Below are 41356 nucleotides of genomic sequence, written 5' to 3' on the forward strand. Positions count from 1 at the left end.
CCGCTTTTATCAACAAGGTATGCGGGCCGCAACCCTTATACAGTCTATCTCGTAGACCTTTTTGTCACCCCCCCAGCCTATTTTTAGCAATTGTTTTTAGCGCCACATAACTCTCTTGTCCCCCCCTTACTAAGGGGGGCTAGGGGGGATCTGGCCTTAACTATTACGAGATCGATCGTACTCTTGTCCCCCCCTTATTAAGGGGGGCTAGGGGGGATCTGGCCTTAACTATTACGAGATCGATCGTACTCTTGTCCCCCCCTTATTAAGGAAGCTTAGGGGAGGTCTGGCCCTAAGAATGACGATCGCACGCACCCAACAACTCCTGACAAACTCCCTCAAAACACTGCAACACATCAACATTCGTAAACCTGACAACTTGCAGTCCATACCCCTCGAAAATCCTTGTTCTTTCCGCATCATATTGTTTCCCCTGTTCAGTAAAATGACTCTCGCCATCAACCTCAATTACCAATCTTAAAGCAGCACAATAAAAATCTACAATAAAATTGTCGATCGGTCACTGTCTCAAAACTCTAAAAGGGAAATTTCTCAGAAAATCTTCCCAAAGTTTCTTTTCGGCTGGAGTTAGATTTTTCCGAAGTTCCTTGGCGATAGGGATGAGTTTTGGGTTGTAAGGTAGGTGGAAATTCGAGTCGTTTAATTTGGTCATCATCCTCCTAATCTCGGATAGATCCCCCCTAACCCCCCTTAAGAAGGGGGGGACATGAAGCACTCAAAGTCAACCCCTACTCCCCTTCTTAAGGGGGATTTAGGGGGATCTCCGGGGGACAAGAGTTTAACTGCCTAATCTAATCTCAAACATCATAAATCAAAACTCCAAAATATTTAAAATCGTCCTGCTAAATTGGCAACCATTAATGCTAGTTGAATGGGCTGCACAGGTTTGGTAATATGTCTTTGAAAACCAGCTTCGATCGCCCTTTCGCGTTCTTTATCGCCTGCATAGGCAGTCAGCGCCGCGGCGGGGATTTCTCCTCCGGCTTCCGCAGCAAGAGCTCGCACTTCTCGAATTAAGAAATACCCATCTTCCTCTGGCATTCCGATATCGGAGATGAGCACGTCATATCTGCCCGGATTTTCAGTCAAAGCAGCGATCGCACTTCTGGCAGATTCAACTGCCAAAACCTCCGCCCCGTAGCCTTCAAGCACAAATTGTAAAAAGTCGCGGGTATCGATCCGATCGTCTACGGCTAAGATGTGCAAGCCTTTTAGAGAGGGGACGCGATCGCTAGAGGCGTTTAAAGGCTCTACCAAAGCATTTGAGTTTAAATCGATCGCCGATGTCAACTCTTGAGGCAGCGATCGCAACGGCAATCTCACAGTCATTGTAGTTCCTTGTCCCTCACCCGGACTTTCGGCTTGCACAGTTCCCCCGTGCAATTCAACCAGGTGACGCACGATCGACAAACCCAATCCCAGCCCTTGATTCGTCTTAGTGCTGCTGGCATCGCCTTGATGGAAACGATCGAAAATATACGGCAAAAATTGTGCCTCAATGCCTTTTCCCGTATCGCTGACTCGAAGTTGAGCATGATTCTCGATCGTCGATAGCAGGATTTCCACTCGTCCCCCCGCCGGAGTGAACTTAATCGCATTAGACAGAAGATTCCACACAACTTGCTGCAAGCGATTGATATCCCCTAAAACACTCGTAGAAATCAACTCCGAAACAATTTGAATGTTTTTTGCCTCGGCGGATAATTGCACCCCGTCCAGCGCAGCTTGCACCGCTAACCGCAAATCGATCGGGCAAATGGACAGTTGAAGCTTGCCACTCGTAATCCTGGAAATATCGAGGATATCTTCGATTAACTGAGATTGTGCCCTCGCGCTGCGCTCGATCACCTCTAGAGCGTTAGTAAAGGCTGCTCCCTCAAGCTTGCCAGAGCGCAGAATTTGTGACCACCCAAAGATCGGAGTCAGGGGATTGCGGAGCTCGTGGGAGAGATTCGCGAGAAATTGATCTTTACTGCGGTTGGCGGTTTCTGCTTGTTGGCGGGCCAACTGTTCGTGCTCCAATAACTGCGATCGTAGCGTCTCAAACTGCTTGCGCTCCGTGATATCCTCGATCGACAACAGAATCATTAAAGCTCGATCTTCTCGTTCAAGTTTACAAGCATTCAGCAGCAGGGTTTTCTGACCGATATGCTCAAACAGGTGCTCCAACTCAAAGTTTTCAAGCTGAACATCACTCACCAGAATATCTTCCAGAATCCATCGCAATTGGGGAATATTCCACTGCCCGTTGCCTAGCTCAAACAGCGAAGATTTTGCTGTTTCTGACGGTGAAACCTGAAACATTTCATAAAACGATCGATTTGCTTTATTCACTCGGAAATCAGCATCTAGGACGACTAAAGGCGTTTCCACAGTTTCCACAATGGTTTCAGCATAATTTCGGGCCTCCTCCAAGGTTCTGGCACTGCGTTTAAGAGCATCAATATCGAGCAAAACCATCACCACACCGTCAATCTGGTTTTCCGTTGTCCGGTAAGGACGAATGCGGAGGTTGTACCAATATCCCGATAAAGTTTGAATTTCTTGTTCTTTCGTCTGGAGAGTATCAATCACCTCCAAAATCATCTGTTCCAAGTCGGGAACGTTCAGAGTTGAGCGGATGTCGCTAAAAGGTCGTCCAACATCTGTGGGAATCACACTAAAAATTTGCTGTGCCGTTGGGGTAAAGCGTCGAATCTGTAAATCGTTGGTCAACATTAAGATAGGGATATTGATACTGGAAAGCAAATTTATCAGATCGTTATTTACCAGGCTTTGTTCAATATTTCGGCTGCGAAGTTCCTCGTTAGTGGTAGTGAGTTCCTCGTTAGTGGCTTGAATCTCTTCTTTGGCAGTTTCTAACTCCTCGTTGGTGCTTTGCAACTCCTCGTTGCTCGATAGGATTTCTTCGTTGGCAATTTTGATGTCTTGGTTGAGATTTTCCTGTTCCTGGATCACCGCTTGCAGTTGCGATTGCACCGCAGTTTTGTCTTGGTAAGCGCTTGCAAGTGCCTGCCTCAGCAGCTCTATTTCGCGCACTAAATCAGCTTGCTCGAAGCTTTCAGAAGGGAGGGCGGTGAGGTTAAGCACGGGGGGTGAAGCCTGTTCAAATAGCACCAAAAAGTAGCGTCCTTCGACCGCCTGTGACCGGAACGGAATCACCTCAAAATTGACGGTACTCGATCGTCCGCCCGATTCAACAACCGATACCCCTTCTTTCCTAACGGTCACGTTCTGCGTTTGTGCCTGATAAATAGCGGTGCGAAGCTCAACCAGCAAGCCTTCCCTTGCCATTGTCAGCAAGTTTAAGTCGGGCGTTCCAAAGGCCAGTCTCAAGTAAGGATTCATGTCTCCCCGCACTTGCAGGATGTTCATGAGTTCGTTGACAACCACACCTGCTAGGACATAGCGATTCAAAATCAGTTGGTCTGTTTCTCGCTGTAAATCAAAGCTATTTGTCAAATTTTCCTTCACTCCCTGGCGTTCGCGTGCTTTAGCTACGGGATAGGAACTCGGCGTAAACGAAAAAGTCGGACGAGTCGCCGTCAAGTTTTTAGCATAAATTTTAGAGTTTTTATCCACTGAAGTAAACAAGTATGAGAATTTTCCGGTGCTCTCAGAAGTGCCTAACAAGAGAAAGCCATTTGGGTTAAGACTGTAATGAAAAATGGGCATCAATTTTTTTTGCAAAGACTCTCCCAAGTAGATGAGTACATTGCGACAGCTAACTAAATCGAGATTGGAAAAAGGCGGGTCGCTGCCTAAGTCTTGTCGGGCAAATACACACAGTTCGCGGACTGCCTTGCTGATTCTATAGCTACCTTCTTCTTGGGCAATAAAGTAGCCAGTACGCCGTTCTGGTGAAACATCTACCATCTGGTTTTCTGAGTAGACGCCAGACCTCGCTTTGCCGATCGCCTGTTCGCTAATGTCTGTGGCAAAAATCTGGATCGGTGGCTGGATGACTCGATCGCCCAAAAACTCTAACAAGCAAATCGCGATCGAATAAACTTCCTCACCTGTCGAACATCCCGCCACCCAAATCCGAATCGGAGTTTCGGCCGATTTATTTTGGGTAATCGTGGGGAAAACCAGTTCTTTTAACTTTTCAAAGGCTTCGGGATCGCGGAAGAAACTGGTAACGTGGATCAGGATTTCTTCATACAGGGCTGTGACTTCAGCCGAATTGTGTCGAAGGTGTTGGGCGTAATCATTCAAGCTTTCCAGCTTGTACAACACCATCCGCCGCTGGATGCGTCGAGCGATCGTGGTGGGTTTGTAGTGGCTAAAATCAACGCCTGTGGTGGATTTTAGCAGCGCAAAAATAGTTGCCAGGGCATCTCCCTGTTCGAGCGATTCCTCAACTTTTGTCATGGGAAGCGGGCCAGTGAGAAGGGGATTGTGACTGTAGTTTGCCAGTTCCTCCGCAATTTTTTCCGGTGGCAGAACGAAATCGACATTGCCTGTGGCAACAGCGGTATTCGGCATACTATCAAATTTGGCTGTGTCTTGACATTGAGCAAAAGTCATGCCTCCGGCTGCTTTGATTGCCTTGAGCCCGAGTGAACCGTCTCCGTCTCCCCCGGATAAAACTACGGCGATTGCTTTGTGCCCGCGATCGATCGCCAATGAGGTAAAAAACGCATCTCCCGGCAGATATTTGCCGTAAATCTTCTCGCGCGGTGATAGTTGCAGCACGCCTTTAGATAGCACCATCTTGGTATTGGGCGGAATAACGTAGACTTGATTGGGTTCTACAGCTACACCGTCTTTTACCTCATTAACAGGCATTTGCGTCGTTCTGGCGAGAATCTCGCTCAGCAAACTTTTGTGATTGGGATCTAAATGCTGAATCAGCACAAACGCCATACCCGTATCGATGGGTAAATGGCTCAGTAACCCCGTGAATGCCGCCAAACCTCCTGCTGAGGCAGCAATCCCAACAATGGGAAACGGGGCATCGGTTTCGGCTAATTGTTCGGAATCGAGGGCGACTGGTGCGATCGATTCGAGTGTATTTTCTGGAGATTGTTGAGGAGAAGTCATGATGGGAAGTCCTCGACTTCAGTTATTTAGTAGAATAGATACCGCGCCAGCCTAATGCTGAGTAATTCGGGCTATTTTTATCAAAGCGTACTTAAGTGATGGGCATTATGAAGCTCCATTAAGGATGAGCTACACTGTGGGAGCCATGAGCTGAGCGCTATCGAACACTTCTATATGCTGTTGGGGCGATCGCTACTAAAGGCTGAGGTTGGCAATAACCAAGTAGTATTTATTTGCTTGCCTACTTAACTTTTTTCACCCGCCAGTGTAGCAGAAAGTGCGATTACTGATTCGGTATTAATTCTAGCAGTATAAGCGATTTGTGCGCCTTGTATTCCTTTTAAATCTTCTACTCTTTTTTGAATTTCGGAGACTCCAGCAGCTTTTAATGCTGTTAAAAATGCTTCGTCGCTGTAAACATCTTCGGAAAACGAAACTTCGTCACTTTTAGAAAGATTTTGAATGCGGGCGGCTTTGTTGACTGTAGAGCCAAAATAGTCGATAGAATTATTAAGATTTACCAGCAAAGCCGTACCTCGGTGAATGCCAATCCTGACTTGAATCCACTCTTGTGCTTGGCGAGTGGAGTTATACTCTCTCAAACAGGCTACAGCACCAGCGGCAGCCATAATTGCTTGTTCGTTGCTGATAAAGGAAGCCATGACGGCATCGCCGATGGTTTTAATGACTTTACCGTTAAATTTCTCGATCGACTCAAAGAAAATTTCAAAATGATCGCGCACAATATTGTAAGCTTTGGTATCTCCCAGTGTTTCGTACATTCTGGTAGAACCGGTAATATCAGTAAACATAATAGTAATCGCCCGAATCTTGACTCGCTCTCTTTCCGAGATTACTCGATCGCCGAACAAACGCTTATAATCGGGGTGATGAAGCAGTTGCATTCCTGACAGCCGCAGGGGCAGTTGTTCTAATGTCAATTCATCGGGCAATTCATCTGAATGCAAAATTAGCCCCGACAAATTGTGTTCGCTATTAGTTAATTCTATCTTGAGTTTTCCCGGACGCACGGCCAGGTCTTTTTTATCGAAATCTGGGCCTGCCAACTGCTGGAGTTTAATTTCTTGTATCTCTTCTGTTTTTTCGCCTTCAACCTTTAAAATCCCTTTAGCTAAAGTCAAGGGACAGCAGTAGCGGTATCTACCTTCTTCTAAGGTGACAGTCTCGGATTCGGTGCAGTATAAAGGCGTTACCAGTTGCAGTTTGCTCTGGAGTACGGGAGGGGGAGCGCAGACGGGCCGCAGTTGCGGGTCTTCGATTTCTTTGTTCAGGGAAAAAGTAACTTCGACGCGATCGAGCAAATCAATTTTAAACTCGCGATCGCACATCGGGCAAAAAGACATTTCTGATGTGTCTGCCAAATCCTTAAATTCTTCTGTAATCATGTTGCAGTGGGGGCAGTGAATATCCCAGTGCAAGTCGAAGGCACCAGCTTTCACTCCGTGCAGAAATTCCGAAGTAATTCTTTTAATATTCTTGACTGTATCCCCTGCGACGTAGTAAGGGTTAATCCGCAATCTCTGCAAAATGTGGGAACCGATTAACCATTTTTCGATTTGGTCGATCGTTCCTTTGCTAGAATTAGGACGTTTTTTAAGCTGTTCTAATTTTTCTTTTAATAGTTCGATGTTCATTATCGGCTTGCCTCTGAGCGTTAGGGCAAGAAATTTATAAGGATTATGATGTGTGATTTGCTCGTCGGGTTTGTTCTTGCCTGAGAATTCTGATGAGTTTGCACTTGTGCGGATGTCCCTGATGTTTGTAAATCTTAACAAATTAGCAGCATAAAGGCTATGCCTATTTAGGCAGAGCGATCTGCAACTTGTAATAATTCAAAGTGCGATCGCTGCATTGGTCTACAGAAATAGGTTAAATCTCGCTAATTAATAATGGGGAATTGGCAATTGGCAATTGGGAATTGTCAACCACCCAGCAGCGACTAATGACTAATGACTAATGACTAATGACTAATGACTAACTAAAAAAAAAAGAGGGAAAATTCCCTCTTTTAATCACACTAACTGCGATGTTATTCTTCCGTCGCAGGAGGGATTTCTTCCTCTACATCTAATACTGCTTCGGGTGCTGCTTCGGGTGCTGCTTCGGCTGCTACTTCCGGCAGATCCTCTTCCATTGCTGAGGGTACGTCTTCGAGTTCGTCGGAGATATCATCACCATCGATGGAGTCTACAGGAATGTCTATGCCTGCTTTAGCTTGCTTTTGAGCCAGCATTTTCTCCCGGAACTTAGCTGCCATTTCCTCAGCTTTTTCGTATACCAATTCGCGATTTTTGACCATCGCGCCCGGTTCCGGTTCCAACTGCTTGGTGGAGAGAGAAATCCGGCCCCTCTCGGCATCCAAGTCAATGATCATCACTTTCACTTCGTCGTTGACATTGAAGACGCTATGAGGCGTATCGATGTGATCGTGCGAAATTTCCGAGATGTGCAGCAAGCCGCTGACGCCGCCGATGTCGATAAAGGCACCGTAAGGCTTGATACCGCGTACTGTACCGATGACGACTTCCCCGACTTCGAGGCGGTTCATCTTGCGCTCAACTAAGGCGCGACGGTGACTCAACACTAGCCGGTTGCGGTCTTCGTCTACCTCTAAGAATTTTAATGGTAATTCTTCGGCGACTAATTCTTCCTTCGGTTTGCGGGTACTTATATGAGAACCGGGAATAAAGCCTCGCAAGCCTTCTATTCTCACGAGTGCGCCGCCGCGGTTGGTGGCAAATACTTGCGATCGTACTGTGGCATCTTCTGCTTGCAGTTGTCGCACTCTTTCCCACGCCCGCATATACTCGATGCGCCGGATGGACAGGGTTAATTGTCCGTCTTCATTTTCATCGGTTAGAATGAAAAATTCTCTGGTTTCGTTTGATTGCAATACCTCTTCTGGGCTTTCCACTCGATTGATGGACATTTCCTGAATGGGAATGTACGCTGCTGTTTTAGCACCGATATCAATCAGAGCGCCCCTGGGTTCTATACTAAAAACTGTACCCGCTACTACATCGCCCGGGCTAAAGTGATAGTCATATTTATCAAGTAGGGCTGCAAAATCTTCGTGAGTAAAGCCGATGTCTTTGACTGTGGTTTTGAGATTGACCATGCGAATAGTTTCCTAGGATTTCTCTCCTTCATGTTTTTCGTTTGTGCCGGCAGATATTAGAGATTTTGGTGAAAAAGCGATTAACTTTTTTCCAAATCTTTTACTAAAGTCAGTTTTTGCTAACTTTTGCCAGGTGCAACTGCACACCAGCGCTTGCCATTACTGTTACTCCATACTCTGTGTTAAAACGTTGAATCTTAACATTCCGAGTCAAGTAGACTATTTTGACACTCTCAGGTATAAATAAACTGAGATTCTTCATTCAACGAGCCGACTTGCTGGCGACAGGATTACTCCAGTCTAAGTAGAGGTCGGTTTCTCCAGAAGCGTAAATTTCGGTATGCCCTACCGTATTTAATTAGTCACCGATCTTTAGTTAGGTTTTGTTCAAATGCGAGCTTTCCTAAACTGCAACACCGTTAGGTGTGACTACGCACTCAACTAATCCAGTTAAGTTTTTACGTTGTCTAGTTATACTCTATTTTAGACCGATGATGATCATATCACACCCAGCACTCTTACTGAGAAAAAAGAACACTCGCTCGAATGAGAGTCCCTTGAGTCGCTATTCCTCTAGGCCTTCCTCGCGACACGGTTTTCAATCTCCCAGAATATTTCTATAAATTAATTTAAGCGAGCTTAGCTGGGAGTAGCGCAGGATGCTGGGCTTTCTCGATCGACTGCTTCCAAATCCGGCAAATCTGCGTCAAAATTTGTCCCAGTTGCTGCATCTTCAGCTTCGTTGAGGGGATTCTGAAGGTGATTTAGGGTATCTACAAAATCTCGGATGCCGCGAAATTGCCGATATACGGAGGCAAAACGGACATAAGCGACTTCGCTGAGCGGCCGCAGGTGCAACAGCACAAGTTCCCCTATTTCTGAACTGGCGATTTCTCGGAGCGATCGACCTTGGAGTTGGGCCTCGATTTCTTCGGCTAGGGTTTCGAGATGCCCGGAAGACAAACCTGTTTTTTCGCAGGCCCGAATCAATCCCCTGACTAATTTTGACCTGTCAAAAGATTCGCGCTTGCCGTCGCGCTTGATCACCGTAATCGGCACAAATTCTATGCGTTCGTATGTTGTGAAGCGGTGCTGGCAGCTCAAACACTCGCGCCGCCGACGGATGCTTTGACCTGATTCGGCTGAACGCGATTCTAAAACCCGGCTATTTGTGTGTTGGCAGGAGGAACAGCGCATGATTGCTGATTTTAACAGGCATTGCCAGCAAATTGCCATTCATCTAACCGCCTGGGGTCTGATGAATGGCTGGACTAGAAAAATAACGAAAGCACACAGCGGTGAAATAGTCCCGCACCAAATTAGATCACTATGATGCGGGCTAACCGCAGTCCGGTTCAAGATATTTTGGACTTGCTGGAGGCGTATAGCTAATTATTTGCCAATTCGGGGAGGTTCCCGAAAGGCGATCGCAAAAAATAGTACGCCTATGGCTAAAGCCAGAATCAAAATGTAAGCAACACTTTCCATGTTAAATTTTCCCTATCTTCCCTTGCCGTATTATTTTATCTTAATTGCTGGTTTTATTATTAACTAAAAAAACCCGGTTTCTTCAAGAAACCGGGTTTTTGTGTAGCGGGGAAGTTTCCCCCCTACCCAGAGGCTGGCGAAATTTAGAGAGGTTCTTCTCTTCTGGTGGTCACGTCGCCCAGTTTTTGGAACAAGCCCCACTCGACTTGTTCTTCCATGTCAGCCTCAACTCCAGCAAACACGTCGCGGAAGATTGTCCGAGAACCGTGCCAGATATGGCCGAAGAAGAACAGCAAAGCAAAGCAAACGTGTCCGAAGGTGAACCAACCGCGAGTCGAAGTGCGGAAAACGCCGTCAGAATTCAAGGTTTCGCGATCGAATTCAAACACTTCACCTTTTTGAGCAGCACGAGCAAACTGCTTAACATCTAGAGGATTATTAAAGGTTTGACCGTTAAGTTCGCCGCCGTAGAAGCTGACGGTAACTCCGCTTTGTTCAAAGCTGTATTTTGATTCAGCACGGCGGAAGGGGATATCAGCGCGAACGACCCCATCTTTGTCCGTCAAAATCACTGGGAAAGTTTCAAAGAAGTTGGGGAGGCGGCGAACCGACAATACCCGACCTTCGCTGTCAGTAAATACTGGATGGCCCAGCCAAGATTTAGCAATACCGTCGCCATTGACCATCGCGCCGGCCCGGAACAAACCGCCTTTAGCAGGAGAGTTGCCCACGTAGTCGTAGAAAGCCAATTTTTCGGGAATTTGTTCGTAAGCTTCTTGGAAGCTAGCGCCACCGGCCAAGCTAGCTTGAGCTCTGCGATCGATTTCTTGTTGGAAATAGCCGCTGTCCCACTGATAGCGAGTCGGGCCAAAAAGTTCGATCGGAGTCGCAGCAGAACCGTACCACATCGTACCTGCAACCACAAAGGCTGCGAAGAATACGGCAGCGATACTGCTAGAAAGTACAGTTTCGATATTCCCCATCCGCAGGGCTTTGTAAAGACGTTCCGGCGGCCGCACTGTCAAGTGGAACAAACCGGCAATTACGCCGACTACGCCCGCTGCAATGTGGTGAGCTACGATGCCGCCCGGATTGAACGGATCGAAGCCTTCAGGACCCCAAGAAGGCGCCACTGGCTGGACGTGACCGGTCAGGCCGTAGGGGTCGGACACCCACATTCCCGGACCAAAAAGTCCCGAAAGGTGAAATGCGCCGAAGCCGAAGCAAAGCAAGCCGGAGAGGAACAGGTGAATGCCAAACATTTTTGGCAAGTCGAGGGCTGGTTCACCGGTGCGAGGGTCTCTGAAAAGTTCTAAGTCCCAAAATACCCAGTGCCAAACTGCTGCTAAGAACAGCAGGCCCGAGAGGACGATGTGAGCGACGGCGACGCCTTCAAAGGACCAGAAGCCCGGATCGACGTTACCTTCGCCGGTGATGCTCCAACCGCCCCAAGAGCCCGTAACTCCCAAGCGAGTCATGAAGGGCAACACGAACATCCCTTGACGCCACATTGGGTTCAGAACTGGGTCTGTGGGATCAAAAACTGCTAGTTCATAAAGGGCCATTGAGCCGGCCCAACCTGCCACGAGGGCAGTGTGCATTAAGTGTACAGAAATCAATCGGCCTGGGTCATTTAAGACGACTGTGTGTACGCGATACCAGGGTAGTCCCATTGACTGCGGTTCTCCAAGGTGTAAGTGATGATGTCTATTTTTACGGAAAAATCAGATTCTGAATCCCCAGCAGTTACCTGCAGGGTTTAAACTCTGCCTTTTGCCGACTGCCATCTACCTTCAAAGGTGGAGGCATAAAAATGAAAGTTATTTAAAGAAGTGTATCGAGTGTTAGAACCGATTGCAATATGTTGAGCATTACATTAGTTGCGGGTTGCCCATTTCGCAGCGGGCGGCGATCGTCCCGAGGCGTTCGAGGACTTGCTCGGCATCGATCAGTCTGGTGAGGGTGACGTTGCCGATATTTTTGGCAGGATCGGCGGGATCTGGACGGACTGCTGGTTGGACTTCTACCATTAGTACGGCGTCTTCTACGCGGTAGAGCCACATTTTTTCGTTGCGATCGGAAAGACAGAGGTTGAGCTGTTGGATGTCCGGCGCCCGCCTCCAGGCGGCGTGACTCCACTCGCCACCTACCCCCCAGACGCGCCCTACTTTCCAGCCGTCAGATAAGAAGAAGTATTTCACTTGTGTACGCTTGTTGAGATTTTTTTGTCTAACATAGCGCAAAACTGCAATAGTACGGAATTATTGAACTGCGAAGACGCGAAGGGTGCATATAAATATTGTTATTCGATCGACTATTGCCTATAATATGCTATGTAAGGCATAATTTACTCAAATTAAGATAGCAGATAGTAGATTTACCGGTTATTTGAATAAATTAATGGAGCCAGAAACAGATGACAATTAGCCTGAAGACTATTATGGAGAATTTGCCTCCCGAACAACGAGCAATAGTCGAAAAGCGATAGGTTGAATTAATGGCTGAAGAAATGACATTGCAAGACTTACGAAAAGCAAGGAAATTTACTCAGATTCGCATGGCAGAATTATTAAATATGCGTCAAGAAAATGTCTCGCGACTCGAACGCCGTGCGGATTTGTTGGTATCTACTTTGCAAAGTTATATCGCGGCAATGGGTGGGGAGTTGTCATTTGTCGTAGAATTCAAAGATCGACCCCCCGTAAAAATTACTGGATTAACATCGATGTTTGAAGAAAACAGCTACACTAATGGAGAGGAAGAGTTTTAATTAAGGAAACTAAAACCTAATTTTGCCAGATGTCTATTATTCAATCTAAAATCTAAAATCTAAAATCTAAAATCGAATGACCGCACAAACTCCATTACAATTCCAAGACAGTTTCGACATCATCGTAGTAGGTGGCGGACACTCCGGCTGCGAAGCCGCCCTCGCCACTTCTCGCCTCGGCTGCCGCACCCTTCTCCTCACCCTCAACCTCGACAAAATTGCGTGGCAACCTTGCAATCCGGCTGTCGGCGGCCCGGCTAAAACCCAACTTACTAACGAAGTTGATGCGTTAGGCGGGGAAATTGGCAAAATGGCCGATCGCACTTACTTACAAAAGCGCGTCCTCAACGCTTCGAGAGGCCCCGCAGTGTGGGCCCTGCGAGCACAAACCGACAAGCGGGAATACGCCGCTGTGATGAATAATATTGTCGAAAATCAACCGAATTTGACCATCCGCGAAGCGATGGTAACAGACTTAGTTTTGGGCAAAAACGAAGAAGTTATCGGAGTCGAAACATACTTCGGCGTCGCTTTTGAATGCAAAGCAGTAATTCTGACCACAGGTACTTTTTTAGGCGGCACGATTTGGGTGGGCAATAAGTCCATGCCCGCCGGACGTGCGGGAGAATTTGCCGCCGTTGGCTTGACGGAAACTCTCAATCGTTTGGGCTTTGAAACTGGCAGATTGAAGACTGGAACTCCGGCAAGAGTTGACAAACGTACTCTCGATTATACCAACCTGGAACCGCAGCCGGGAGATGCAGAGGTTCGCTGGTTTAGTTTCGATCCAGAAGTTTGGATCGAACGGGAACAAATGCCTTGTTATTTGACTAGAACTACGCCAGCTACTCATCAGTTAATTAGAGACAATTTGCACCTTTCTCCAGTCTACGGCGGCTGGGTTGATGCTAAGGGGCCGCGCTATTGTCCGAGTATTGAAGATAAGATTGTGCGGTTTGCGGATAAGGAAAGTCACCAGATTTTTATTGAACCGGAAGGTAGAGATATTCCTGAACTTTATATCCAAGGATTTTCTACTGGTTTACCGGAAAATTTGCAATTGCAAATGCTGCGGACTCTTCCTGGTTTGGAAAAGTGCGAGATGATGCGCCCTGCTTATGCTGTGGAGTACGATTATTTGCCCGCTACTCAGTGCTTTCCAACGCTGATGACTAAGAAGATCGAAGGGCTGTTTTGCGCGGGTCAGGTGAACGGTACAACTGGATATGAGGAGGCGGCTGCACAGGGGATTGTGGCGGGGATTAATGCCGCCCGGTTTGCCAAAAATCAGGAGATGATTGTGTTTCCTCGCGAGCAAAGTTATATCGGCACTTTGATCGATGATTTGTGTACGAAGGATTTGCGGGAACCTTACCGGATGTTGACTTCGCGATCGGAATACCGGCTATTATTGCGATCGGACAATGCTGACCAACGCTTGACGCCGCTGGGACGGGAAATTGGTTTGATTGACGATCGCCGCTGGGAGTTGTTCGATCGCAAACAAGCTAATATTGTGGCAGAGAAGGAACGCTTGTACTCGACGCGGGTGAAAGAGCACGAGGAAGTTGGCAAGGCAATTTTTGCTGACACTCAACAAGCGATTAAAGGTTCAATTACTCTGGCTGATTTGTTGCGTCGTCCTGGTTTTCATTATGTGGATTTGGAACGCTACAATTTAGGCAATTCTAGTCTGAAGTTGGCTGAGAAAGATGGTGCAGAAATTGACATCAAATATTCCGGCTACCTGCAAAGACAGCAAAATCAAATCGATGACATTGCCAAACACGAACGCCGACAATTGCCTGCAGATTTGGATTACATGGCAATTACAACTCTCTCCAAAGAATCGCGGGAAAAGTTGGCTAAGGTGAAACCGCTGACGATTGGCCAAGCTGCCAGAATTGGTGGCGTAAATCCGGCTGATGTTAATGCTTTGTTGATTTTCCTGGAAGTGCGAAACCGTCAGCAGCCAGCGGGTGTGGGTAAATAAGCTAAACTAGAGGTGTCTCAAGGCTTCCTTCAATTTTATGAAATCGCAGTATAAAAAAGTGTGACTATTGTGGAACCACTATTTAGTTCGGCGACTTTCATAGGGATGGATATAGATTCAGGGCCTTGCTGATTCACGGTAGGAATAAACTTTTATCGGAAGTTACAAAAGTCACTATACTGGGCTTATAAAAATTCCGAAATCTTGAATTTATACCTGTATTCAGCAATGCCATAAAAAAGGAAAACTGGCAGAATGTCAACTCTAATTGATGAAATTCTGCCAGTATATTGTAGATATTTATAAATCCTCGAACCAAGCCTGAATTTCGCAAATATTCCGCATAAGAATTAGCATTTATCGGTGGTTCAAACGTCCCCGCAATCCCCACCAATGTTGCCACCCTCAAAGCCTTAGAAGAGCAGCTAGATGCCTTGCTGTATGCTTATATGCGCGCTCACTGGTGGTATTAGGGAATAGAGCGGAATGTGGTATTGGGCGATCATTTCACAGCCGGCTACATAATCATTCCCCAAGGAAGATAAGGAGAGAGGGAGTGGGAGAATGGGAGAGTGGGAGAGGGGGAGAATAGGTAAAATATTCCTGATTCCTGATTCCCTCTTCCTTCCATCCGTTATATCCGTTACAGAATCCGTTGCCGAACTTCCTTTAATGTGCCCAGAGAATCACGCCAGCTTCATAAGGACTGCTGAGATTATCGTGCTTCGGCAAAACCCGCAACGACAAACCTTGCAAACCGCTAGAAGTATAAGTAATGTCAGCCGTATAAAGGCTAGCATTGTTAGCATCTTCTCCCAAATACTCCATCACCACCGGCACGCCGCCGACAATATCTCCGTTAGCATCAACCGAACCTTGATAAAGTTCGACTTGCACGTCTGCAGGCGTCAATCCCATCAGATTAATCCGAGATTTAACAGAGATCGACTGATTGACCTTAACTTCTTTATCCTGGGAAATATCAACAGCCTCAATCTTAATATCCTTCCACTTCGCGAGAACGTGCTTCTTCCAGTGAGATAACTCCTTGGCGGGAGCACAATTATCCGAAGTCATCGTGAAGAATCGATCGCTCACCGGGAAATAAGCCCGCCGCGCGTAATCTTTCACCATCCGAGCAGTATTGAAGAAAGGACAGTTTAAGCGAATCGAATCCTTCATTTTCTCCGTCCAACCGCGGGGAATGCCATCAGCATCCCGGTTGTAAAACAGCGGTACAACTTCCTTCTCCATCAAGTCGTACAAAGCATTAGCCTCGACCTCATCCTGATACTTAGTATCTTCGTAAAATTCCCCATGTCCGATCGGCCAACCGGTACGAACATAATCAGCCTCATCCCACCATCCGTCAAGAATGCTGAGATTCGGCAAACCATTCATCGAAGCTTTCATCCCGGAAGTACCCGAAGCCTCACGCGGGCGGCGCGGCGTATTCAGCCACACATCGCAGCCAGACACCATCATCCGAGCGACGTTAATGTCGTAGTTCGGTAAAAACACCATCGAGCTCATCGTCTCGTGCTCGCGGATGAAGTGAACGATATCTCGAATCAATTCCTTACCCGGAATATCCATCGGGTGAGCCTTCCCAGCAATCACAAACTGCACGGGGCGATTTTGATCCCGCATGATCCGCATAATTCGATCGACATCGCGCAAAAATAGCGTCGCCCGCTTGTAAGTAGCGAAGCGGCGCGCAAACCCGATCGTCAGCACCTTCGGATTGAGAGCTTCCCGCGCGTGTTCGATTTCCGTTTGGGCCGCACCGCGCTCGCGCAAAGTCTTTTGCAGCCACTCCCGTGCGAACACCACCAACTCCGATCGACAGCGTTCGTGATTGCGCCATAGTTCCTCATCAGGAATCGACGACATTCTGTCCCAGAGTCGATCGTCCTTGCGAGTCATTTCCCAATCCGGGCCCAGGTAGCGATCGTATAACTCCTGAGTAGACTTCGCCACACAACTGCGAGCGTGCACCCCGTTGGTAATCGAAGTAATCGGTACTTCTTCCTGCGGCAAACCCGGCCACAATCCCTGAAACATCGGGCGCGACACCACGCCGTGCAAAGCCGCCACCCCGTTGACAAAACTCGACATTTTAATTGCCAAAATTGCCATATTCAGAGGTGCGGACAAATCGCCAGTATTCTCCCGGCCCAATCCTAAAAACTCATCTTGCGACAAGCCAAACATCTTGGGATACTGACCTAGATAGTGCATCACCATATCCGGCTCGAACAAGTCAAACCCTGCAGGCACCGGCGTGTGAGTCGTAAACATACTGCTCGAAACCACCACCTGTTCCGCTTCCACGAAACTCAGGTGATATTCCTCCATCAGCATCCGAATGCGTTCCAAAGCCATGAAAGCCGCGTGGCCTTCATTCATGTGATAAGCCGTAACTGTCAGCCCCAATGCCTTGAGCATTTTCACGCCGCCGATGCCCAGCATGATTTCTTGGTGCATCCGCAGAGTTTTATCGCCGCCGTACAGTTGGTCGGTAATATCTTGGTCGTAGCGGCTGTTAGGTTCAATATTTGTATCCATTAGGTACAAAGGAACCGTTCCCACTTGTACCCGCCAAATCCGGGCATACACCTTGCGGCCGGGATAGTCCACCTCAATCCGCAATTCCGAACCGTCGGGATTGCGTTCTGGGTGCAGCGGCATATTGTAGAAATCGTTGAGCGGATAGCGTTCTTGCTGCCAGCCGTCGGCGTTGAGATACTGCGAAAAATAACCTTCTTGGTATAGCAAGCCGACACCGACTAAGGGCAAGCCCAAATCGCTAGCTGATTTGAGGTGGTCGCCTGCGAGTACGCCCAAACCGCCCGAATAGATCGGTAGGGCTTTAACTAAGCCGAATTCCATCGAAAAGTAAGCGTAGCATTCTTGCTGCTCGGTGCCGCGCTGTTTGCGGTACCAGGCGCGATTTTTGAGATAATCGTCTAACTGCTGGGCTGCTCGGTTCATTTGGGCAATGAAGCCTTCGTCTTCTGCCATTTCTTGCAGTCGCTCTTGAGATATGGTTCCGAGCATCAGCACCGGGTTTTGGTTGCTGGAGTCCCACAGGTCTCGATCGAGGCGGCGGAAGAGGTCTTTAGTATCAACATTCCAGTCCCAGTGCAAGTTGTAGGCAAGCTTGCGTAGGGGTTCGAGAATTGTCGGTAGCGAGGGGGAAACGTTAAATGTGCGAATCGGCTGCATAGACAAAGCTTTTATGTTGGAGTAGCGATATTTTCGTCTGTCTTTAGGTACAAGTCCGTTATTCTGCACACTATTTTAAGTTTTAAGTTGCGGGGGGCGATCGCGATCGACCATCATTAAGCACACGGCGCCGTGCCGTGTCCCTAACCAAGCTAAGCTTTTAACTGCGGTGGCGGGAACGAGGACTTGATGCCTCGGAGTTGAAAATCCCTCAAGTTAAGAGCGCTGTGTCACTTTTTGGGCAAGCATCTTAACGAATTGCCGGACAACTTAGGCTCGCTGCAGCGCTCTAGCAGTGATGATGTTGGGGGTGCAGCGGAGGAAAATAAGTCGGGAGACTAAGATTCGCGGTCAAGAACCATAACTAATAACTAATGACTCATTAAGCAATTTGCACTTTCCTCAACATAGAATTTACCAAAAGTTTGCTAGCCTCACCAACCGAGAGGGCAGGGCTGAAATAATAACCCTGAATTTCTTGACAGTGGAGTTCGCGCAAACACTCCAACTGCTCTTTAGTTTCTACCCCTTCGGCTACCACGCTCAAGTTCAAATCTCGCCCCAGCGTCGCTACAGCCTTGGCGATCGCCAGTTCGCAGGGATCGGTCGTCAATCCGCTGACAAAGGATTTATCTATTTTTAAGATATTCAAGGGAAACTTTTTGAGATAATTTAGAGAACAATAACCCGTGCCGAAATCGTCCAACGCAATTTGCACTCCCATATTCTGCAACTCCCTGAGAACTTTTGTGGTATAATCCACATCTTGCATGGCTGTAGTCTCGGTAATTTCTAACTCTAAATACTTGGGTGCTAAACCGCTTTTTTCCAAGCTATTCGCTACCATTTCTAATAAATTAAATTGCTGGAACTGCCGAGCCGAAACGTTGACTGCTACCCGCAAATCTGGCTGCAAAGCATCCTGCCAAGCTTTATTTTGAGTGCAGGCTGTTTGCAGCACCCATTCCCCAATAGCTACAATTAATCCGTTATCTTCGGCGATCGGAATAAATGTAGCGGGAGTAACTAAACCTAATTGTGGATGTTGCCAGCGCAGCAGGGCTTCCATGCCCTGAATTTCCCAAGTAGTGATGTTGACTTTTGGCTGGTAGAAAACCTCAAATTCTCCCTGTTCTAAAGCCTCGTGCAGCCTGTGTTCTATAGTTAGTAACTGGCTGCCTTGGGGATTAATTGTTGAAGTATATAACTGATAGTTATTTCTTCCCATTTCTTTAGCGTGGTACAAGGCAGCATCGGCATTTTTGACTAAAGTTTCGGCATCTTCACCATCATCTGGATAAAGAGCCATGCCGATGCTGCTGCTGACGTGAAACGGTTGTCCTTCTAGTTTAAATGCTGGCTTTAAATTGTTGAGTATTCTTTGAGCTGTTTTAACTGCATCTTCTAAGCAACTGATATCGGGAAGTAGTATGGTAAATTCGTCGCCTCCCCAGCGGGCAACCGTGTCAGTCGATCGCAAAGTGTCGCTGATGCGTCCGGCAAAACCTTCTAACAGGCGATCGCCCGCAGCGTGACCTAGTGTATCATTAATCTTTTTGAACCTGTCTAAGTCTAAAAACATCACAGCTAGCATTTTTTTTGTTTTTTTAGCTTCTCTTAATGAGGCCAGCAGCCGCTCGTTAAACAGTATCCGGTTCGGTAAACCGGTGAGTTGGTCATAAACAGCTTGATAGCGAATAATTTCTTCAGCTTGCTTGCGCTGAGTAATGTCCATCATAGTACCGATCGCCCTTACTGCTTTGCCACTTTCATTACGGATGATATAGCCGCGATCGAGCACAAAAACATATCCCCCGTCTGCACGGTGAAAGCTGTATTCTTCCGACCAACATTGAGCGTCTGAGTTCATTGTTTTGTTGAAGCTTAACATCACTCGTTCCCGTTCTTCGGGATGAATATTTAGCCACCAAGATTCTAATTCTATCGTCTGAGTTTCGTTGAGTTTATATCCAAAAACTTTTTCAAATTCTTCGCTCAACCAATACTCATTTTTTAACAAATCAAAATCCCATACGGCGTCATTTGTCGCCCGCGTCAGCAGGTGAAAACGTTCTTCGCTTTTGCGGAGTTTTTCTTCTGATTGCACCCGTTCCGTTACATCCCGAAAACTGAATACTCGACCAGTAATTTTGCCTCCGGTGCGCTGGGGCAACGAGTAGCGCTCGAAGATTCTGCCATCTGTCAACTCGATGAGATCGTAACTTTCTTCTGTGGGGCTATTTGACAGTTCTTTAGCACGGTTGAGAAATATTTCCGGATATTTTAACTGGTTGATTCCAAACCCCACAATTTGGTGGTTATCTCTCGAATCAACCAGCAGATCCGGCAACTGCCACATTTCGGCAAATTTGCGGTTAAAGGTGAGCACTGTACCCCCACTGTCAACCGCCAAAATACCGTCTGCAGTAGATTCAATGGTTGCTTGAAGCAACGAAAGAGATGTTTCTAGTTCTAACTCTGCTAATTTGCGATCGCTGATGTCAAATGCTGTGATTAATATGGAGGCTTTTTTTTCAAATTTTATAATATCTACAGTTGCTTCAATCCAGCGCATTTTTCCGCTTTTCGCGACTATTATTAATTCATATTTTGACCCTGCATTTGAGCGTGCGTGGCTGGATTTACCCCAGTTTTTAACTATTTCTATAAAATCTCGATGAATTATGTCGTATAAATCCAATGCTAGTAATTCTTCGCGAGTATATCCTGTCAGAGCTTCTGTCTGAGCATTGACATAGCGGAACTGTCTGCGGTGATATATAAACGCAACAGCATTAACAGTTTCTATCAGTTGGCGAAACTTTTTTTCACTGCGCCGCAAATTTCTTTCAGCCCGCTTGCTATCGGTAATATCTTGTGCTATGTATAACTTGCCGCTGACCTTGCCTTGACCGTCGCGAATAATTAAAATAGAAAGCTGTACAATTATTTTTTTTCGGTGTTTAGAAAGGTAGACTTTTTCGACGTTGCGGACAGAACCTTCGACTGTTAAACTTGCTAACTCTAACTCGGGTGGCGGTGATTCAGTTTTCTTAAAAAGTCCAGCAATTGGTTTGCCTAACAACTCTTTTTTAGAGTATCCCAGAAGTTGACAGGTAGCTTGGTTTAACGACAGGATATGGCCGCCCGGGGTGGTCGCAATTATAGAGACGTTCATTTCCTCGCAAATATCGAGAGCATATTCGGCAGTTTGCTGCAAATCTTGGGTCATTTGGGCAATAGTATGCCAGATATCCAGTTCTTTTTTTGGATACAACACTTTTTCTCCTTTTGGTAGCTTGTCCTTATCTGTTTCAGACTTCGTTTTAATTAACCTCATAGTCTTGGATAATATATTTACTGTTTTACCCCTAATGAATAATGAGATTAATAAAAAAATAAAAACCAGATAATTACCCATTATTTTTAAGCTAAAATTAGGTTCTTTTATCTGGCTTTCCTGAGATTGTATATAATTGTAAGTCGGTAATTGTACTGGCTCAATTGGGGATAATTTATCCAAAAATAATGGGGCGCTTGCAGAAGTAAGGGGGGGAGATGCCGAGCGCAAATAGCTATGTTTCTGAGACCTAATCAAAATCCATTCTACAACGAGAGTGCCATGCCCATCTCCTAGACTTGTCGGTAACATTTTTGGATTTATGCCACATTCCACACCAAAAATAGCAACCGCGAAATATCCCAACATTAATTGAAAAATTATTTTCATTTGCTCTATTTCCTAATTTTAAATACTTTTTTAGCAATCATAAATTTCAAAAAATTTAGCAGAACTTTCTCTACCATAGGAAGACCCAGCCACCCGGAATTTATGTGGATTTGTAAATTAAGTTTTACAAAAATAATAATTTAGCTTTATAACTAATTACAATTTTAATCTTAATCTCAAATATGTCATCAGCCATTGTGCCACAAATTATCCGCCATTCTGCCTAGACACCGGGTGGGAGCGCTAAAATTAGATAATTCCCGCAAGGAGGCGACCGGGACTTGTTAGAAAAATAAACAATTAGCTTAAAATCGATGCAGAGGTCCACTAATTGAACCCATGAGTCAGACCATCCCAGAACTCCAAAAAGAAGTCCGCGCGCTGCAAGCAGAAGTTGCCACCCTGCAAGAGGGGCGGGAAAAACTTGCCGTACAGCGCTCAGAGTGCCGAGTGGCAGTCAGTTTTCCCAAAAATAATACTCCTGAAGCCATTGCCGAGTTCCACAAGCAAACTGCTGCTTTTGGGGAGCAGTGGTTACAGCAAATCCAGGAAATTGACCGAGAGACTAAAAATATAGAAAAGCAACTGCAACAAAAACAGGCTTTACTCAATTACAAGCAAGGTGAACTAGAAAAATTGCTTGCCGGACAGCACTGGCAAGAAGTGGAAAACCACGTTCAAACCGGGGAAAAACGCTTGCAAGCACAAGCTCGTAGAATCAATCAAGCAGCAGCGCAGCTAGAGGCAGAAATTCAAGCTTTGAAAGCACTGTACGACCAACTCAACCCCAGTTATTCCGAGTGGTTTCAACAACCAACTCAAATAGTTGAATTTTCTGCAAAAACTATTCCTTATGCTTTTCCCAGCAGCAGTGGCTTAATCTTGGATAATAAGGAGATTGAGTGGGAAAAAAAGTAGTTTTGACTTGTAAATTTTAAAGGTAAATTAGTGACTTGAATGTCGCCGTCGAACGCTCCAATAAGCAAGACAGATTCGACGGCAACATCCCAAGACTTTTACCTGTTTGTTGAAATCAAAAATACAAAACTGCCTCTGGCACAGCTAATTTTAATATTTTTGAGTTTCATTTTTTGAAACAGGTTTATTTGTAGATCTGGTGTCAACCTAAAATCTAAAATATAACAGTTCTGGACGCATCAACCGGGTTTGACAAAAAGACTTTGTTGCAGCCCTCGCTTCTGCTAAAACACCCGGTTGATGAGAGCAAGGAGTGCGTAAGCTCTGTCTAAAATCTCACATAGACTTACTGATGAAACAATTGATGTGGATAGCGCTATTTATTTTAGTTGCGGTGGTGGCTGTGGGTTGGCGTTCTGACTCGTGGCAGCGGTTGTCGGCTGTACCCGAAGTTGGGATCGATCGCAATATCCACACTTCCCAAAACCCTTCTCCCTTACCGCTTCCTGCTGAAAAAAATACTTTTTTTCAGGCGCAAATTGACCCGTCCCGGCTGTGGAAACACGTCGAGACTTTAGCAGGAGAACGCGATGGAGAACGATCTCGCTCCTTTACTAGAGACTACATTTCCCAGCAATTGCAAACATTAGGATTTTCCGCAGATTTACAGCGCTTCGATCGCGGAATCAACGTCTTCGCTGAGAGAAAAGGCACTGACTCAAACGCCGGTGCAATTTTAGTCGCAGCACACTACGATACTGTACCAAACTCCCCAGGCGCTGACGACAATGCGACGGGAGTTGCAGTAGTTTTAGAAGTAGCAAGATTGCTGGGTTCTCGTCCCACGCCTCGGACATTGCAAGTAGCTTTTTTCGACAGGGAAGAACTCGGACTTTTAGGCAGTTTAGCATTCACCGGTAGCGACGCGCGGTTAAAAAATTTGCAGGGTGCGATCGTCCTAGATATGGTAGGTTATGCCTGCCGCACGCCCGGATGCCAGCAATATCCCGAAGGATTGACAGCGCAACCTTTTCTAGAAGCATCGGGGGTAAAATCTCCTGACAAAGGCGAGTTTATCGCTGTGATTGGGGATGCGGAACATCCGCTGCTATTGAAAAGTTTTGCGGAGTCGGGAAAAGCCGATTTGCCGCCTGTGGTGGCACTGCCGGTTCCCCTGAAAGGGTTGCTGACTCCCGATGTTTTACGCAGCGACCACGCGCCTTTCTGGTATAAAGGAATTGGTGCTGTGTTGGTGACGGATACTGCAAATTTGCGATCGCCGCACTATCATCAATCTAGCGATACATTAGCAACTATCGATCGACCTTTTTTCGCAGGTTCGGCTCAAATTGTTGTTAATACCGTGGCTAAATTATTGGAAATTAGATAATTTGTAACTACTCGTTACCAGGCAGAGCCTGGTAACGCATATCCGGAGGATCTGCCTCCAATTTTCCCACGCCAAGCAAGCGAGGCAGATCCTCTGAAAATCGGTTCCTAGGCTCTGCCTAGGAACCAGCTAAAAGCAGCTAAATAACAAATAACTAATAACCAATAACAAATAACTAATAACCAATAACAAATGACTAACAAAGAAAGCCTACAACGGCATTTACTGCAACTAGACAATCGAGGCTACAAAGCATACAAAGACATTCAAGGTAGTTACGAATTTTCTGAATTCACATTAATTATTGATTGCGTGCAGGGAGATCCGTTTGCTTCTCCCAGTAAATTTAGAGTCATAGTTCCCCCTAACATTGCTCAAATTTCCCGCGAACTTTTCAACTCTCGCAGTCGAGAAATAGCCTTGCGAGATTACCTAACTCGCCAGTTTGACACAGCAGCAAACAGCATCAGCAGCAAACGTGGCACTGGGAAAAGCGGTATGATTGCAGTGACTGGCTTCGGACAAGAAGTTTTAGAGCGAACTTCCGCATTTATCATTTCCTCAAATAGATCCGATATAGAAGATTTAGGAGGAGTTGAACTGCGATTTGCTGTCGGACTTCCTGCGGGCGGACGCAGTATCTTAGGGCGACAAGCTGCTGAAATGCTGTGCGAAGATATCCCGGAAATTGTCAGTAAATCTCTGAAGTATGCTAACTTAAATGGTGCTGAATGTCGCCGTCACGTTGAAACGGTAGAAGATGCTGACTGGCTGCGGGAACAGTTAGCTGAAAAAAGATTAGTTGCGTTTGTGGCTGACGGTTCTATTTTGCCTCGCCGCACGGGTGTTGACGATCGCCCTTTGTTAAATAATGCTGTGGCTTTTCAGTCGCCGCCGTCGTTAACAGTTGAGTTTAATTGTCCGAATCTCGGTTTGATTTCCGGTATGGGTATTCCCGCTGGCATTACTTTGATTGTTGGCGGCGGCTATCACGGGAAATCGACTTTACTCAGAGCAATAGAGTTGGGAGTTTACAACCGAATTCCGGGAGATGGCAGGGAATTTGTGGTGACTAATCCGGCGGCGGTTAAAATTAGGGCTGAAGATGGCAGAAGTGTTGCGGGAGTAGATATTTCGCCTTTTATTAACCACTTGCCACAAGGTAGAGATACTGCACAATTTTATACTGAAAATGCGAGCGGTAGCACGTCGCAAGCTGCTAATATTATTGAGGCTTTGGAAGTGGGGAGAATGCCTGTTTTATTGGTGGATGAGGATACGGCGGCGACGAATTTCATGATTCGCGATCGCCGAATGCAGGAACTCATCGCTAAGGATAACGAACCGATTACGCCGTTTATTGATAAAGTTAAACAATTATATGCAGATTGCGGCGTATCGAGTATTTTAGTCATGGGTGGAAGTGGCGATTATTTTGATGTGGCAGATACTGTGATTTCAATGGATAACTTTTACGCATATAATGTGACGGAAAAAGCTAAAGAAATTTCTAAAAAATACTCGATACGCCGCGCTGCTGAAGGGAGAGAAAATTTTGGTGATATTACTCAAAGAGTGCCGATTCCTGCTAGTTTAGATCCGAGTCGGGGACGGCGAGATGTGCGGGTAAAGGTGCGGGATGTTGATGAATTGGCTTTCGGAACTGAGGATATTGATTTGGGTGCTGTTGAGCAAATTGTGGACAGCGGACAGTTAAGGGCGATCGCAGCAGCAATGGTTTATGCTAAGCAGCAATACATGGACGGGAAACGCACTTTGTCGGAAATCATAGATTTCGTGATGGCAGATATTGAGGCGCAAGGAATGGATATTTTATCGCCTTTTCCTGAAGGCGATTTTGCCATGTTTCGACGGTTTGAATTGGCGGCGGCAATTAATCGGCTTCGCAGTTTGTCGGTTGTTGCCAAGTAGACTTGCTTAATATCAGTGTATTGTTGGCCTACTTTTGATATGCTGACCAAAGTGAGTGCAAAAACCGCGATTGAAGTATGACAGGCAATATAGGACAACTGACTGCTTTAAGCGATCGACCTTATATAGTATTAAGCAATCAAGGGGAGGTTTTACAGTTAGAGTTAAAACAGCAGCAGCACGTATTGGGGCGCGATCGCACTCGTGCTGATTTAGTCATTCCCGATGCTTGGCGGGCAGTTTCCGGGGTTCACGGTGTTTTGCGCCAAATTGGGGATAATTACTGGATTTACGACGGTGACGGGCAGCGGCCGAGCACTAATGGCTTATTTGTCGATCGCACTCGCATCACTCCCAATGACGGTTATTGTCTGAAAAACGGCACAGAAATTAAAATCGGTCTCGATCCTCAAAATCAAGTTTTGCTGAGTTATTTTAATCCGCTGGCGAATCAGGTTGCTGTTCCTAGCAAGCAGTCAATTCTTCTTAAGAATCGGTCGGTTTTGTTGGGCCGCGATCCAAACGCTTCGCTGCAATTAGATGCGCCGCTTGTTTCTAGACGCCACGCCACAATCGACCAAGACAGTCGCGGCAATTATATTTTGCGAGACCACAGCGTTAACGGGGTTTTTGTTAACGGTCAGCGAGTGACAAATTCTGTACAGTTGTCCGAGGGAGATGCAATTCGGATCGGCCCGTTTACTCTAACTTACCGCAGCGGTGAGTTGCAGATGCAAGACTCCGGCCATCAAATTCGTTTGGATGCTGACAGTCTGGTGATTCCGAAGCGTTTGGATAACATCACTTTGGCGATCGAACCGGGGCAGTTTGTGGCTTTAGTCGGCGGTAGCGGCGCTGGCAAATCTACTTTAATGCGGACGCTTTTAGGCATCGAAAAAACTACTAACGGCGCTGTGTTTCTCAACGGTGACAACCTGCGGCAAAACTTCAATATTTACCGCAATCAAATTGGTTACGTGCCTCAAGATGATATTGTACACGCAGATTTGACAGTAGAAGAAGTCTTGAGTTATGCAGCTAAATTGCGCTTACCTCCCGATACAGATGTCAAGCAGGTAGTCGCAAAAACTTTAGAAGATATTGAAATGAATCACCGCCGCAAGGCTTTGGTAAAACAGCTTAGCGGCGGACAGCGAAAGCGGGTCAGCATAGGAGTCGAACTGTTAGCAGACCCGAAACTTTTCTTTTTAGACGAACCGACTTCAGGACTCGATCCGGGTTTGGATAAGAAGATGATGCAACTGCTGCGAAAGTTGGCAAATCAAGGCCGGACGGTGATTCTGGTGACTCACGCGACGGCAAATATCACGATGTGCGATCGGATTGTGTTTATGGGTCGCGGCGGACGCCTCTGTTACTTCGGCCCGCCTGCGGAAGCGCTCGATTTTTTCGATGTCAAAACGGGCGATTTTGCCGACATTTACAACGAATTAGAAACAGGAGAAATCAACGTTCAAAGCTGGGCAGAAAAGTTTAATAAATCTCCATACTATCAGCGCTATATTGTCAACCACTTCAGCACAGGCAACGCTAATGCAAAAATACTTTCTGCACCTTCTGCACCAAAATCTCAATCTTTTGTAAAACAACTAGTTTTGCTCGCCCAGCGCTATTTTCAACTCGTTTCCCGTGACTTAGTTAACTTAAGCTTAGCTCTTTTGACAGCACCGATCGGCATTAGTTTGCTGCGGCTAGCCGTCAGAGATAAAGACCCATTAATTGGCGCACCGGAGGCAACTTTAGCACCTTTAGCACTCAGAGTTTTGTTTGTATTTACCTGCGCGGCTATTTGGGTGGGGCTGGCAACTTCTCTCCAAGAAATTGTTAAAGAATCTGCTATTTATTTGCGCGAACGTTTGGTAAATTTAGGATTGTTTGCTTATTTGGGTTCAAAGTTTTTCATACTTTCTGGTTTGGCAGTATTGCAAACGCTGTTAATGGTAGGAGTTATTCTGAGTGCGTTTAAATCCCCCGAACCGAGTTTTATTTCCTGGTCTCTGGGAGCAAGTATTACCACATTCCTAACTTTAATGAGCTGCATAAGTCTCGGATTAGTCGTTTCCGCGATTGTTAAAAATAGCTCTCAAGCTAACAGCGCTTTGCCTCTCTTATTGCTGCCTCAGATTATTTTTTCTGGAGTTTTGTTTAAGATGGAAGGTGCGGCGAGCAAGTTTTCTTGGCTGATGTTAAGCCGCTGGTCTGTGGGTGCTTACGGCTCTTTAGTTAATGTGAATGGCATGGTTCCCGCGCCTACTACATTGCCGGATGGGAGCATACTTCCTCAGCCGTTTGAGCCTACTCCGGTTTACGATCCAACATGGGAAAATTTGGGTTTGAACTGGGGTATTTTGTGCGTGCATATTTTTGTTTATTTCATGTTGACTCTATGGTTGCAGAAGCGGAAGGATATTTTATGAATTATTGGCTGATGAAGTCGGAACCGGATGTTTACAGTATTGCCGACTTGAAGAGCGATCGCACTTGTACTTGGGACGGCGTTCGCAACTATCAAGCTCGCAATTTTCTGCGAGAAATGAGTCGGGAAGATTTAGTATTTTTTTACCATTCCAATACTAAAATTCCGGGAATTGTTGGGTTGGTGCGCGTCGTTGAGACTGAGATTGCTGACCCGACTCAGTTCGATATAAATAGCGAATATTACGATCCTAAATCGCAGTTAAATGCTCCTCGCTGGCAAACTGTGAAAGTGGAGTTTGTTGAGGAGTTTGCTAAATTAATATCTTTGGATGAACTGAAACAAAAGTTTAGCGCTGATGAGATTTGGGTGGTGAGGAAAGGTAATCGGTTATCGGTAATGCCTGTATCTGAAGGTGCTGCTGAGAAGATTTTGAAGATGACATAATTATAGCTAAGTAGGATGCGTCAGCAGAGCATTATTTATTCAAAAATTTATAAGCTTAAAGCTGACGCACCATACAATTATCAACTAAAGACCTGCTGCACAAACCGCCGCTCCAATTAACCCTACATTATCATTCAAAACAAGACGAACAGGCATCATTTCTAACAGCGAATCCATCCGGCCTTTGTGCGTAAAAGCCCGCATAAAACCGCCTTCTAGAATCAGCGGCAAAATCTTAGCAGCAATGCCGCCGGCTACGTACAAACCGCCGTAAGGTAACAGTGTCACAGCCAGATTTCCGGCCACTGCACCGTAGGCTTCTACAAACATTTGCATTGTTTGTTCGGAAAGCCGATCGCACTTTTTGAGTGCCGCCTGTGCAATTGTCGCCCCCGGATCGACACTCTTCTCGCTTTTACCGATTTCTGACTCCCATTTTTTGATAACTTCCCCTACCTCCGGCGATTCAGGAGCAAACTTTCTGTCCCGCAAAAACTGGTAAATTGAAACAATCCCTTGTCCCGAAACTACACGCTCGATCGATATTCTTTGAATGTCGTGTTTTGCTAACAAATATTTCAGCAATTGAAACTCCAACTCCGAGCGAGGGGCAAAGTCACCGTGTCCCCCTTCCGAAGAAAAAACTCTGATGCCATTTGCTTCTGGAATTGCAAAACAATTTCCCAAACCAGTACCCGCACCAATCACAGCAATTGGATCGTGTTGGCGGGGTTTTCCTACTTGCAAAATGTGCAAATCTCGCTCGTCCAAACCCCAAACGCCGTAGCCAACCGCAACAAAATCATTAATTAAACTGACGCGGGATATTCCTAATTCTTGTTCGAGACGCTTTGCTTCCAGCACCCAAGGCAAATTAGTCAGTTTTGCACTGTTGTTGACTACCGGCCCGGCGATCGCAAAACAAGCTTTTTCAGGTTGTGGTGCAAAATTTAACTTAATAGCAGCTTCCGTCAAAAACTGCCGCACCATCGGTACTAAATCGGGAAACTCCCCGCTCGGATACCGAAACTCGTAAAGAGCGTTCATTTCACCGTTAACAGTCCTTTCCACCAAGCGCAAAATTGTCTTAGTTCCGCCAATATCGCCCGCTAATAATAATGCCATAAATCTTTTTTTCCACCAAAGATAACATTCCCCATTTAAACACCCACAGTATTAATTGCCAACCAAGCCCGCAGCACCTCAGCCACAGTCCAAGCTTGAGCCGTGCAGCCCCGCGGCGAGTGGGGGGCGTCGCCCTCAAAAATTTCGCCCAGACTGCCAACTCCGCCGGCTTTTATATGATGTGCCATCGGTTCGAGGAATTCGCGAGCTTGTCCTGGGTCTTTGTATACGTGCAAGTGCGCCAAGACAAACGGGCCAATCAGCCAGCCCCAAGCTGTACCCTGGTGGTAGGCGCTGTCGCGCTGCAATTGGTTGCCTCCGTATGCGCCGCGATACTGCGGGTGCTGCGGCGAGAGGCTGCGGAGGCCGTGAGAAGTTAGAAGCTGTTGGGCGCAGCCGTCCACCACGCCGCGCTGCTGGATGGGCGTCAGTAACGGTGTATAGCGGGTTTCTTGGCGCATCCCCGCTGACAATGAGTTGGCGGAGTGAGGAGGAATCGAGTCTAGGGGCAAGGATACGGCGAATATTTGGTTGGGCCGCAGGGAGCTATCGTGTCCGTCGGGGCCGTCTAGAACGTCGTAACAGTAACCGGTTGAGGCGTTCCAGAAGCGAGGGAATCCGGCGGCTGTTCGATCGCCCAATTGCTGGTATTCATTGTGAGGCTTGCCCAATTTTCGAGCAAAACTTGCCATAGCCTGTATAGCATTGTACCAAAGCGCGCTGAGTTCGATCGGCTTACCAATCCGAGGCGTCACCACCCAATCGCCGATTTTCGCATCCATCCAAGTCAGTTGCACCCCGGTTTCGCCCGCGTAGACTAAACCGTCATCGGGATCGACGCGGATGTTATACCGAGTCCCCTGTATGTGCCAATCAACAATCTCACATAAAGTAGGCCAGAGTTCGCTCAAAAGTTTGTCGTCCCCCGTGGCATCGATATAAGCGCGAATTGCCTCAAAGTACCACAGGGTGGCGTCTGCGGTGTTGTATTCCGGTTCGCCGCCCGCATCCGGGAAGCGGTTCGGCAGCATCCCCCGATCGACATACCGCGCAAATGTCCGCAAAATCGATCGCGCAATTTCCCATCGTCCGGTACAGATTGTGAGACCGGGTAGGGCGATCGTCGTGTCGCGCCCCCAGTCGCTGAACCAGGGATATCCGGCGATGATCGTTTTGCCTTCGGGTTCCTCCGCTAGCGGGCGGCTGACGATAAATTGGTCGGCGGCGAGCACTAAGCGATCGATCCAGTCGGGAGACTCGCTCACTTTTGACCAGTTTTGCAGCAGTTCTTGGTCATAAGTGCGACGCGATTCTAAAGCTGTACCGCCGTTGAGTTCGGTATTTTTCTCGGTGCTGGCTATCAATGTGAGAGAACTTCCCGGTGCGATCGTCATGTGAAAAGTCGCCGCGTGCAAGTGATCCTCGCAGCAATCCAATCCGCGGCGCTTTTCGGCTGCTAGATCCAATCCGTAATGCCAATTGTATAAGGGCGCAGAGACTCGAAATTTGGCTTCGGGTGTGGCATCTGTCAGCAGGTACAGGGGTGCAGCCTTGGGAAATGCAGTCACGCAAACCCCGCTTTCCAAGGGTTCTAGACTCATCTGCCAGTCGCCGGCGCTCGTCGTGTGGTGGTAGTCGCGGTAGTTGACTAGGGCTTTGACAGCGAGGGCGATCGGTTGTGAGGCGCGGTGCAAGCGGTATTGAATATATGTTGTGTTAGCACCTTGCTGCATCCAAATCCGCTTTTCCAGGATAGCGTCGGCGAGAGCAAACTTCCAAACAGGCGTCGTGCCTTCTAGGTGAAAGCTTTCGATGTATTTGTAGCCGTGGGGTTCCATCGTCGCGTCGGCCCAGCGGTTTGTATAAAGCGGATAGGCGCGATCGTGATACACAGCCGTCTCGTCCAGCTTGGCCAGCATCAAAGTGCGTCCCAGGGGGGGTTTGAGGGCTGCTACCAGCAACCCGTGATAGCGGCGGGTGAGGAGATTTGCGATCGTCCCGCTAGCGTAACCGCCGATCCCGTTTGTGACCAACCACTCCCGAGACTCCGCCGAGTCGAGATTGCAGCAGATTTCCCGTCCAAAAGCCATAACCATAAAATCCACACTCGCGCTGATTTTTGACCTACCTTTAGGTAGATTTTCGACATGATATCAACCAGAAATATTAACGCTTCTAGGCCGTTAATTTGGCGATCGCCCCCGTCCCGATTCCTGCTCTAATTTAGACATAACCAACCGCTAATTTTGCCCAGTACACAATTTTAGCCTTTGATTCCTCTGTCTAAAGTTAGTTGTTTGTGATATTAAGTAATATTACCGTCTAAACAGGCGCTGAACGTTAAGGGCAAGCATTTGATAGCGCGTCGGGCGATCGAACTACCAACCTATTTTATAAGGAGAACAGCTCAAAGTGAAGATAGGAGCAAATTACCTCGGCAATAACCAATGTGAATTTACGGTTTGGGCGCCCACCCTCAAACAAATCGCAGTCCAAATAGTTTCCCCAAACAAACGCCTGATACCCCTGCAACAATCGGCAGAAGGTTATTGGCAAACCACAGCTACAGACATCGAACCAGGAACCCTTTACACCTACCAAATCGAAGGAAAAACCGACCGACCAGACCCAGCCTCTAAATATCAACCCCAAGGCGTACACGCTCCGTCGCAAGTAATAGATGAAAATATCTTTACTTGGACTGACACAAATTGGCAAGGCGTGCCGCTAGCCGAAATGATTATTTACGAACTGCACGTCGGCACATTCACCCAAGCCGGAACATTTGAAGCAATAATTCCCCAGCTAAAACAACTTAAAGCATTGGGAATCAACGCCATCGAAATAATGCCAGTAGCCCAATTCCCAGGCGAGCGCAACTGGGGATATGACGGCGTATATCCCTACGCGGTTCAAAACTCCTACGGCGGCCCCGAAGGCTTCAAAACACTCGTCAACGCCTGCCACGAGCACGGTATTTCAGTAATTCTCGATGTAGTTTACAACCACCTCGGCCCCGAAGGAAATTATCTCAGGGACTTCGGCCCCTACTTTACCTCAAAATACGGCTCGATTTGGGGAGATCCCCTCAACTTCGACGATGCCTACAGCGACGGCGTGCGTAACTACTTTATTGAAAACGCCCTCTACTGGTTTCGTGACTATCACATCGATGCCCTGAGATTAGATGCAATTCAAGCAATATTTGAAGTAGGTGCAAGACCTTTTTTACAAGAACTATCCGATGCCACAGCCGAGATTTCCCAAGAACTAGGACGGAAGATTTATTTAATCGCAGAAAGTGATTTAAATGATGTCCGCACTGTACGTCCTAAAGAACAGGGGGGCTTCGGATTAGACGCCCAATGGTGCGATGATTTCCACCACGCACTGCACGCCTTGCTCACCGGAGAAAACGACCGATACTACCAAGATTTCGGCAAGTGCGAACACTTAGAAAAAGCCTTCAAAGAAAGCTTTGTTTACTCCGGCCAGTACGCCCCCCACAGAAAGCGGAAACACGGCAATTCTGTTAAGGATGAACCGGGTCATAAATTTCTGGTATTTGCCCAAACCCACGACCAAATTGGCAACCGCATTTTGGGAGACCGACTATCCAAAATAGTTGACTTTGAAGGATTGAAACTTGCAGCAGGCACAGTCTTAATTTCTCCCTACATTCCCTTCTTTTTTATGGGAGAAGAATATGGAGAAGAAGCACCGTTTTTTTACTTCATTTCCCACTCGGACGAAAACTTAATTGAAGCTGTCCGCAAAGACAAACAACAAGAATTTAAAATCTTTGAAGGCCGAGGCGAGTTTAACGACCCCCAGAGTCCTGAGACTTTCGAGAAGTGTAAGTTAAACTGGGAAAAACAAACCGAAGGCAAACACAAAATCCTTTGGGAATGGCATCAACATCTGATTCAACTGCGGCAGACAATACCAGCCCTTAAAAAACTCGACAAAAACAGTCTAGAAGTGTCGAGCATTGAAGCAGAAAAAATCTTATTTCTACGTCGCTGGACAGATGACAGCCAGATATTCTGCATTCTAAACTTCAGCAGGCAAGAGGTAGCTTTTACGGCTGCACTTCCCCAAGGCAACGGTCACAAAATTTTAGACTCTGCTGATGAAAAATGGATGGGTTCAGGTTCTAGCTTGCCTGAAAAGATAACTTCAGAGCAAAAATTGACCGTTAAACCGCAGAGTTTCGCACTCTATGAATTACAGTAATTAAACCCAGAGGCAGAGCCTCAAATACAGGCGTTACCCGGCACAGCCTAGGAACAAGAAACAGGAGGCAGAACCTGTCTCGTTCTCAGCCTCTGCCGCAGAATATAGTCCCACAAGAAACGGGAGGCAGAGCCTCTCTCATTCCCCGCATCTGCCGGGGAATGCAGTCGAGGAGGCTCTGCCTCATATATTAAAAAAGAAAACCCTAAACAAGCAGGAGTAAAATTAACATGATGAGAATTCCCACAACAACTTATCGGATTCAATTTCATGGAGGTTTTAACTTTGAAGCCGCCAAACAAATCCTTAGCTATCTGGAAGATTTAGGAATTACCGACGTTTACGCTTCACCAATATTTAAAGCCCGAAAAGGCAGCTCTCACGGATACGATGTCGTTGACTCAAATCAGCTCAATCCCGAATTGGGAACATCAGAAAATTTTGAAGCCCTCACATACGAAATCAAGAAACGGAACATGGGATGGCTGCAAGATATTGTCCCGAACCACATGGCTTACGACACTCAAAACTTGCTGCTGTTAGACGTATTGGAACACGGGCCGGATTCCGACTATTTCGATTACTTTGATATTGAATGGAATCACGCTTACGAACATCTCAGAGGTCGAGTGCTGGCTCCGCTGCTGGGCAATTTTTATGGAGAGTGTCTGGAAAATGGCGAGATTCAACTCAAATACAGCGAAATTGGGCTGACCATCAATTATTATAGCTTACAATTGCCAGTAAGAATTGAATCTTATGCTAAATTTATCAGTCATAATTTGGGGCATTTAGCCAGGGAATTAGGCAGACGCCATCCAGATTTTATCAAGTTTTTGGGAATTCTTTATTTGATAAAAAATACACCTTCAGAAACTAAAGGTAAAACCCGATACGATCAGATAGCTTTTGTCAAAGGACTGCTCTGGGAACTCTACAATCAAAATCCCCTTGTACAGGAATTTATAGATGAAAATATCAAAGTTTTTAACGGAGAAAAGGGGAATGCCGAAAGCTTTAATTTGCTAGACGATTTGCTTTCCGAGCAGTTTTACCGTCTGGCTTTCTGGAAAGTAGGGGCAGAAGAAATTAACTACCGAAGGTTTTTTACAGTCAACGAACTTATTTCGGTAAAAGTTGAAGAGATTAAAGTTTTTCACAAAAACCATGCTCTGATATTCGACATGGTTGATGAGGGAAAGTTTACTGGATTGAGAATAGACCACATCGATGGACTTTACGACCCCACAGAATATTTGAAACGGCTCCGGGAGAAAATCGGAGACACTTATATTACTGTTGAAAAGATTCTGGAACACGAAGAAGATTTGCCGTCATATTGGCCGATTGAGGGAACTAGCGGCTACGACTTTTTGAATTACGTAAACGGCGTTTTTTGTCGGTGCGATCGCGAGCAGCAATTTAGCGAAATCTATCAGAGATTTACTCGCTTGACTGTTCCCTACGAACAGTTATTTTTAGATAAAAAAGGACTGATTGTTGAGAAAAACTTGGCTGGAGATGTAGACAATCTAGCTCAACTGTTGAAGAATATATCAGGTCAATCGAGACAGGGAAACGACTTTACTCGTCCAGGTTTGGAAAAAGCATTGGCGGCAGTTTTGACGATTTTTCCAGTCTACCGAACTTACATCAATCAAGATGGTTTGAGAGAGTCCGATCGCACTTACGTAAAATATGCGATCGCCCATGCCAAAGAACAAGTACCGCGACTCCTCAAGGAACTTAACTTTATCGAAACGGTGCTGTTGCTCGAAGAAGAAGAAACTCTAACACCAGAACAAAAAGAGCAGCGCAGGCACTTCGTAATGAAACTCCAGCAGTTGACAGGCCCATTAATGGCAAAAGGCGTTGAAGACACGCTTTTATACGTCTACTATCGGCTTTTATCCCTAAACGAAGTGGGAGGAAATCCCAGTCAGTTTGGCGTGTCCATGGGAGATTTTCACGAGTTCAACAAACAACAGCAAGCCGCTTGGCCGCACAAAATGAATGCCACAGCTACCCACGATACCAAACGCGGCGAAGATGTGCGAGCCAGAATAAACGTTTTGTCAGAAATTCCCGATGAATGGGAACAGCAAGTCAGGTCTTGGAGGGAGGTAAACTCTTCTAAGAAAGTCAACTTTGTGAATCGAATGGTTCCAGATACTAATGACGAATACTTCCTGTACCAAACTCTGCTCGGCAGTTTTCCCTTTGAGGGAATTGAAAACACTGATTATGTCGCTCGCCTGAAAGATTATGTGATTAAAGCTGTCCGCGAAGCAAAAGTTTATACGGCTTGGCTGAGACCGGATAACGACTACGAAGCTGGTTTTATGACCTTTGTCGATAGCGTTCTCGAACCTTCGGAACAAAATCAGTTTCTCAACAAATTTATACCTTTCTGCAAAAAAGTAGCTAATTACGGAATTTTCAATTCTTTATCTCAAACACTCCTGAAAATAACTGCTCCGGGCGTTCCCGACATTTATCAAGGGACGGAATTCTGGGATTTAAGCCACGTCGATCCGGATAACCGCCGTCCCGTTGATTTTGATCGCAGAATCGAGGTTTTGCGGGAAATTAAAGAGCAAGCTCAGACGGATATTTTGCAACTGGTTGAAGATTTGATTGCGACGCGAGAAGACGCGAGAATCAAGTTGTTTTTGACGGCAAGAGCGCTAGAAGCGAGAAAAAAATACTTGCAAGTTTTTCAATCAGGCGACTATCTGCCCCTGCAAGCAGTTGGCACATTTAAAGATAATGTTGTTGCCTTTGCCAGAAGCTTTGGAGAGACTACGGTTATTGTCATTGCTCCCCGGTTTTTGACGGGAATTGTCAAACCAGAAGAAATGCCGATCGGCAAACAAGTCTGGAAAGATACTAATTTGAAATTATCCGAGCAAATGCCGTCGGTTTGGAAAGATGCAATTACAAATCAGGCGGTAGAAAGTAACGGTACGTTGGCAATTGGTGACGCTCTGAGTTACTTTCCGGCAGCTCTGCTGATCGGTAAAAAATAGCAATCAAATAGTCGGTTTTGGCGGACTTTATACAGCTAGCGGCAGGTTTTGACCTGTCGCTTTTTTAGTTACAATCATAGCAGGAAAGCAAACTTAGTAGCGGGAGGAATAGCAAAATGCTATCGCTCGTCAAAACCTAAACCAGTACCGAAACCAGACTCTCTTGGTGGGCTTACCTATTTGTCCTCGACGAATTCATTGCCGAAGCAGATGCTGCGATCAACGGCCCAGCAGCTTACAATAATACACCTCCAGCACTGTCCGATCGCGATCGAGCCTTTTTACTGTCAGTCATGGAAAACCCGCCAGCACCGTCTGAAGGATTGCTCGCATTATTTGCAGATTATTAAACAAAACAATAAAGCGGGTGAATTGGACAATTAGCCGTCTAGAAGATATAAACCGAAGTACGAGCAGTCTTAGAAAAGACCCATTTAATTCGGGAAATACAGAATTAGATGCTTATCTCAAACGATATGCAAAGCAGAAAGATCGCCTCGGTAGTGCTAGAACTTTTGTAGCTTTAGCAGGTGAAGATAACTACACAATAGCAGGCTATTATGCTTGCAGCGCTAATTTACTCGATCGCACCCAGCTACCAGCTAACCTGCGAGAAAATCTCCCCAACTATCCCCCTCCTGCTATGCTGCTTGGGAAGCTGGCAGTCGATTACTCAATGCAAGGTAGAGGCTTGGGAAAGCGGTTACTACGTCATGCCTTCGAGAATGCACTGAATTTATCCCAAAATATGGGAATTTATGCCGTCAGGGTAGATGCTATTGACGAACCAGCTAAAGAATTTTACAAAAAGTGCGGTTTCTTGGAGTACCAAGATACTCCTTTTTCACTGTTTATTCTGATGAGTACAATTAAACAAGCAGCAAATTGGTAGGTCTCTAACTCATGACTCTAACTGATAAATTTTACTTTTATTTTGAAGCCGATCGACCGATCGCCCATACCAACCAAACAAAATTTATACAACAAAGACGGCAAATACAACACAACGTATACGGTTTGCCACAATACCCGAATCGATCGCACACCGTACATTGGGAAGAGTAAAGAAAAGCAGTCAACAACTGTAGCGGTGCAAGCCTCACGGATGCAACCGTCCCCCAACAGGTTCGGTAAATACCCCTTCATCGCAAGGTCTACCGCCCGCAGTATAGAGATCAGCACCCTATCGAAGACTGTATTAAAGCAGGACTCACTACCCGTAAACCGCGAGGTAAAATCGCAGTCCTGAATAACCAGACTATCGCACAGATAAAACACCAAAATTTTGTAGAGATTGGAGCCGGAACACCCCTATGGGAAAAGTAGTTGGAATTGACTTAGGTACGACAAACTCCTGCGTCGCAGTTATGGAAGGCGGCAAACCCACCGTCATAGCCAACGCCGAAGGGGGTCGCACCACACCTTCTGTAGTAGCATATGCTAAAAATGGCGATCAACTTGTCGGCCAAATCGCCAAGCGTCAAGCCGTGATGAACGCCGAAAACACCTTTTACTCAGTAAAACGGTTTATCGGGCGTCGGGTTGATGAAGTAGCCCATGAAACCACTGAAGTTTCCTACAAAGTCCTCAAAGTCGGCAACAGCCTCAAACTGGACTGTCCTGCCCGCGGCAAGCAATTTGCCCCAGAAGAAATTTCTGCACAAGTTCTCCGCAAACTCGTAGAAGACGCCAGCAAATACCTCGGCGAAACTGTCACCCAAGCGGTAATTACTGTTCCCGCTTACTTCAACGACTCCCAGCGCCAAGCTACGAAAGACGCTGGTAAAATTGCCGGGATTGAAGTGCTGCGGATTATTAACGAACCTACAGCAGCAGCTTTAGCTTACGGGTTAGATAAAAAGAGCAACGAAACCATCCTCGTATTTGACTTAGGTGGCGGTACTTTCGACGTATCTATTCTCGAAGTAGGCGACGGCGTATTTGAAGTGCTAGCAACTTCTGGAGACACTCACCTCGGCGGTGACGACTTCGATAAAAAAATCGTCGATTACATCGCTAACGAATTCCAAAGAGCCGAAGGCATTGACCTCCGCAAAGACAAACAAGCACTGCAACGCCTGACGGAAGCAGCAGAAAAAGCCAAGATTGAGCTTTCGAGCGTTACCCAAGCAGAAATCAACCTGCCGTTTATTACCGCGACTCAAGACGGGCCAAAACACTTGGACACGACTTTGACGCGGGGCAAGTTTGAAGAACTGTGCTCGGATTTGATCGATCGCTCTCGCATTCCCGTAGAAAATGCGATCCGCGACGCCAAATTAGACAAATCTGCAATTAATGAAGTCGTCTTAGTTGGTGGTTCTACGCGGATTCCTGCTGTGCAAGAACTGGTCAAAAAGCTCCTCGGCAAAGACCCCAACCAAACCGTAAACCCGGACGAAGTGGTTGCAGTCGGTGCAGCAATTCAAGCCGGCGTACTCTCCGGCGAAGTCAAAGACATCCTGTTGCTCGACGTTACTCCGCTGTCTCTCGGTGTCGAAACCTTGGGCGGCGTGATGACCAAAATCATTCCCCGCAACACTACTATTCCTACCAAGAAGTCGGAAACTTTCTCGACTGCTGTAGACGGCCAAACAAACGTGGAAATTCACGTTTTGCAAGGCGAACGGGAAATGGCGAACGATAACAAGGATTTGGGAACCTTCCGCTTAGATGGAGTTCCACCAGCCCCCCGTGGCGTACCTCAAATTGAAGTTACTTTCGATATCGATGCTAACGGTATTTTGAATGTAGCTGCTAAGGATAAAGGTACTGGCAAGGAGCAATCGATTAGCATTACTGGTGCTTCTACTTTGCCCAGCAATGAAGTCGAGCGCATGGTGAGGGAAGCCGAATCGAATGCTTCTGCTGACAAGGAACGTCGCGAAAGGATCGATCGCAAAAACCAAGCTGATTCTCAAGCCTATCAAATCGAGAAGCAGTTGGCAGAATTGGGCGATAAAGTTCCCGCTGATGACAAAACTAAGATTGAAGGGTTGCTTAAAGACTTGCGAGCCGCGATCGAGAGTGAAGATGACGATCGCATCAAAACCCTAACAACAGAGTTGCAGCAAGCATTCTACGCTGTCAGCAGCAACCTGTACCAGCAAGCAGGCGGCCCAACTGATGGCCCTGGCGGCCCCGGCGGCTACGGAGACGGCGGCCCCACTGGCGGCGGCGACGACGTGATTGACGCCGACTTCACAGAAGGCAACAAATAAAAGGCTAAATTAAAAGCCCCCAGCTAGAAGCAAGAAACCCGGTTTTGAACAGAAACCGGGTTTCTGTGCGTTCAAAAACAAACAAAAGGCGATCGGCCCAAATCAGTAAAAATCTGCTTGAGGCAGAGTGAAAAAACTTGAATATGGTTCAATAAATATCATAAACTAGCAGTAATATAGCAATCGAGAGCAATTAAATGTCACGTTCTCCTATACAGAATTCCTCCCCAAATACTCCCAGCCCATCTCAGGTAGCATCCTTGCGCCGACTCCGCCGGATCAGCAATTTACTAGACAATGCAATTCCGATTCCCGGCACAAAATACCGCATCGGACTCGATCCGATATTGGGACTGATACCGGGCGGCGGCGATTTAATCAGTTCAATCTTTGCAGGTTATGTTGTCTTTAAGTCCGCTCAAATGGGAGTGCCTCAAGAGACTTTAGTACAAATGGCTGCTAACATCGTGTTTGATACAGTTGCCGGCACGGTACCAGTGGCCGGAGACTTGTTGGATGTTGCTTGGAAAGCTAATGTCAAAAATATAGAATTGCTGGACGCTCATTTAGGTTCCCCGGAACAAGGCAAAAAAGCCGATTGGCTATTTGTGGCGGTGTTGCTGTTGGGTTTGATGTTAATTGTAGGAGGCGTGATATTCTTGAGTGTGATGCTTTTTGGCTGGCTATTTCAAGTGATTGCAGGACGTTGAGTTTTGGTTTGAGGATCGAGATAAATCACTTTACCCGTGTCATGTCAAGAGCATCTTATTTGAGATAGTTTGTGCTTAATAAAGTATATTTGATGATGATTTTTCGCAGGTAATAACATCTGATTTTAAGTGACGCATAGAGTGCATTCTGATTCTTTAATTACTCAATAAAAATCGACAATCTCACACACTCTAACCTTAGAAACAGGCTACCTTAAAATCCACTCAACAATTGTTTCGTCGCAAAAAAATACATAAATGATATGACTATCAGCTACGAAAAAACAGCGGCTGCGATAGCTCCTCAAGAAATACTAAAATATATGAGGGTTTTAAAATTCAACCAACCCATGCCAAGAAAAGTTCTGGTGCTTTTACCCAAAAGAGATATGTGGCAGAAATCGCACCTATTGAGCAGAGTGGCGTTGCTGAACTATGGTATGATGAAGTTGTCCTCTGAGCGTCAAAAATAACACATATTTCCAAAAAAATATTA

General features: G+C 46.4%; 25 protein-coding genes. 13 read left to right on the forward strand and 12 right to left on the reverse strand.

The annotated features are described in order from the left end of the window. Positions 1 to 292: 292 nt before the first annotated feature. From QUA33_RS19800 to QUA33_RS19835, 8 genes are all read right to left on the reverse strand, one after another. Positions 293 to 475 carry a DUF559 domain-containing protein gene (locus QUA33_RS19800; protein WP_333149585.1) on the reverse strand — a complete coding sequence of 61 codons (183 nt, stop codon included), beginning with the start codon at positions 473 to 475 and terminating at the stop codon, positions 293 to 295. 374 nt (positions 476 to 849) lie between these two features. After that, positions 850 to 5067 (reverse strand): chemotaxis protein CheB, encoded by a 4218-nt coding sequence (locus tag QUA33_RS19805; protein ID WP_333150483.1) that lies wholly within the window; start codon positions 5065 to 5067, stop codon positions 850 to 852. A 245-nt stretch (positions 5068 to 5312) separates the two neighbouring features. Continuing rightward, on the reverse strand, positions 5313 to 6722 hold the full coding sequence (locus QUA33_RS19810) for an adenylate/guanylate cyclase domain-containing protein (RefSeq protein WP_333150485.1): 1410 nt from the start codon (positions 6720 to 6722) through the stop codon (positions 5313 to 5315). Between the two features lie 395 nt (positions 6723 to 7117). Next, on the reverse strand, positions 7118 to 8206 hold the full coding sequence (locus tag QUA33_RS19815) for a 30S ribosomal protein S1 (protein WP_333150487.1): 1089 nt from the start codon (positions 8204 to 8206) through the stop codon (positions 7118 to 7120). Positions 8207 to 8845: 639 nt separating this feature from the next. Further along, positions 8846 to 9403, reverse strand: coding sequence for a transcriptional regulator NrdR (gene nrdR, locus QUA33_RS19820; protein ID WP_333150519.1), 558 nt, complete (start codon positions 9401 to 9403; stop codon positions 8846 to 8848). A gap of 195 nt (positions 9404 to 9598) precedes the next feature. Further along, positions 9599 to 9694: a photosystem II reaction center protein T gene (locus QUA33_RS19825; protein ID WP_006635641.1), complete on the reverse strand. Its 96-nt coding sequence runs from the start codon at positions 9692 to 9694 to the stop codon at positions 9599 to 9601. A gap of 143 nt (positions 9695 to 9837) precedes the next feature. Beyond that, positions 9838 to 11367: a photosystem II chlorophyll-binding protein CP47 gene (gene psbB, locus QUA33_RS19830; protein WP_333073814.1), complete on the reverse strand. Its 1530-nt coding sequence runs from the start codon at positions 11365 to 11367 to the stop codon at positions 9838 to 9840. A 198-nt stretch (positions 11368 to 11565) separates the two neighbouring features. Next, positions 11566 to 11895 carry a hypothetical protein gene (locus QUA33_RS19835; protein ID WP_039887994.1) on the reverse strand — a complete coding sequence of 110 codons (330 nt, stop codon included), beginning with the start codon at positions 11893 to 11895 and terminating at the stop codon, positions 11566 to 11568. A gap of 308 nt (positions 11896 to 12203) precedes the next feature. Here QUA33_RS19835 and QUA33_RS19840 point away from each other — a divergent pair, with 308 nt between their 5' ends. Beyond that, positions 12204 to 12464, forward strand: coding sequence for a helix-turn-helix domain-containing protein (locus QUA33_RS19840; protein ID WP_333150489.1), 261 nt, complete (start codon positions 12204 to 12206; stop codon positions 12462 to 12464). 76 nt (positions 12465 to 12540) lie between these two features. Then, a complete protein-coding gene (gene mnmG, locus QUA33_RS19845) occupies positions 12541 to 14457 on the forward strand; it encodes a tRNA uridine-5-carboxymethylaminomethyl(34) synthesis enzyme MnmG (RefSeq protein WP_333150492.1) in 1917 nt (638 codons plus the stop codon). A gap of 669 nt (positions 14458 to 15126) precedes the next feature. Here mnmG and glgP read toward each other — a convergent pair. Together glgP and QUA33_RS19855 are read right to left on the reverse strand one after the other, a co-directional pair. Next, a complete protein-coding gene (gene glgP, locus QUA33_RS19850; RefSeq protein ID WP_333150521.1) occupies positions 15127 to 17685 on the reverse strand; it encodes an alpha-glucan family phosphorylase in 2559 nt (852 codons plus the stop codon). Between the two features lie 382 nt (positions 17686 to 18067). Beyond that, a complete protein-coding gene (locus tag QUA33_RS19855; RefSeq protein ID WP_333150493.1) occupies positions 18068 to 20965 on the reverse strand; it encodes an EAL domain-containing protein in 2898 nt (965 codons plus the stop codon). A gap of 789 nt (positions 20966 to 21754) precedes the next feature. Between QUA33_RS19855 and QUA33_RS19860 the strand changes: the two genes are divergently transcribed. The 5 genes from QUA33_RS19860 to QUA33_RS19880 all read left to right on the forward strand — a co-directional run bounded on the left by QUA33_RS19860 (position 21755) and on the right by QUA33_RS19880 (position 28539). After that, entirely contained in the window at positions 21755 to 22333 is a 579-nt protein-coding gene (locus QUA33_RS19860) for a hypothetical protein (protein ID WP_333150496.1), read from the forward strand. Between the two features lie 313 nt (positions 22334 to 22646). Further along, positions 22647 to 23723: a M28 family peptidase gene (locus QUA33_RS19865; RefSeq protein ID WP_333150498.1), complete on the forward strand. Its 1077-nt coding sequence runs from the start codon at positions 22647 to 22649 to the stop codon at positions 23721 to 23723. Between the two features lie 192 nt (positions 23724 to 23915). Next, positions 23916 to 25655, forward strand: coding sequence for an ABC-ATPase domain-containing protein (locus QUA33_RS19870; RefSeq protein WP_333150500.1), 1740 nt, complete (start codon positions 23916 to 23918; stop codon positions 25653 to 25655). A 77-nt stretch (positions 25656 to 25732) separates the two neighbouring features. Further along, positions 25733 to 28093: an ATP-binding cassette domain-containing protein gene (locus tag QUA33_RS19875; protein WP_333150502.1), complete on the forward strand. Its 2361-nt coding sequence runs from the start codon at positions 25733 to 25735 to the stop codon at positions 28091 to 28093. Next, entirely contained in the window at positions 28090 to 28539 is a 450-nt protein-coding gene (locus QUA33_RS19880; protein WP_333150503.1) for an EVE domain-containing protein, read from the forward strand. Before QUA33_RS19875 ends, QUA33_RS19880 begins: the two co-directional genes overlap by 4 nt. An 84-nt stretch (positions 28540 to 28623) precedes the next feature. On the opposite strand, the gene QUA33_RS19885 is transcribed toward QUA33_RS19880, so the two are convergent. After that, on the reverse strand, positions 28624 to 29664 hold the full coding sequence (locus tag QUA33_RS19885) for a glucokinase (protein WP_333150505.1): 1041 nt from the start codon (positions 29662 to 29664) through the stop codon (positions 28624 to 28626). Between the two features lie 35 nt (positions 29665 to 29699). Continuing rightward, the gene (locus QUA33_RS19890) at positions 29700 to 31760 is read right to left on the reverse strand and encodes an amylo-alpha-1,6-glucosidase (protein WP_333150507.1); all 2061 of its coding nucleotides are present in this window, start codon (positions 31758 to 31760) and stop codon (positions 29700 to 29702) included. Positions 31761 to 32076: 316 nt separating this feature from the next. Here QUA33_RS19890 and treZ point away from each other — a divergent pair, with 316 nt between their 5' ends. The 6 genes from treZ (at position 32077) to QUA33_RS19920 (ending at position 40860) form a co-directional block, all read left to right on the forward strand. Next, positions 32077 to 33900: a malto-oligosyltrehalose trehalohydrolase gene (gene treZ, locus QUA33_RS19895; protein ID WP_333150509.1), complete on the forward strand. Its 1824-nt coding sequence runs from the start codon at positions 32077 to 32079 to the stop codon at positions 33898 to 33900. 233 nt (positions 33901 to 34133) lie between these two features. Then, positions 34134 to 36929, forward strand: a complete 2796-nt coding sequence (treY, locus tag QUA33_RS19900; RefSeq protein WP_333150523.1) for a malto-oligosyltrehalose synthase — start codon at positions 34134 to 34136, stop codon at positions 36927 to 36929. A 367-nt stretch (positions 36930 to 37296) separates the two neighbouring features. Next, positions 37297 to 37821: a GNAT family N-acetyltransferase gene (locus QUA33_RS19905; RefSeq protein WP_333150511.1), complete on the forward strand. Its 525-nt coding sequence runs from the start codon at positions 37297 to 37299 to the stop codon at positions 37819 to 37821. An 11-nt stretch (positions 37822 to 37832) separates the two neighbouring features. Beyond that, entirely contained in the window at positions 37833 to 37994 is a 162-nt protein-coding gene (locus QUA33_RS19910) for a hypothetical protein (protein WP_333150513.1), read from the forward strand. Between the two features lie 248 nt (positions 37995 to 38242). Next, on the forward strand, positions 38243 to 40150 hold the full coding sequence (gene dnaK, locus QUA33_RS19915) for a molecular chaperone DnaK (protein ID WP_333150515.1): 1908 nt from the start codon (positions 38243 to 38245) through the stop codon (positions 40148 to 40150). A 197-nt stretch (positions 40151 to 40347) separates the two neighbouring features. Further along, positions 40348 to 40860 carry a DUF4112 domain-containing protein gene (locus QUA33_RS19920; protein ID WP_333150517.1) on the forward strand — a complete coding sequence of 171 codons (513 nt, stop codon included), beginning with the start codon at positions 40348 to 40350 and terminating at the stop codon, positions 40858 to 40860. Positions 40861 to 41356 lie beyond the last annotated feature (496 nt).

Origin of the sequence: Microcoleus sp. Pol14D4 (assembly GCF_036701245.1) — a bacterium.
In the GTDB taxonomy this organism is placed as follows: domain Bacteria; phylum Cyanobacteriota; class Cyanobacteriia; order Cyanobacteriales; family Microcoleaceae; genus Microcoleus.

Excerpts from the sequence above, each read along its gene's own strand:
- QUA33_RS19920 (WP_333150517.1), top strand. The coding sequence starts at position 40,348 with ATGTCACGTTCTCCTATACAGAATTCCTCCCCAAATACTCCCAGCCCA.
- QUA33_RS19860 (WP_333150496.1), top strand. The coding sequence starts at position 21,755 with ATGAGTCAGACCATCCCAGAACTCCAAAAAGAAGTCCGCGCGCTGCAA.
- QUA33_RS19890 (WP_333150507.1), bottom strand. The coding sequence starts at position 31,760 with ATGGTTATGGCTTTTGGACGGGAAATCTGCTGCAATCTCGACTCGGCG.
- QUA33_RS19870 (WP_333150500.1), top strand. The coding sequence starts at position 23,916 with ATGACTAACAAAGAAAGCCTACAACGGCATTTACTGCAACTAGACAAT.
- mnmG (WP_333150492.1), top strand. The coding sequence starts at position 12,541 with ATGACCGCACAAACTCCATTACAATTCCAAGACAGTTTCGACATCATC.
- QUA33_RS19910 (WP_333150513.1), top strand. The coding sequence starts at position 37,833 with ATGACTCTAACTGATAAATTTTACTTTTATTTTGAAGCCGATCGACCG.
- QUA33_RS19815 (WP_333150487.1), bottom strand. The coding sequence starts at position 8,206 with ATGGTCAATCTCAAAACCACAGTCAAAGACATCGGCTTTACTCACGAA.
- QUA33_RS19810 (WP_333150485.1), bottom strand. The coding sequence starts at position 6,722 with ATGAACATCGAACTATTAAAAGAAAAATTAGAACAGCTTAAAAAACGT.
- psbB (WP_333073814.1), bottom strand. The coding sequence starts at position 11,367 with ATGGGACTACCCTGGTATCGCGTACACACAGTCGTCTTAAATGACCCA.
- dnaK (WP_333150515.1), top strand. The coding sequence starts at position 38,243 with ATGGGAAAAGTAGTTGGAATTGACTTAGGTACGACAAACTCCTGCGTC.
- treY (WP_333150523.1), top strand. The coding sequence starts at position 34,134 with ATGAGAATTCCCACAACAACTTATCGGATTCAATTTCATGGAGGTTTT.
- QUA33_RS19880 (WP_333150503.1), top strand. The coding sequence starts at position 28,090 with ATGAATTATTGGCTGATGAAGTCGGAACCGGATGTTTACAGTATTGCC.
- QUA33_RS19825 (WP_006635641.1), bottom strand. The coding sequence starts at position 9,694 with ATGGAAAGTGTTGCTTACATTTTGATTCTGGCTTTAGCCATAGGCGTA.
- QUA33_RS19805 (WP_333150483.1), bottom strand. The coding sequence starts at position 5,067 with ATGACTTCTCCTCAACAATCTCCAGAAAATACACTCGAATCGATCGCA.
- QUA33_RS19840 (WP_333150489.1), top strand. The coding sequence starts at position 12,204 with ATGACATTGCAAGACTTACGAAAAGCAAGGAAATTTACTCAGATTCGC.
- QUA33_RS19885 (WP_333150505.1), bottom strand. The coding sequence starts at position 29,664 with ATGGCATTATTATTAGCGGGCGATATTGGCGGAACTAAGACAATTTTG.
- nrdR (WP_333150519.1), bottom strand. The coding sequence starts at position 9,403 with ATGCGCTGTTCCTCCTGCCAACACACAAATAGCCGGGTTTTAGAATCG.
- glgP (WP_333150521.1), bottom strand. The coding sequence starts at position 17,685 with ATGCAGCCGATTCGCACATTTAACGTTTCCCCCTCGCTACCGACAATT.
- QUA33_RS19875 (WP_333150502.1), top strand. The coding sequence starts at position 25,733 with ATGACAGGCAATATAGGACAACTGACTGCTTTAAGCGATCGACCTTAT.